At 53.3% G+C, this 57,671-nt stretch carries 57 protein-coding genes (2 of these 57 running past the window's edge); 26 read left to right on the top strand and 31 right to left on the bottom strand.

Annotated elements, in window-relative coordinates:
• Nucleotides 1-1,111, top strand: partial view of a CynX/NimT family MFS transporter gene (locus M987_RS14440; RefSeq protein WP_014069840.1) — the 3' portion only. 80 nt of this gene lie to the left of the window's left edge; the window shows 1,111 of its 1,191 coding nt (coding positions 81-1,191); its start codon lies off the left edge, out of view; the stop codon is at nt 1,109-1,111.
• Nucleotides 1,112-1,142: 31 nt separating this feature from the next.
• Here M987_RS14440 and M987_RS14435 read toward each other — a convergent pair whose 3' ends face one another.
• A complete protein-coding gene (locus M987_RS14435) occupies nt 1,143-1,850 on the bottom strand; it encodes a CTP synthase C-terminal region-related (seleno)protein (RefSeq protein ID WP_014069839.1) in 708 nt (235 codons plus the stop codon).
• Between the two features lie 145 nt (nt 1,851-1,995).
• Between M987_RS14435 and M987_RS14430 the strand changes: the two genes are divergently transcribed.
• The gene (locus M987_RS14430; protein ID WP_014069838.1) at nt 1,996-2,349 is read left to right on the top strand and encodes a DUF488 domain-containing protein; all 354 of its coding nucleotides are present in this window, start codon (nt 1,996-1,998) and stop codon (nt 2,347-2,349) included.
• Here M987_RS14430 and M987_RS14425 read toward each other — a convergent pair.
• The gene (locus M987_RS14425; RefSeq protein WP_014069837.1) at nt 2,342-2,647 is read right to left on the bottom strand and encodes a hypothetical protein; all 306 of its coding nucleotides are present in this window, start codon (nt 2,645-2,647) and stop codon (nt 2,342-2,344) included. The two genes, M987_RS14430 and M987_RS14425, sit on opposite strands and share 8 nt — an antisense overlap.
• Before the next feature lie 73 nt (nt 2,648-2,720).
• The gene (locus tag M987_RS24495) at nt 2,721-2,969 is read right to left on the bottom strand and encodes a putative hemolysin (RefSeq protein WP_014069836.1); all 249 of its coding nucleotides are present in this window, start codon (nt 2,967-2,969) and stop codon (nt 2,721-2,723) included.
• Between the two features lie 316 nt (nt 2,970-3,285).
• On the opposite strand from M987_RS24495, the gene M987_RS14415 reads away from it, so the two are divergent.
• From M987_RS14415 to yoaJ, 3 genes are read left to right on the top strand one after another with little or no spacing between them, the layout of a single operon-like run.
• Complete coding sequence (locus tag M987_RS14415) at nt 3,286-4,314, top strand: sensor domain-containing diguanylate cyclase (RefSeq protein ID WP_041162215.1); 1,029 nt, start codon at nt 3,286-3,288, stop codon at nt 4,312-4,314.
• Between the two features lie 45 nt (nt 4,315-4,359).
• Nucleotides 4,360-4,458 carry a YoaK family small membrane protein gene (locus tag M987_RS24685; RefSeq protein ID WP_014883431.1) on the top strand — a complete coding sequence of 33 codons (99 nt, stop codon included), beginning with the start codon at nt 4,360-4,362 and terminating at the stop codon, nt 4,456-4,458.
• Nucleotides 4,459-4,533 (top strand): protein YoaJ, encoded by a 75-nt coding sequence (gene yoaJ, locus M987_RS25280; RefSeq protein WP_071881291.1) that lies wholly within the window; start codon nt 4,459-4,461, stop codon nt 4,531-4,533.
• A 54-nt stretch (nt 4,534-4,587) separates the two neighbouring features.
• Here the strand turns inward: yoaJ and M987_RS14410 are convergent, their stop codons facing one another.
• Nucleotides 4,588-4,836: a GlsB/YeaQ/YmgE family stress response membrane protein gene (locus tag M987_RS14410; protein WP_014069834.1), complete on the bottom strand. Its 249-nt coding sequence runs from the start codon at nt 4,834-4,836 to the stop codon at nt 4,588-4,590.
• A gap of 432 nt (nt 4,837-5,268) precedes the next feature.
• Between M987_RS14410 and yncL the strand changes: the two genes are divergently transcribed.
• Nucleotides 5,269-5,361, top strand: coding sequence for a stress response membrane protein YncL (gene yncL / locus M987_RS23985; protein ID WP_071881227.1), 93 nt, complete (start codon nt 5,269-5,271; stop codon nt 5,359-5,361).
• 35 nt (nt 5,362-5,396) lie between these two features.
• Here yncL and M987_RS14405 read toward each other — a convergent pair whose 3' ends face one another.
• Complete coding sequence (locus M987_RS14405; protein WP_014069833.1) at nt 5,397-6,929, bottom strand: EAL domain-containing protein; 1,533 nt, start codon at nt 6,927-6,929, stop codon at nt 5,397-5,399.
• A 260-nt stretch (nt 6,930-7,189) separates the two neighbouring features.
• Between M987_RS14405 and M987_RS14400 the strand changes: the two genes are divergently transcribed.
• Complete coding sequence (locus tag M987_RS14400) at nt 7,190-8,701, top strand: EAL domain-containing protein (RefSeq protein WP_014069832.1); 1,512 nt, start codon at nt 7,190-7,192, stop codon at nt 8,699-8,701.
• On the opposite strand, the gene M987_RS14395 is transcribed toward M987_RS14400, so the two are convergent.
• The 3 genes from M987_RS14395 to icd all read right to left on the bottom strand — a co-directional run bounded on the left by M987_RS14395 (nt 8,678) and on the right by icd (nt 11,267).
• On the bottom strand, nt 8,678-9,376 hold the full coding sequence (locus tag M987_RS14395) for a hypothetical protein (RefSeq protein WP_014069831.1): 699 nt from the start codon (nt 9,374-9,376) through the stop codon (nt 8,678-8,680). The genes M987_RS14400 and M987_RS14395 overlap by 24 nt on opposite strands.
• 260 nt (nt 9,377-9,636) lie before the next feature.
• Nucleotides 9,637-9,882 (bottom strand): YmjA family protein, encoded by a 246-nt coding sequence (locus tag M987_RS14390; protein WP_014069830.1) that lies wholly within the window; start codon nt 9,880-9,882, stop codon nt 9,637-9,639.
• A 134-nt stretch (nt 9,883-10,016) separates the two neighbouring features.
• The gene (icd, locus tag M987_RS14385) at nt 10,017-11,267 is read right to left on the bottom strand and encodes an NADP-dependent isocitrate dehydrogenase (RefSeq protein WP_014069829.1); all 1,251 of its coding nucleotides are present in this window, start codon (nt 11,265-11,267) and stop codon (nt 10,017-10,019) included.
• Nucleotides 11,268-11,384: 117 nt separating this feature from the next.
• Here icd and rluE point away from each other — a divergent pair, with 117 nt between their 5' ends.
• The 8 genes from rluE (at nt 11,385) to M987_RS14345 (ending at nt 19,197) form a co-directional block, all read left to right on the top strand.
• Nucleotides 11,385-12,038: a 23S rRNA pseudouridine(2457) synthase RluE gene (gene rluE / locus M987_RS14380; RefSeq protein WP_014069828.1), complete on the top strand. Its 654-nt coding sequence runs from the start codon at nt 11,385-11,387 to the stop codon at nt 12,036-12,038.
• Nucleotides 12,039-12,048: 10 nt separating this feature from the next.
• Nucleotides 12,049-12,522 carry an NUDIX hydrolase gene (locus M987_RS14375; protein WP_014069827.1) on the top strand — a complete coding sequence of 158 codons (474 nt, stop codon included), beginning with the start codon at nt 12,049-12,051 and terminating at the stop codon, nt 12,520-12,522.
• A 40-nt stretch (nt 12,523-12,562) separates the two neighbouring features.
• On the top strand, nt 12,563-13,675 hold the full coding sequence (gene mnmA / locus M987_RS14370) for a tRNA 2-thiouridine(34) synthase MnmA (RefSeq protein ID WP_041162214.1): 1,113 nt from the start codon (nt 12,563-12,565) through the stop codon (nt 13,673-13,675).
• A gap of 28 nt (nt 13,676-13,703) precedes the next feature.
• Nucleotides 13,704-14,333, top strand: coding sequence for a high frequency lysogenization protein HflD (gene hflD / locus M987_RS14365; protein WP_014069825.1), 630 nt, complete (start codon nt 13,704-13,706; stop codon nt 14,331-14,333).
• A 19-nt stretch (nt 14,334-14,352) separates the two neighbouring features.
• The gene (purB, locus tag M987_RS14360) at nt 14,353-15,723 is read left to right on the top strand and encodes an adenylosuccinate lyase (protein ID WP_014069824.1); all 1,371 of its coding nucleotides are present in this window, start codon (nt 14,353-14,355) and stop codon (nt 15,721-15,723) included.
• A 125-nt stretch (nt 15,724-15,848) separates the two neighbouring features.
• Entirely contained in the window at nt 15,849-16,520 is a 672-nt protein-coding gene (phoP, locus tag M987_RS14355; RefSeq protein WP_041162042.1) for a two-component system response regulator PhoP, read from the top strand.
• On the top strand, nt 16,521-17,984 hold the full coding sequence (gene phoQ / locus M987_RS14350; RefSeq protein ID WP_014069822.1) for a two-component system sensor histidine kinase PhoQ: 1,464 nt from the start codon (nt 16,521-16,523) through the stop codon (nt 17,982-17,984).
• A gap of 91 nt (nt 17,985-18,075) precedes the next feature.
• Nucleotides 18,076-19,197, top strand: a complete 1,122-nt coding sequence (locus M987_RS14345; protein ID WP_014069821.1) for a ribosomal protein uL16 3-hydroxylase — start codon at nt 18,076-18,078, stop codon at nt 19,195-19,197.
• Nucleotides 19,198-19,263: 66 nt separating this feature from the next.
• Here the strand turns inward: M987_RS14345 and pepT are convergent, their stop codons facing one another.
• The gene (gene pepT, locus M987_RS14340; protein WP_014069820.1) at nt 19,264-20,487 is read right to left on the bottom strand and encodes a peptidase T; all 1,224 of its coding nucleotides are present in this window, start codon (nt 20,485-20,487) and stop codon (nt 19,264-19,266) included.
• 267 nt (nt 20,488-20,754) lie between these two features.
• Between pepT and potA the strand changes: the two genes are divergently transcribed.
• Genes potA through potD form a run of 4 tightly spaced genes read left to right on the top strand, consistent with a single transcriptional unit; the run spans nt 20,755 to nt 24,533 of the window.
• Nucleotides 20,755-21,873, top strand: coding sequence for a spermidine/putrescine ABC transporter ATP-binding protein PotA (gene potA, locus M987_RS14330; RefSeq protein ID WP_014069819.1), 1,119 nt, complete (start codon nt 20,755-20,757; stop codon nt 21,871-21,873).
• A complete protein-coding gene (gene potB / locus M987_RS14325) occupies nt 21,857-22,714 on the top strand; it encodes a spermidine/putrescine ABC transporter permease PotB (protein ID WP_014069818.1) in 858 nt (285 codons plus the stop codon). Before potA ends, potB begins: the two co-directional genes overlap by 17 nt.
• Nucleotides 22,711-23,502, top strand: coding sequence for a spermidine/putrescine ABC transporter permease PotC (potC, locus tag M987_RS14320; RefSeq protein ID WP_014069817.1), 792 nt, complete (start codon nt 22,711-22,713; stop codon nt 23,500-23,502). Before potB ends, potC begins: the two co-directional genes overlap by 4 nt.
• Nucleotides 23,499-24,533: a spermidine/putrescine ABC transporter substrate-binding protein PotD gene (gene potD / locus M987_RS14315; RefSeq protein WP_014069816.1), complete on the top strand. Its 1,035-nt coding sequence runs from the start codon at nt 23,499-23,501 to the stop codon at nt 24,531-24,533. Before potC ends, potD begins: the two co-directional genes overlap by 4 nt.
• A gap of 47 nt (nt 24,534-24,580) precedes the next feature.
• Here the strand turns inward: potD and M987_RS14310 are convergent, their stop codons facing one another.
• Nucleotides 24,581-25,810 (bottom strand): EAL and HDOD domain-containing protein, encoded by a 1,230-nt coding sequence (locus M987_RS14310; RefSeq protein WP_014069815.1) that lies wholly within the window; start codon nt 25,808-25,810, stop codon nt 24,581-24,583.
• A 238-nt stretch (nt 25,811-26,048) separates the two neighbouring features.
• On the opposite strand from M987_RS14310, the gene M987_RS14305 reads away from it, so the two are divergent.
• A complete protein-coding gene (locus tag M987_RS14305) occupies nt 26,049-27,980 on the top strand; it encodes a methyl-accepting chemotaxis protein (protein ID WP_014069814.1) in 1,932 nt (643 codons plus the stop codon).
• A 58-nt stretch (nt 27,981-28,038) separates the two neighbouring features.
• On the opposite strand, the gene cobB is transcribed toward M987_RS14305, so the two are convergent.
• Genes cobB through lolC form a run of 5 tightly spaced genes read right to left on the bottom strand, consistent with a single transcriptional unit; the run spans nt 28,039 to nt 32,978 of the window.
• Entirely contained in the window at nt 28,039-28,860 is an 822-nt protein-coding gene (gene cobB, locus M987_RS14300) for a Sir2 family NAD+-dependent deacetylase (protein WP_014069813.1), read from the bottom strand.
• Between the two features lie 14 nt (nt 28,861-28,874).
• Nucleotides 28,875-29,786, bottom strand: coding sequence for an N-acetylglucosamine kinase (gene nagK / locus M987_RS14295; protein ID WP_014069812.1), 912 nt, complete (start codon nt 29,784-29,786; stop codon nt 28,875-28,877).
• Nucleotides 29,787-29,840: 54 nt separating this feature from the next.
• Nucleotides 29,841-31,085 carry a lipoprotein-releasing ABC transporter permease subunit LolE gene (gene lolE, locus M987_RS14290; RefSeq protein WP_014069811.1) on the bottom strand — a complete coding sequence of 415 codons (1,245 nt, stop codon included), beginning with the start codon at nt 31,083-31,085 and terminating at the stop codon, nt 29,841-29,843.
• Nucleotides 31,085-31,786, bottom strand: coding sequence for a lipoprotein-releasing ABC transporter ATP-binding protein LolD (gene lolD, locus M987_RS14285; RefSeq protein WP_010429765.1), 702 nt, complete (start codon nt 31,784-31,786; stop codon nt 31,085-31,087). The genes lolE and lolD overlap by 1 nt, the downstream gene beginning before the upstream one ends.
• On the bottom strand, nt 31,779-32,978 hold the full coding sequence (lolC, locus tag M987_RS14280) for a lipoprotein-releasing ABC transporter permease subunit LolC (RefSeq protein WP_014069810.1): 1,200 nt from the start codon (nt 32,976-32,978) through the stop codon (nt 31,779-31,781). Before lolC ends, lolD begins: the two co-directional genes overlap by 8 nt.
• 257 nt (nt 32,979-33,235) lie before the next feature.
• On the opposite strand from lolC, the gene M987_RS14275 reads away from it, so the two are divergent.
• The 3 genes from M987_RS14275 (at nt 33,236) to ldtC (ending at nt 39,018) form a co-directional block, all read left to right on the top strand.
• Nucleotides 33,236-34,309: an acyltransferase family protein gene (locus tag M987_RS14275; RefSeq protein ID WP_014069809.1), complete on the top strand. Its 1,074-nt coding sequence runs from the start codon at nt 33,236-33,238 to the stop codon at nt 34,307-34,309.
• Nucleotides 34,310-34,454: 145 nt separating this feature from the next.
• Nucleotides 34,455-37,901, top strand: a complete 3,447-nt coding sequence (mfd, locus tag M987_RS14270; RefSeq protein WP_014069808.1) for a transcription-repair coupling factor — start codon at nt 34,455-34,457, stop codon at nt 37,899-37,901.
• A gap of 151 nt (nt 37,902-38,052) precedes the next feature.
• Complete coding sequence (ldtC, locus tag M987_RS14265; protein ID WP_014069807.1) at nt 38,053-39,018, top strand: L,D-transpeptidase LdtC; 966 nt, start codon at nt 38,053-38,055, stop codon at nt 39,016-39,018.
• Between the two features lie 75 nt (nt 39,019-39,093).
• Here the strand turns inward: ldtC and bhsA are convergent, their stop codons facing one another.
• Complete coding sequence (gene bhsA / locus M987_RS14260; protein WP_014069806.1) at nt 39,094-39,351, bottom strand: multiple stress resistance protein BhsA; 258 nt, start codon at nt 39,349-39,351, stop codon at nt 39,094-39,096.
• A gap of 244 nt (nt 39,352-39,595) precedes the next feature.
• Between bhsA and M987_RS14255 the strand changes: the two genes are divergently transcribed.
• Together M987_RS14255 and M987_RS14250 are read left to right on the top strand one after the other, a co-directional pair.
• Nucleotides 39,596-40,231, top strand: coding sequence for a TetR/AcrR family transcriptional regulator (locus M987_RS14255; protein WP_014069805.1), 636 nt, complete (start codon nt 39,596-39,598; stop codon nt 40,229-40,231).
• Between the two features lie 200 nt (nt 40,232-40,431).
• Nucleotides 40,432-42,630 carry a TonB-dependent siderophore receptor gene (locus M987_RS14250; RefSeq protein ID WP_014069804.1) on the top strand — a complete coding sequence of 733 codons (2,199 nt, stop codon included), beginning with the start codon at nt 40,432-40,434 and terminating at the stop codon, nt 42,628-42,630.
• 60 nt (nt 42,631-42,690) lie between these two features.
• Here the strand turns inward: M987_RS14250 and M987_RS14245 are convergent, their stop codons facing one another.
• The 8 genes from M987_RS14245 to hinT form a co-directional block, all read right to left on the bottom strand.
• Nucleotides 42,691-43,230, bottom strand: a complete 540-nt coding sequence (locus tag M987_RS14245; RefSeq protein ID WP_014069803.1) for a glycine zipper 2TM domain-containing protein — start codon at nt 43,228-43,230, stop codon at nt 42,691-42,693.
• 192 nt (nt 43,231-43,422) lie between these two features.
• A complete protein-coding gene (locus tag M987_RS14240) occupies nt 43,423-44,727 on the bottom strand; it encodes an NAD(P)/FAD-dependent oxidoreductase (protein WP_014069802.1) in 1,305 nt (434 codons plus the stop codon).
• Nucleotides 44,728-44,963: 236 nt separating this feature from the next.
• A complete protein-coding gene (gene ycfP, locus M987_RS14235) occupies nt 44,964-45,506 on the bottom strand; it encodes an alpha/beta hydrolase YcfP (RefSeq protein WP_014069801.1) in 543 nt (180 codons plus the stop codon).
• Between the two features lie 34 nt (nt 45,507-45,540).
• Nucleotides 45,541-46,566, bottom strand: a complete 1,026-nt coding sequence (gene nagZ, locus M987_RS14230; protein ID WP_014069800.1) for a beta-N-acetylhexosaminidase — start codon at nt 46,564-46,566, stop codon at nt 45,541-45,543.
• 11 nt (nt 46,567-46,577) lie between these two features.
• Nucleotides 46,578-47,402: a thiamine kinase gene (thiK, locus tag M987_RS14225; RefSeq protein WP_014069799.1), complete on the bottom strand. Its 825-nt coding sequence runs from the start codon at nt 47,400-47,402 to the stop codon at nt 46,578-46,580.
• Nucleotides 47,383-48,027: a penicillin-binding protein activator LpoB gene (lpoB, locus tag M987_RS14220; protein WP_088201843.1), complete on the bottom strand. Its 645-nt coding sequence runs from the start codon at nt 48,025-48,027 to the stop codon at nt 47,383-47,385. Before lpoB ends, thiK begins: the two co-directional genes overlap by 20 nt.
• Nucleotides 48,028-48,040: 13 nt before the next feature.
• Complete coding sequence (locus M987_RS14215; protein ID WP_014069797.1) at nt 48,041-48,415, bottom strand: YcfL family putative periplasmic lipoprotein; 375 nt, start codon at nt 48,413-48,415, stop codon at nt 48,041-48,043.
• A gap of 1 nt (nt 48,416) precedes the next feature.
• Nucleotides 48,417-48,776 carry a purine nucleoside phosphoramidase gene (gene hinT / locus M987_RS14210; RefSeq protein WP_014069796.1) on the bottom strand — a complete coding sequence of 120 codons (360 nt, stop codon included), beginning with the start codon at nt 48,774-48,776 and terminating at the stop codon, nt 48,417-48,419.
• 354 nt (nt 48,777-49,130) lie between these two features.
• On the opposite strand from hinT, the gene fhuE reads away from it, so the two are divergent.
• Nucleotides 49,131-51,323 carry a ferric-rhodotorulic acid/ferric-coprogen receptor FhuE gene (fhuE, locus tag M987_RS14205; RefSeq protein WP_041162038.1) on the top strand — a complete coding sequence of 731 codons (2,193 nt, stop codon included), beginning with the start codon at nt 49,131-49,133 and terminating at the stop codon, nt 51,321-51,323.
• 127 nt (nt 51,324-51,450) lie between these two features.
• Here fhuE and ptsG read toward each other — a convergent pair whose 3' ends face one another.
• The 7 genes from ptsG to fabF form a co-directional block, all read right to left on the bottom strand.
• Complete coding sequence (ptsG, locus tag M987_RS14200) at nt 51,451-52,884, bottom strand: PTS glucose transporter subunit IIBC (protein ID WP_014069794.1); 1,434 nt, start codon at nt 52,882-52,884, stop codon at nt 51,451-51,453.
• Between the two features lie 297 nt (nt 52,885-53,181).
• Nucleotides 53,182-53,976, bottom strand: a complete 795-nt coding sequence (locus M987_RS14195) for a metal-dependent hydrolase (RefSeq protein ID WP_014069793.1) — start codon at nt 53,974-53,976, stop codon at nt 53,182-53,184.
• 10 nt (nt 53,977-53,986) lie between these two features.
• The gene (holB, locus tag M987_RS14190) at nt 53,987-54,991 is read right to left on the bottom strand and encodes a DNA polymerase III subunit delta' (protein ID WP_014069792.1); all 1,005 of its coding nucleotides are present in this window, start codon (nt 54,989-54,991) and stop codon (nt 53,987-53,989) included.
• Entirely contained in the window at nt 54,988-55,629 is a 642-nt protein-coding gene (tmk, locus tag M987_RS14185; RefSeq protein WP_014069791.1) for a dTMP kinase, read from the bottom strand. The genes holB and tmk overlap by 4 nt, the downstream gene beginning before the upstream one ends.
• Entirely contained in the window at nt 55,619-56,641 is a 1,023-nt protein-coding gene (yceG, locus tag M987_RS14180) for a cell division protein YceG (protein ID WP_014069790.1), read from the bottom strand. Before yceG ends, tmk begins: the two co-directional genes overlap by 11 nt.
• Nucleotides 56,638-57,453 (bottom strand): aminodeoxychorismate lyase, encoded by an 816-nt coding sequence (pabC, locus tag M987_RS14175; RefSeq protein ID WP_014069789.1) that lies wholly within the window; start codon nt 57,451-57,453, stop codon nt 56,638-56,640. Before pabC ends, yceG begins: the two co-directional genes overlap by 4 nt.
• Before the next feature lie 120 nt (nt 57,454-57,573).
• A protein-coding gene (gene fabF / locus M987_RS14170; RefSeq protein WP_014069788.1) for a beta-ketoacyl-ACP synthase II crosses the window boundary here: on the bottom strand, nt 57,574-57,671 show its final stretch. It continues 1,144 nt past the right edge of the window; 98 of the gene's 1,242 nt are visible here — the last part of the coding sequence; its start codon lies off the right edge, out of view; the stop codon is at nt 57,574-57,576.

The raw sequence follows: 57,671 nt of genomic DNA, 5'->3' as shown, positions 1-57,671 counted from the left end.
GCGCGTGACCTTTACCGGCGCGGCCCCCTTACTTGACACTATTCGCCATGATTACGGTCTGAGCACCGCACAAACCGGCCTTCTCACCACGCTTCCGCTGCTGGCGTTTGCGTTAATCTCCCCGCTGGCTGCGGGTCTTGCCCGGCGTATTGGCATGGAGCGAAGCCTTTTTGTCTCTCTGCTGCTGATTTGTGCCGGTATTGGCATTCGCTCTTTGCCTTCGGCTGCGCTGCTGTTTACCGGCACCGCGATTATTGGCTGCGGTATTGCGCTTGGAAACGTGTTGCTGCCCGGGCTTATCAAACGTGATTTCCCAGGCCAGGTCGCCAGGTTAACCGGCGCTTACTCGCTGACCATGGGCGCATCAGCAGCGCTTGGTTCTGCGCTGATTGTTCCGCTGTCACTGGGAGAGGCAGGATGGCACGGGGCGTTACTCATGCTGATAGCCTTCCCGCTGGTGGCCTTGCTGCTCTGGCTGCCGCAGTGGCGACGCACTCCTGTTGCCACGGTGACCGGTGCCGGGGCGCTGCATAACCGCGCCATCTGGCGCTCTGCCCTCGCCTGGCAGGTCACCTTATTCCTTGGCATCAACTCACTGATTTATTACGTCATCATCGGCTGGCTACCTGCCATTTTGCAAAGCCACGGCTACAGCGAAACGCAGGCAGGCTCCATGCATGGCGTGTTACAACTTGCCACCGCAGTACCAGGGCTGGCCGTGCCGCTGATCCTTCATCGTCTGAAAGATCAGCGAGGGATCGCAGGATGCGTGGCGTTGATGTGCGCTGTTAGCGCGGCAGGTTTCTGGTTTGCCCCCGGACTCGCCCTCGTCTGGACAGTGGTGTTTGGCTTTGGCTCAGGCGCCACGATGATCCTCGGCCTGACGTTTATCGGCCTGCGCGCCAGCTCGGCGCACCAGGCAGCGGCATTGTCGGGGATGGCACAGTCGATTGGTTATCTGCTGGCAGCGTGCGGCCCACCGCTGATGGGGAAAATTCACGATTCGGCGGGCGACTGGCGAATTCCGTTGATGGCCTGTGCACTCGCCTCCATCGTGATGGCCGGATGCGGCGTGCTTGCCGGGCGCGATCGGGAAATCACACCCCGCTAAGCACAGGGCAGACCGGGAGGTCTGCCTTTCTTTACCCACGCGCTGCGCGCAGCATGGCCTGCGCCAGCACCACAGGACGGCCGTCCAGTGCCGCGCGTTCGTGCTGGAACAGAGTGATCACAAAGAACGGATGCGTGACCAGCTCTGCCGCGCGGATCTCGCCCTGCTCGTCCCAGCCCGTGACGCGCATATCGCCACTTTCAAGTTCCTGGGCGAATTCTGGCGAGACGCCGTAGTTGCAGTGATACCCTTCCTCAATCTCAGGTTTGCCGTAGGCTTTTGCGATAAGCGTATTGTTGCGCAGTTCGATGGCGTCGGTTTTTTCCACCAGCGAACAGGTTAATGGTGCAATCACCATCGTCCCTTCGGTATCGGTTTCCGCATGTCCGGCGTCATCCCAGCCCAGCACGTTGCGGGCATACTCAATCAGCGCGTGCTGGAACCCACCGCATGTCCCAAGGAATGGCACGCTGTTTTCACGTGCATAACGCGCGGCAATAAAAGCGGCTTCGGCATTTTTATACGGGCTTGCAGGAACCAGCCAGATGGCATCGTAACCCACCAGGTCTTCCGGGCTGGTTAATTCCGTTGTGGCAAGCCAGTCATAATCGGCGGTGAGTTCAAGTACAGCGGCAGCGTCATCAATTGCCAGCGGGATCGCCTGATGCGCAATCACGTCGGGATTGTAATCGCCAACCAGGGCAATACGCAGCGTGGTTTTAACCGGGGAGAGTTCCATGAAAGGTTCCTTATGCCAGAGTATTATCAGATAACATAAGGAACCTCAGACTACCGATCTTTTGCAATAATCACAATACCTTAAAATTAGTTGGTAAAAACCGTAGTGCTATAGTATGTAGGCCGACACATCATGGAGAGAGACGATGATTCAATGCAAACGTGTATACGCCGAGGCGAGCTCAGAGGACGGTTATCGGGTTCTGGTAGACAGAATATGGCCGCGCGGGATCAAAAAAACAGACCTCGCCTGCGATGAATGGTGTAAAACGCTCACGCCGTCGAACGAGCTGCGCAAAGCGTTTCACAGTGAAGCGATTGATTTTGACGCCTTCAGTCAGGCGTATCGGGAAGAGCTGGCGCAGCATCAGGATGAAGGGCTCCGCCTGGCCGAACGGGCAAAAAAACAGACCGTCACGCTGCTGTATGGCGCTAAGAATACGCAGCAGAATCACGCGCTGGTGTTAGCCGACTGGCTGCGCCATCTAAAAATCAGCTGATCGCCAGCTCGTTGTGGGTTTGCGGCGCTTCGTCAGGCTGAAGTGGCATCAGGTGTTCGGGGCGCACAAACGCAAAACCATGCTGATTGTCGAAGGCGTAGACATCCCCCGTCACCAGCCAAAGCGCACGGTCGGCTGTCGCCGGCAGCTGGGTCATTACGCCGTTTACCGGGTTCACAAAACGTAAACCCGGCTGGCACAGACCAAACAGCTCAACAGATTTACCGATATTACGACGACCAGCAGTGGTACGCGCGCCAATAATCATGGCCAGGCTGCCCGGTTTTAACTGAAACATACTTCTCTCGCAGTGAGTATTGTTAGGTAAGAATAATCCTAAAGAGAAGTGTATCGCAGTCCTTATACTGCTGTCACCTGGCAGGTTGCGGGTGGTCGCGACGATACAGATCCCATTCATCAATCACTTCGCCGCCCGGTAATTTGCACTCCGTGCGTACCCCTTGCGGGCTTTGCACCGGAACCTGAACGCCCCCTTTTTGCAGGCAGTAAACCGAGGCAGGATTAGCCATCCCCACCTGCGGTGGTTTTGGGGCGTCTGGTGGCGTTGCTGTTGAACAGGCCGCAAGCGGCAGCATCAGCGCAAGTAACAGATATCTCATTCTTTATCCTTTTTTTATTTACGAAACCTTAGCCTAATCAACTGGCGCTATTTTCTCCATGATTTCTCCATTAAACCTGCACTTTTCAACTTTATAGTGTGCTGGTTCTCGATATGACCAGAGAACATCATTCCGTAATCAAGATGTCTTTGCCCCGGTCTCAACAACGGGGCTTTTTTTTGCCCTTTTTCCCGCCCCCCGCCTCAACCAGAAATATATTAAATTTTGTATATTCATGTTTTACTATCGCTGGAGCCGAAAATTTCAGCATAACATGCAGATGCAGACGTCTTCTGCATGGGAGTCTACCTACGTCATGTCGGATATTATCCTTGCCCGTGTTTCAGAAACTCTCGCGACGGAACAATCCCTGGAAAGTCTGGTACGTCAGTTACTGGAGATGCTGGAGATTGTGACCGAAATGGAGTCGACCTATCTGACGAAGGTCGATATCAGCGCGCGATTGCAGCATATTTTGTATGCCCGTAACAGCAAGCAGATGCAGATCCCAGAGGGGCTGAGCGTTCCCTGGGGTGACACGCTGTGCAAGCGCGCGATTGATAGCGATACGATTTTCAGTAACGAGGTGGCTGAACGCTGGGCAGACTGTGATGCCGCAAAAGCACTCGGTATCACCACTTACATGAGTATTCCCATCCATCTGGCTGACGGTTCGCTTTACGGCACACTGTGTGCAACCAGTACCGAGAAAAAACAACTCAGCGAGCGCGGCGAGCAGGTGTTGAGACTGTTTGCCGGATTGATTTCCCAGTACATCCAGAAAGAATCCCTGGTCGCTCAGTTGCGCGAAGCCAATGCGGCCCTGATCGCCCACTCGTATACGGACGCCCTCACCGGCTTACCTAACCGTCGTGCTATTTTTGAAAACCTCACTACCCTGTTTTCACTGGCGCGCCACCTTAATCGCACTGCCATTATCGCCTTTATCGACCTGGACAACTTTAAACTGATTAATGACCATTACGGGCATGAAACGGGCGATCAATTTTTAGTTGAGGTGGGCAAAAGGCTGACTCAGGAACAGACTCAGGACGAAATCATCGGCCGACTGGGTGGAGATGAGTTTCTGGTTGCCAGCCTGAGTAAAGGTGAAAACGAAAGTGACGACACGCAGATAAACGTGCTCAAAACCCGTATCAGCGCCCGGATAGCCGGGGAATACTGGCTTGGAAACGTCCATATTGTCTATCCTGGAGCCAGTCTTGGCGTGGTGGAAGTTGACCCCAGCAGCACGGATGCCGACAGCGCATTACGCGCCGCAGACGTTGAGATGTATCAGGATAAAAAAGGAAAAAGCAAAACACGCTTTCTCACTCTGGATTAACCCCGTACACTCTACGGCGTTATGTAAACCGAGACAGGTGATGGTATGAGAATTGGAATACTCTTTCCGGTCGTTATTTTTATAACGGCAGTGGTTTTTTTAGCATGGTTTTTCGTCGGCGGTTATGCCGCCCCGGGGGCGTAAATGAGAAAAACAACCATCATTATGTTGATCATTGCCATCGTGGCCGTTGCCGGAACCCACTTTGGCTGGTGGTAATGCTGCCCAGTAAAAAGGCCGCCATCAGGCAGCCTTTTTTAACGCTTGTCAGGTTTAGCTTTTGATTTTTCTGTAGATAAACAGAACAACCAGCGCGCCAATCACCGCAACGGCAAAGCTGCCAAAGTTGAAACCATCAACTTTACCAAAACCGAAGAGGGTGCTAATCCAGCCCCCAACGACCGCACCCACTATCCCCAGTACTACGGTTACAATAAAACCACCGCCATCTTTGCCTGGCATAATCCACTTCGCCAGAATCCCCGCAATCAGCCCAAAGATAATCCAGGATATGATTCCCATAGTCTTCCTCTCTGTATGGTTTTTTTGTCATTAAATCAACGACACAGAAAGGATAGCACAGGATGCATAAAAGGAAATTTGTGATAAGCATCACGAATGCCATTTTGTTGGGTAAAGCATTCTTTACATGCCAGCCACAAGACGCGGGAACACCTCTTTTGGAAACACACAATAAACGCGGGGTTGCATCTTTTGTTGAGAAAGATTATCTTTCTCAACACTGAATAGTTGAGCAAAACACTCAGGTATTCAGTACGACATTGCTCACATTGCTTCCAGTATTTCTTGCCCACTTTTTAGTGGGCTTTTTTTTGCTTTTAGCACGCCCCTTCTCTGGCTGACCTGCGCAAAACCAATGCAATTTACCGTTTATTCCCGCGGAGTTTGGCGCTATCCTTAGCGGCCTGTGCACAAAGGAATGTCTTTGATAACATGAACGTATCAAGCAAGTTTGTGATTTGCCTTAACCTTGTTTCTGCCAGCACGCTGCTGTTGTTGCTGTCTGCCAGGTTTGAGTGGTTCTGAACCGCCAACGCCCGGGCGGTTCCCCTGCCCGGCGTTCAGACCTTTTCTTCCTCGTACACCCTGATCTCCTCTTTAGGTTTTGAGAGCAGGAATTTAATGAACTCAACATACGAAACGGGTTTACCGAAATAGTACCCTTGCAACAGGTTGATTTGATTGCGGTTCAGATATTCTAACTGCTCTTTTGTTTCAACGCCTTCCGCCACAATGCTTAACGACAATTTCTTTGCTATCTCAATCACACAGTCCAGCAGAATAGTTGAATCTTTCTGTTCCGATACCCGGCTGACAAAACTTTTATCGATTTTGATATAGTCAATGGCCAGCGCATCGAGGCATGACAGCCCTGAATAACCGGTACCAAAATCGTCCAGAGCAATCACAAACCCCGAATTATGCAGCGTATTAAGATTTTCGATGAGTTCAGGGTTGTCGAGCAAGGGCTCCCGCTCGGTCACTTCCAGAACCAGCTTGATCTTTTTCCCCTTGAACCCCTGGCCAAAGGTGTTGCAGTCCCCGATAAATGTCGGGGAATTAATATGCCGGGCGCTAATATTCACCCCAATATGAAATCCATCCGGTAATTTCGGAAGCAACGGTTTTAGCTGGCTGACCACTTTTTCCATCAGCCCCTTCGTCAGCGGGATGATTAACCCACTGCGCTCAGCAATAGGAATAAACACGTCAGGGGGAATATAGCCTGATTTCGGATGTTTCCACCTGGCCAGCACCTCAACACCGTATAGCCCACCGGTCTTGCCATTCATAATCGGTTGATAGAAAGGCACGATGTCGCCTCTGATGATGGCTTTGCGCAGGTCCTCTTCAAAGGTGGTGCTTTTACCTGCATAGCGGCGCCACAAAATACCCACCGCAACGGAGAGGATAAAGACCAACAGCATCAGGCTCCACCCCTGCTGGGCCAGCCGCGTCATATCAAAGAACGCAGGGGCCTGCCAGGCCATGCTGAAAGGAAAGAGTGCTGATGACGCAAGCGTTGTCGATGGTTGCGACGTCGGCAGCGGGCTAACATCACCCGTGCGCGCAAGCTGCTGTTTATTCACCACCAGCGCCAGGTTTTCGGATGTCCCTGCGATCACGTCACGCAAATGAGCATCGCTGACACTAATGATGACCCGCCCACCAGGTATCGGACGCTGGAAAACAAGCACCGGGACACCATTAATTAATCGGTTCCCGGGCAACAGAATTAATTTTTCGTCCGGTAAAGTTTCGGGATGAATAATTAACACCCCATTACCCGGCAAAGAGGTACACATAATAGTACCGCCCTGCTCGATCATAATTGCGCGCAGATGGGGTTTAAGCGCAGCCTCTGTACCTAATTCCAGTTGCCCACCGCTGGTACAGCCCTGCGCCGCAACGCGTTGTGCAGTATCAGCTGCATTCACCGCTTCATTGAGGATGGCATCGATTTTAAAGGTGCTGGACCTGGCTGCCCCGGCGGAGTTTAACGTCGCCATGTGCCACAGCTGCCAGTTGATTGTCAGCATTCCCGCCAGAAAGAGGAAGACTGCACTCAGGATTGGGATAAAAGCGTTGCGCACGATTTTTCCTTAGAAAAGAAAAAACAAGCATTTAGTTATGTTGAATTAGAGGGTTAGGCTAACTCAGCGCCGCTTATGAAGATAAATACAGCATAGCTGAGATCTCACCCACGAGCCTCGGGGAAACAGGAAAACTGATAGCGCCATCGCGGAACAAAACGCCATCCCGTAAAGTAACCTACCGTTATTACCAGGCTTGTGCCTTTTACTGCCTGTGTTAAGATTCTGAAAATCAGGAGGCAGAAAGGACGCAGAAAAAAATGAAGAAGATCATTGCGGTTTCGCTCATTGCAACCTTTCTGGTCCTTCTCTCTTTTTATGCTGTGAATGCCATTATTCTGGAGCAACAGAAAAACAAGCAGCTTGAGATTTCAAATACCCTCCTGCAATACTCCGAAGGTTTATCCCAAAGCGTAGCAACCGCACTAAAAAGCGTGACCACACAGGGATGTGATAAAGCAAGCCTGGATAATTACCGAAAGTTAAAACTTGATAGTCTCTACTTCGGTGATATTGGTTTTATTGAGAACGGTAAAATTGCCTGTACCGCCTTCTGGGGAAAACTGACCACGCCCGTTAGCCTTCCTTCTGAATTACATAAAACGTCCAATGGTTTTATCCTGGCGCAGTTCTCGCAAAAAGATTTCTTTACCGGTAATGCGGCGATTTACAACAATATTATTATATTCACCTCACGCTATGCCTACGATAAATTTACCCCGGTCACCGCAAGCTACTCGTTAAGCTCAACCACCAAAGACTTTGGCAGAACATTTTTCACCGTCAATCCGGTTATCGCAAAAAGCAGCTGGCTACCCTCTCGATTCTTTACCCTGACGATTACCCAGTGCAGCTCACGGTGGGATTTATGTGTGATTGTAAAGCATCATGATGCGGGTCTGGCGTCGTTATCCATAGCCATATTTATCCTGCTGACGGTCGTCTTATACTTTATCTGGATATCCATTTCGCTCTATTCGTTTCGGCTTTACGAAGACCGTTTCTCGCTAGAAAAGACGCTGGTCAAAGCCGTGAAAGCGAATACCATCGGCGTGCACTACCAGCCCATCGTCCGTCCGGGTGATAAAAAAATCGTCGGCGTTGAGGTGCTTTCCCGCTGGCAGGACAGTAACGCTATGGATGTATCACCCGAACTCTTTATCCCTCTCATTGAGAAGTTCGGGCTTTATGATAATTATTACACCAACATCATTAAGAAATCTTTCGCTGAGATATCCAGCCTCGCGAATGAACATCAGCTATTAATTTCATTGAACGTCGGACGTATCGAAATTGAAGACGGGATGTTCAGTAAAATTTTGCGCCGGGAGTGCCTGCTCAACAACATTCCGTTGTCGCTGATAAAAATCGAGCTTTCTGAAAAAGCAGTTGCCCACCACGATATTCTTATTGATTTCTGTAAAGAGTTGAAATCAGTGGGGGTTAAAATATCTATCGATGATTTCGGCGTACAAAACTCGAATATTGCACGGCTGGCCAACCTCGAATATGACGAAATTAAAATAGACAAATCTCTCGTAGATGGCATTAATGAAAGCTATAAAAAAGATATCTTCCTTATCTTTTGCGATGCACTGTTAAAACTGAATAAAACGCTCGTTTTTGAAGGGGTGGAGAATGAAACACAATATGCGTTTATCTCTGAACGCTACCGAGACTCACTGATCCAGGGCTGGTATTTTTCAAAATCACTCAGCCGAGATGAACTGGCGAAAATCCTCACAGGCTCAGTCGACTCCCCCAACCGCTAGCGTAACGGGGTAACAGCGCGTCCAGTTGTAATTGATTCGCACCAGTTTGAGTTTTCCTGCAACCTCGCCGTACTGCTGTGATTCACGCGCGAGGAAGAACGACCTCAAAGACTCGGGTAAACGTTCTGCTCCATAGCGAAGCAGGGTCGTATGCCAGAATGGCGCGGGTAACGGTGTTTTCGCGTGGCGCAGCAGCAACTCGTCTTTCCAGGAGGAATTCAGGATCTGCTCGCAAAAAGTCTGGCGAAGTGCTGGCGCGGGATTTTCGGGTATTCCGGCGAGCAGTAACTGCCCCGGCAGCGCCACCAGTCGTAAATCCCGGATAGTGATAGTTTGCCCCTCAAAAGGTGGCCAGGCCCCAATCAGGCGATCTATCTTCGCGGGTAACGGTTCATTTTCTTCATATAACGGCAGCGTCAGCGGCACAAACGTGAAATGAAAACCACTCACCGGTTGAAGATCGGCCAGGCTGTCGTTTCGGGTCAAAGAATGGAGTTCACTGAACAGCGCTTTAATGAGGCCAGACATCTGCGGCTGAAAACCGGTCGCCAGCGCAAATTTCTGCGGTGCATAATACGCTTGTATCGGGTTGCCAGGATCGATACTCTCACGCCAAATCGCCCGCGTTTTCAGGTTGGTTGAGCTGTAGAGGTTGTCTAACTCAGGCATTTGCATTTCATATTCCAACAATAAAGCCGTCATATTCAGGCTGTAGATTAGCCTGGCAAAACCACTCATTTGGTAAAAACGTGAAACTATCTTTAGCGGTTCCCTTGATACTCTTTTTCCTGACGCTGATGTTTGCCCTGTTCGTCAAACAGCCTTCTTCGCACGTTGTACGAAAAAAATGCCTGTGGTCCGATAGCGTCATGCTGAGCTGCATAGCAAAACATCAGGGCAAAGCGTTTTAAGCGTACGGCACGGCACTTTTGCCGTTACTCGTTACCCCATTGATTCAGGAAGTTGGCGATGTCATCAATGCGCAACACATTAATGCCAGCTTCACTGGCCATCTCTTGCTGCGCTTCTTCGCTGATTTCTTCGTTGTTCATTAAACGGGTCAGCAGCAGCTGGAAATAGTTCGCAAGCGAGTCACGCTCCGCCTCGCTCACCGTGTCCGCGGCTTCAGTCGAATACTCATCTACGATGTCGTAGTATTTCAGGGGGATGTCGTTGTTCATCTTGTCTCTCATCTGACGATTAGCGGGTTCTACACTGCGCATCTTAAGGGTAAACGCCTGCTTCTTACAGATAAACGACACGAAAAAAAACGGGAACCCATCGGCTCCCGTTCTTGTTTAACCCAGCGAGTGGATTACATGTTCGCGATAATCGCGTCGCCAAACTCTGAACATTTCAGTAGTTTAGCGCCTTCCATCAGACGCTCGAAGTCATAGGTGACGGTTTTCGCGTTAATCGCGCCTTCCATACCTTTAACGATCAGGTCTGCGGCTTCGAACCATTCCATGTGACGCAGCATCATTTCTGCGGACAGGATGATAGAGCCTGGGTTCACTTTGTCCTGGCCTGCATATTTAGGCGCAGTACCGTGGGTCGCTTCAAACAGCGCGCACTCGTCGCCAATGTTCGCGCCAGGGGCAATACCGATACCGCCAACTTGCGCCGCCAGGGCGTCAGAGATGTAGTCACCGTTCAGGTTCATACAGGCGATCACATCGTACTCAGCAGGACGCAGCAGGATCTGTTGCAGGAACGCATCGGCGATCACATCTTTAATGATGATCTCTTTGCCGGTGTTCGGGTTCTTAATCTTCTGCCATGGGCCGCCGTCGATCAGCTCGCCGCCGAACTCTTCGGTCGCCAACTGGTAGCCCCAGTCTTTGAACGCGCCTTCGGTGAACTTCATGATGTTGCCTTTGTGAACCAGAGTCACAGAGTCACGGTCGTTGGTGATTGCGTATTCGATTGCTGCACGCACCAGACGCTTGGTCCCTTCTTCGGAGCACGGCTTGATGCCGATACCGCAATGTTCAGGGAAGCGGATTTTCTTCACGCCCATCTCTTCGCGCAGGAATTTGATCACTTTTTCTGCGTCGGCAGAGTCAGCTTTCCATTCGATACCTGCGTAGATGTCTTCTGAGTTTTCACGGAAGATAACCATATCGGTCAGTTCCGGGTGTTTCACCGGGCTTGGGGTGCCCTGGTAGTAACGCACAGGACGCAGACACACATACAGATCCAGTTCCTGACGCAGAGCCACGTTCAGGGAACGGATACCGCCGCCGACTGGGGTGGTCAGTGGGCCTTTAATAGCAACACGGTAATCGCGGATCAGGTCCAGCGTTTCTGCTGGCAGCCAAACGTCCTGGCCATAAACTTGAGTAGATTTTTCACCGGTGTAAATTTCCATCCAGGAAATTTTACGCTCGCCTTTGTAGGCTTTCTCAACAGCGGCATCAACCACTTTCAGCATTGCAGGAGTAACGTCTACACCGATACCGTCACCTTCGATGAACGGGATTACCGGGTTGTTTGGAACGTTAATTTTGCCGTTTTGCAGGGTGATCTTTTTACCTTCCGCCGGAACAACTACTTTGCTTTCCATTAACCTCTCCTTCGAGCGCTTCTGGTTGTTACTGATCTTATGTTAATAAATTGTAATGAGCCTTTCGATAGTACCTGATTGTCTGCCGCCATGAAAGGTCTTCGTTATTAGGCTATAATGCGGCAATTGATAGAGCCTGAAAATACCATGAAGAAAACTTCTTTTAGAAATCACCGGGTTGAGCGATTCAGCTCACGACAAGACACCAGAAGAAAGCAAGAAACCCAGCCAAAGCGGGTGATTCTGTTCAATAAACCCTACGATGTTTTGCCGCAGTTTACCGATGAAGCCGGGCGCGGCACGTTGAAAGACTACATCCCCGTGCAGGGTGTCTACGCCGCCGGGCGTCTGGACCGTGACAGCGAAGGGTTACTGGTGTTAACCAACGACGGCGGGCTTCAGGCGCGCCTGACGCAGCCGGGTAAACGCACGGGTAAAATCTACTTTGTCCAGGTTGAAGGTGAACCCGACGAAGAAACGCTGGCCAGATTACGCACGGGCGTAACCTTAAATGATGGCCCCACCCTGCCCGCGGGTGTTGAGCTTGTGAGCGAGCCGGAGTGGCTCTGGCCGCGCAATCCCCCCATTCGTGAACGTAAAGCCATTCCCACCAGTTGGTTGAAAATCACCCTGTATGAGGGACGTAACCGCCAGGTCCGTCGCATGACGGCCCACGTAGGTTTCCCGACCCTGCGCCTTATTCGTTACGCAATGGGCGACTACACTCTGGATACTCTCGCGAACGGCGAATGGCGAGACGTTGCCCCTTAAAGGAGAAAACATGTTTAAACCTCATGTCACCGTTGCTTGTGTGGTGCACGCGCAGGGTAAATTCCTGGTCGTTGAAGAAACCATCAACGGAAAAGCGCTCTGGAACCAGCCTGCCGGCCATCTGGAAGCGGACGAAACACTGGTTGAGGCGGCACGCCGCGAGCTGTGGGAAGAGACAGGTATTCATGCAGATCCGCAGCATTTCATTCGTCTGCATCAGTGGATTGCCCCCGATCGCACACCGTTCCTGCGCTTCTTATTTGCCATTGAGCTTAGCGAAACGTGCGCCACTGAACCGCATGATGACGATATCGATCGCTGCCTGTGGGTCACTGCCGACGAGATCCTGAACGCGCCAAACCTGCGTTCACCGCTGGTTGCTGAGAGCATTCGTTGTTATCAGAACGGAAACCGGCTGCCGCTTGAGATCGTTGCAGAATTTAACTGGCCGTTTACAGAGGGTGTCAATGGTGGGGGCGCGTGATAGAATACGCCGCCTTGAAGTTCAATGTCGTGAGTATTCCATGTCAGATAACAGCCAGAAAAAAGTGATCGTCGGCATGTCCGGCGGTGTCGATTCCTCCGTTTCCGCCTACCTGTTGCAACAACAGGGCTATAAGGTGGAGGGCCTGTTCATGAAGAACTGGGAGGAAGACGATGGCGAGGAATACTGTACAGCCGCAGCGGATCTCGCCGATGCGCAGGCCGTGTGCGATAAGCTCGGCATCGAACTGCATACCGTTAACTTTGCCGCAGAATACTGGGACAACGTGTTTGAACTCTTCCTTGAAGAGTACAAAGCCGGCCGTACCCCAAACCCGGATATTCTGTGCAACAAAGAGATCAAATTTAAAGCCTTCCTGGAATTCGCCGCAGAAGATCTGGGCGCAGATTACATTGCGACCGGGCACTACGTGCGTCGCGCAGATGTGAATGGCAAAAGCCAGCTGCTGCGTGGCCTGGATGGCAACAAAGATCAGAGCTACTTCCTTTACACACTCAGCCACGAGCAGATTGCCCAGAGTCTGTTCCCGGTCGGCGAGCTGGAAAAACCAGAAGTGCGTAAAATTGCCGAAGAGCTTGATCTCATCACCGCGAAGAAAAAAGATTCCACCGGCATCTGTTTTATCGGCGAGCGTAAATTCCGTGAGTTCCTCGGTCGCTACCTGCCTGCCCAGCCGGGTAAAATTGTCACCGTTGACGGTGAAGAGATTGGCCAGCATCAGGGTCTGATGTACCACACCCTCGGCCAGCGTAAAGGTCTGGGAATCGGCGGTACCAAAGAAGGTAGCGAAGATCCGTGGTACGTCGTCGACAAAGATGTCGAAAACAATATCCTGATCGTGGCTCAGGGCCATGATCACCCGCGCCTGATGTCCGTTGGCCTTATTGCCCAACAGCTGCACTGGGTGGATCGTGAGCCGGTAACCGGCACGCTGCGTTGCACTGTAAAAACGCGTTACCGTCAGACCGATATTCCTTGCACTGTTACCGCACTGGATGACGATCGTATCGAAGTGCGTTTCGACGAACCTGTTGCTGCCGTCACCCCGGGTCAGTCTGCCGTTTTCTATAGCGGTGAAATTTGCCTGGGTGGTGGGATCATCGAACAGCGCCTGCCGCTGCCCGCTGTTTAACAGCGATTGCACACATAAAGGAGAACGTGTGGCGAAGAATTATTACGACATCACCCTGGCGCTGGCGGGAATTTGCCAGTCGGCCCGTCTGGTGCAACAGCTTGCGCATCAGGGTCATTGCGACGCTGATGCCCTGCACGTTTCACTGAACAGCGTAATTGACCTTAACCCTGGCTCTACGCTGGGTGTTTTCGGTGGCAGTGAAACCAATCTTCGCCTCGGTCTTGAGACGCTGCTCGGCGTTCTTAACGCCAGCAACCGTCAGGGTCTAAACGCGGAACTGACCCGTTACACGTTAAGCCTGATGGTACTTGAACGAAAATTAAATGCAGCCAAAGGGGCTCTGGATACCCTCGGCGACCGCATTGGCGGGTTACAGCGTCAGCTCGATCACTTCGATCTGCAATCTGAAACCCTGCTGAGCGCCATGGCAGGCATCTATGTTGATGTGGTAAGCCCGCTGGGGCCGCGCATCCAGGTCACCGGCTCCCCTGCCGTGTTGCAAAGTCCACAAGTGCAGGCAAAGGTTCGCGCCTCGTTGCTGGCTGGCATTCGTGCTGCCGTTCTGTGGCATCAGGTCGGCGGTGGCCGCCTGCAATTAATGTTTTCTCGTAATCGCCTGACAACTCAGGCAAAACAAATTCTTGCTCATTGTTAACCTCCCGGAGTTGCGAATTATGGAATTATCCTCACTGACCGCCGTTTCCCCTGTCGACGGACGCTACGGCGATAAAGTCAGCGCGCTGCGCGGGATCTTCAGCGAATATGGTCTGCTGAAGTTCCGTGTACAGGTTGAAGTACGCTGGCTGCAAAAGCTGGCCGCCCAGGCAGCAATCAAGGAAGTTCCTGCTTTTGACGCCCAGGCAAACGATTACCTTGATAAAATCATTGCTGACTTCAACGAAGAAGATGCCGCGCGCATTAAAACCATCGAACGCACCACCAACCATGACGTGAAAGCGGTTGAGTATTTCCTGAAAGAGAAAGTGGCCGCCGTGCCTGCTCTGCACGCGGTGTCTGAATTCATTCACTTCGCCTGCACATCAGAAGATATCAACAACCTGTCTCACGCGCTGATGCTCTCTACCGCGCGCAAAGACGTGGTTCTGCCTTACTGGCGCAAAATCATCGATGCAGTAAAAGCCCTGACCGTTGAATATCGTGATATTCCGCTGCTTTCCCGTACTCACGGCCAGCCAGCTACCCCATCCACCATGGGTAAAGAGATGGCAAACGTGGCGTACCGTATGGAGCGCCAGTACCGCCAGCTGGAGCAAGTTGAAATTCTGGGTAAAATCAACGGTGCGGTCGGTAACTACAACGCCCACATCGCCGCTTACCCTGAAGTTGACTGGCACCAGTTCAGCGAAGAGTTCGTCACTTCTCTGGGTATTCAGTGGAACCCGTACACGACACAGATTGAGCCGCACGACTACATCGCCGAGCTGTTTGATTGCATCGCGCGTTTCAACACCATTCTGATCGACTTCGATCGTGACGTGTGGGGTTACATCGCACTGAACCACTTCAAGCAGAAAACCATCGCCGGCGAAATCGGCTCTTCCACCATGCCGCATAAAGTGAACCCAATTGACTTCGAAAACTCCGAAGGCAACCTGGGCCTGGCAAACGCCGTACTGCAACATATGGCGAGCAAACTGCCGGTTTCTCGCTGGCAGCGTGACCTGACCGACTCCACCGTTCTGCGTAACCTGGGCGTGGGTATCGGCTATGCGCTGATCGCTTACCAGTCCACCCTGAAAGGCGTGAGCAAACTGGAAGTGAACCGCGACCGTCTGCTGGACGAGCTGGATCACAACTGGGAAGTCCTGGCAGAGCCAATCCAGACCGTTATGCGTCGTTACGGCATTGAAAAGCCATACGAAAAACTGAAAGAACTGACCCGCGGTAAGCGCGTTGACGCTGAAGGCATGAAACAGTTTATCGACAGCCTGCCACTGCCGGAAGAAGAGAAGACTCGCCTGAAAGAGATGACCCCGGCGAATTACATCGGTCGCGCCATCACTATGGTTGATGAACTGAAGTAATCCTCCCTCTACCCTCTTTCCGCCCGGAAAGAGGGTTGCTTTTCCCCGGTTTAATAAATGTTTATCCCCACAACAACATAATCGGCGTTAAACTATTCATACCATTAATTTAGGGAGAAGAGATGATGCGCGTATTGGTTGTTGAGGATAATGCATTGCTACGCCATCACCTGAAAGTACAACTTCAGGAGATGGGACATCAGGTGGACGATGCCGAAGATGCAAAAGAAGCCGATTATTATCTCAATGAACACCTGCCGGATATTGCCATCGTCGATTTAGGATTGCCGGATGAAGATGGTCTGTCGCTGATCCGCCGCTGGCGCAGCCATGACGTGTCGCTTCCGGTTCTGGTGCTGACCGCCCGCGAAGGCTGGCAGGATAAAGTCGAAGTGCTCAGTGCTGGCGCAGATGACTACGTAACCAAGCCGTTCCATATTGAAGAAGTGGCCGCGCGGATGCAGGCGCTGTTGCGTCGTAACAGCGGGCTGGCATCGCAGGTTATCTCTATTCCACCCTTCCAGGTTGATCTCTCACGCCGTGAATTTTCCATTCATGACGAGGTCATCAAACTCACCGCGTTTGAGTACACCATCATGGAAACGCTGATCCGCAATAGCGGTAAAGTGGTGAGCAAAGATTCGCTGATGCTCCAGCTTTATCCGGATGCCGAGCTGCGTGAGAGCCACACCATTGATGTGCTGATGGGGCGTTTACGTAAGAAAATTCAGGCCCAGTATCCACAGGATGTGATAACCACCGTTCGTGGTCAGGGTTATCTGTTCGAATTACGCTAAATGAAAGGGATACTCCGCCACATTTTACCCCTCTCGCTGCGGGTTCGTTTTCTGCTGGCAACCGCCGCCGTTGTGCTGGTGCTCTCCTTGTCTTATGGCATGGTTGCCCTGGTCGGGTATAGCGTAAGTTTTGATAAAACCACGTTTCGCCTGCTGCGCGGTGAAAGTAATCTGTTTTACACCCTGGCGAAGTGGGAAGATAACCACATCAGCGTGGACATGCCGGAAAACCTGAATCAGCAAAGCCCCACCATGGCGCTGATTTACAACGAAAAGGGTAAGTTACTGTGGGCACAGCGTGATGTTCCCTGGCTTGTCCAGCGCATCCGCCCTGAGTGGCTCAAAACCAACGGCTTTCATGAAATAGAAGCCGATCTTAACGCCTCCAGCACCTTGATCCGTAACGATCTCTCCCTTCAGCAGAAGCTCGATGAGATCCGTGCAGATGATAACGAAACGGAGATGACCCACTCCGTCGCCATTAACCTGTATCCTGCGACAACCCAAATGCCGCAGCTGACTATCGTGGTGATCGACACCATTCCGGTTGAACTGAAACGTTCCTATATGGTGTGGAGCTGGTTCATTTACGTTCTGGCTGCCAACCTGTTGCTGGTCATCCCCCTGCTTTGGCTGGCCGCCTGGTGGAGCCTGCGCCCTATAGAATCGCTGGCGAAAGAGGTGCGTGAACTGGAAGAGCATCACCGTGAGAAGCTCAACCCGGACACCACCCGTGAACTGACAAGCCTGGTGCGCAACCTTAACCGCCTGCTGAAAAGCGAGCGCGAGCGCTACGATAAATACCGCACCACCCTCACTGACCTTACACACAGCCTGAAAACACCGCTCGCCGTGATGCAAAGCACGTTGCGATCAATGCGCAGCGCAAAGCTGAGCGTCGATGACGCCGAGCCGGTGATGCTTGAGCAGATCAGCCGTATTTCACAGCAAATCGGCTATTACCTGCATCGTGCCAGTATGCGTTCAGGTAGCGCATTGCTAAGCCGTGAACTGCATCCGGTTGCCCCACTGCTGGATAACCTCACCTCCGCGCTGAATAAGGTTTATCAACGCAAAGGGGTCAATATCAGCCTCGATATTTCCCCGGAAATCAGCTTTGTGGGTGAGAAAAATGATTTTATGGAAGTGATGGGGAACCTGCTCGACAACGCGTGCAAATATTGCCTGGAATTTGTTGAGGTGTCTGCCCGACAGACAGAAAACGAACTGCATATTATTGTTGAGGATGACGGCCCGGGAATTCCACGCAATAAACGCGATGTCGTTTTTGACCGCGGACAACGTGCCGACACGCTGCGCCCGGGACAGGGCGTTGGCTTATCCGTCGCGCTGGAGATTGTTGATCAATACGATGGCAAGATTGAAACCGGCGAAAGCTTGCTGGGTGGCGCGCGAATGGAAGTTATTTTTGGTCGTCAACAACCCACATTGAACGATAGTTAATCCGTTATGCGAAAAATGCGAGGATCTCGCACCCAGGCTCTGCTGCTTCCGTTATAATCCGTTTCAGTAAGAGCCTGCGGAATAAAAAAATATGGAATATCACTTAACACTTAACTGGCCCGAATTTATTGAACGCTACTGGCAAAAACGCCCGGTCGTTCTGAAACGCGGGATCAGCAATTTCATCGACCCCATCTCCCCTGATGAGCTGGCCGGCCTGGCAATGGAAAACGAAGTGGACAGCCGCCTGGTCAGTCACCAGGACGGGAAATGGCAAGTCAGCCACGGCCCATTCGAAAGCTACGATCACCTGGGTGAAAACAACTGGTCTTTACTGGTTCAGGCGGTCAACAACTGGCATGAACCTACCGCAGCGTTAATGCGTCCGTTCCGCGCCCTGCCCGACTGGCGAATGGACGATCTGATGATCTCCTTCTCCGTTCCCGGCGGCGGTGTTGGTCCGCATCTGGATCAGTACGACGTGTTTATCATTCAGGGTACCGGTCGCCGCCGCTGGCGTGTGGGTGAGAAAGTGCCGATGAAACAGCACTGCCCGCATCCGGACCTGCTTCAGGTAGATCCATTTGAAGGGATTATCGACGAGGAGCTGGAGCCTGGCGACATTCTCTATATTCCGCCTGGATTCCCGCATGAAGGTTACTCCCTGGAAAACTCCCTGAACTATTCCGTTGGTTTCCGCGCGCCAAGCGGCCGGGAGATGATCAGCGGTTTTGCCGACTACGTGTTGCAGCGTGAGCTGGGCAGCTACCGTTACAGTGACCCGGATGTGCCGGCACGTGAGCATCCTGCCGATATTCTGCCGCAGGAGCTGGATAAGCTGCGCGGGATGATGCTGGATTTGATTAACGAACCTGAACATTTCAGACAATGGTTTGGTGAGTTTGTCAGCCAGTCCCGTCACGAGCTGGACGTAGCACCGCCAGAGCCGCCGTATCAGGCCGACGAGATTTATGATGCGCTGCAACAGGGCGATAAGCTGGTACGCCTCGGAGGATTGCGCGTACTGCGCATTGGCGAAGATGTTTTCGTTAACGGCGAGAAGCTGGATTCTCCGCACCGCCCGGCGCTTGAATCCATTGCCAGCCACATGGTGCTGACTGCGGATACCTTTGGCGATGCGCTGGAAGACCCGTCATTCCTCGCAATGCTGGCCGCACTGGTGAACAGCGGGTATTGGTTCTTTGAGGACTGAGTCGTGATATTTGCCGGGTGGCGGCTTCGCCTTACCCGGCCTACAAAACCTCATACTGCCTTGTGGCTACCGTTTCGCCGTTAACTCTGCGATCCGCACGATCACTTTCACCGCTTTCTCCATGCCTTCCAGCGTCACAAACTCGTGTTTGCCGTGGTAGTTATACCCGCCGGTAAACAGGTTCGGGCATGGCAACCCCATGAACGAAAGCTGCGAGCCGTCTGTGCCGCCGCGAATCGGTTTCAGCATAGGCTCAATGTCGCAGTCCCGCATCGCCTGCTGGGCGATATCAAGGATATGCGGATGCTCCATTACCTTCTCGCGCATATTGTAATAGCTGTCTTCAATGATCAGCTCAATATAGCAATCAGGGTGCAGCCCCTTGCCCACCTTTTTGGCGATCTCCATCATCTTGCGCTTACGCGCTTCAAAGGCTTTACGATCAAAATCGCGGACGATGTAGTGCATCTGCGCACTGTCCACGGTGCCTTTGATGCTGGTCAGATGATAGAACCCCTCATAGCCATCGGTCAGCTCCGGGCTCTCTTCTGCCGGGACTTCCGCATGAATGCGCGAGGCCAGCGACAACGCATTCACCATCACCCCTTTTGCAGACCCTGGATGCAAGTTGTTGCCCACAATTTTAATGGTGACCGACGCCGCATTGAAGTTTTCAAACTCCAGCTCGCCAACGCCGCCGCCGTCGACGGTATAGGCCCACTGCGCGTTAAAGGCTTCAACATCAAAATGCTTCGCGCCTTTACCCACCTCTTCATCCGGCGTGAACGCCACGCGGATATCGCCGTGCGGGATATTTTTGCCTTTCAGTACAGCCAGCGCGGTCATGATCTCGGCAACACCGGCTTTGTCATCCGCACCCAGCAGGGTTTTACCGTCGGTGGTGATCAGCGTTTGCCCCAGCAACTGATGCAATACCGGGAACATCACCGGGGAGAGCACTTCGTCGCCAATACCCAGCGCAATATCACCGCCACGATAGTTTTCGACAATCTGCGGATTAACATGCTTACCGCTAAAATCCGGTGAGGTATCGACATGGGAGATAAAGCCGATGGCCGGGATATCTGCGTCGATATTCGCAGGCAGCGTTCCCATCACAGTGCCTTTATCGCTGAGTGTGACGTTGACCAGCCCCAACTCCTCGAGTTGCCCTTTCAGCAGGTTTAATAACTTCCACTGGCCTTCGGTGCTCGGCACCTGCCGGACGCCCGGTTTAGATTGGGTATCCAGCGATACGTACTGTAAAAAACGCTCAAGTAATTTATCCATGCAGTCACCCTCACTTTTTGTGACAACATTATCAATAAGCATCAAAACGCAAATATTGCGTCAGGTCACTTTTATCCCGCAAACGAGAATTTTTTCCGTTTATGCTGAGGTGCGATAATAAATGTAGCTTATGAATCAGTGACAAGGATTGGCGATTACAGTGGTTTGCCGTAGAATGTCCGCCCTCATTACGAGTCACCAAGGTGGTTACACACAAACCCCGCTTCGGAGTGCCACCCGGAGCGTCTATATGGGACAGCGCAAAAATTGAATACACAACCCCGTTCCCTTTCACCGCTGGTGCAACTGGAACGAATTCGTAAAAGCTTTGATGGTAAAGACGTGATTTCCGATCTCAATCTGACCATCAATGACGGTGAGTTTCTTACGCTGCTTGGCCCTTCAGGCTGCGGCAAGACAACCGTACTGCGCCTTATCGCCGGGCTGGAAAATGTCGATGACGGCCACATCCACCTTGAGAACCTCGATATCACGCAGGTTCCTGCCGAAGAACGTCACGTCAATACCGTCTTTCAGAGCTATGCCCTGTTCCCGCACATGACCGTGTTTGAGAACGTGGCGTTTGGCCTGCGGATGCAAAAAACGCCAGCAAACGAGATCCCACCCCGCGTGACCGATGCGCTAAAGATGGTGCAACTGGAAGAGTTTGCCCAGCGTAAACCGCATCAGCTTTCCGGTGGTCAACAGCAGCGCGTCGCCATTGCGCGCGCCGTGGTCAACAAGCCACGCCTGCTGCTACTGGATGAATCCCTCTCGGCGCTGGATTATAAACTGCGCAAACAGATGCAAAACGAGCTGAAAGCGCTGCAACGTAAGCTTGGCATCACCTTTGTCTTCGTGACCCACGATCAGGAAGAAGCGCTCACCATGTCAGACCGCATTGTGGTGATGCGGGACGGCAAAATTGAGCAAGACGGCACGCCGCGCGAAATCTACGAAGAGCCGAAAAACCTGTTTGTGGCAAGCTTCATCGGCGAGATCAACATCTTCAACGCAACGGTCATTGAGCGTCTGGACGAACAGCGGGTGCGGGCAAACGTTGAAGGCCGTGAATGTAATATCTACGTGAACTTCGATGTTCAGCCGGGGCAGAAACTGAATGTCCTGCTGCGTCCGGAAGACTTGCGCGTCGATGAGATCCACCATCAGGCGGATGCCGAAGGCCTTATTGGCTACATCCGCGAACGGAACTACAAAGGGATGACCCTGGAGTCCGTGGTTGAGCTGGAAAACGGTAAAATGGTGATGGTCAGCGAATTCTTTAACGAAGATGACCCTGACTTTGACCACTCCCTCGATCAGAAAATGGTTATTAACTGGGTAGAAAGCTGGGAGGTTGTACTGGCTGATGAAGAACACAAGTAAATTCCAGAATGTGGTGATTGCCACTATCGTCGGTTGGCTTGTGTTGTTTGTCTTTTTACCCAACCTGATGATTATCGTGACCAGCGTCTTAACCCGTGACGATGCCAATTTCGTGTCGCTGGTCTTCACACTGGACAACTACTCGCGCCTGCTCGACCCGCTCTATTTTGAGGTGCTGCTGCACTCGCTCAATATGGCGCTGATCGCGACCGTCGCCTGTCTGGTGTTGGGCTATCCCTTTGCGTGGTTTCTGGCGCGTCTGCCGCAGAAAGTGCGCCCCCTGCTGCTGTTTTTACTGATTGTTCCCTTCTGGACCAACTCATTAATCCGTATTTACGGGCTGAAGTTATTCCTCAGTACTAAAGGGTACATGAATGAATTTCTGCTGTGGCTTGGGGTGATCGATACGCCTGTGCGTATCATGTTTACGCCAGCTGCGGTAATCATTGGCCTGGTGTACATATTGCTGCCGTTTATGGTGATGCCGCTTTACTCCAGCATTGAGAAGCTCGACAAACCGCTGCTGGAAGCCGCGAAGGATCTGGGTGCGGGTAAGCTGCAAACCTTTATCCGCATTATCATTCCGCTGACCATGCCGGGCATTATTGCCGGATGTCTGCTGGTGATGCTGCCTGCCATGGGGCTGTTCTACGTTTCCGACCTGATGGGCGGCGCGAAAAACCTGCTCATTGGTAACGTCATTAAGAGTCAGTTCCTGAACATCCGTGACTGGCCGTTCGGCTCTGCCACCAGCATTACCCTCACGCTGGTAATGGGTCTGATGCTGCTGGTGTACTGGCGCGCCGCACGTTTACTGAATAAGAAGGTGGAACTCGAATGATCGGTCGACTGCTTCGCGGCGGTTTTATGACCGCCATTTATGCCTACTTATACATCCCGATTATCATTTTGATCGTGAACTCGTTTAACAGCTCGCGCTTCGGGATCAACTGGCAAGGTTTCACGACCAAATGGTACAGCCTGTTAATGAACAACGACAGCCTGTTGCAGGCGGCTCAGCACTCGCTGACGATGGCTATCGTCTCCGCCACCTTTGCCACGCTGATAGGCTCCCTGACCGCGGTTGCGCTCTATCGCTATCGCTTTCGCGGTAAACCGTTTGTCAGTGGGATGCTGTTTGTGGTGATGATGTCGCCGGATATCGTGATGGCGATTTCACTGCTGGTGCTGTTTATGCTGCTGGGCGTACAGCTGGGGTTCTGGTCGCTGCTGTTTTCCCATATCACCTTCTGCCTGCCGTTTGTGGTGGTCACTGTTTACTCGCGTCTGAAAGGGTTTGACGTCAGGATGCTTGAAGCAGCGAAGGATCTGGGCGCCAGCGAGATAACTATCCTGCGCAAGATCATTCTGCCGCTGGCAATGCCTGCCGTTGCCGCCGGGTGGCTGCTGAGCTTTACCCTGTCGATGGATGACGTAGTGGTCTCCTCTTTCGTGACCGGGCCTGGCTATGAAATTCTGCCATTGAAGATTTACTCGATGGTGAAAGTTGGCGTTTCGCCTGAGGTGAACGCGCTGGCGACTATTCTGTTGGTGTTATCGCTGGTTCTGGTTATTGCCAGCCAGCTTGTTGCGCGTGATAAAACAAAATCTCTGGGGACATCGAAATGAAAAAAATGTTTGCCGCTGCGGCGCTGGTGCTGGGTATGAGCGCGGCGCACGCTGATGACAGCAAGACACTCTATTTCTACAACTGGACCGAGTATGTGCCGCCGGGCCTGCTGGAACAGTTCACCAAAGAAACCGGTATCAAGGTTATCTATTCCACCTATGAGTCGAATGAAACCATGTACGCCAAGCTCAAAACGTACAAAGACGGCGCATACGATCTGGTGGTTCCATCAACCTATTTCGTCGACAAAATGCGTAAAGAGGGCATGATCCAGAAGATCGATAAAACGAAGTTGTCCCACTTCAATAACCTCGATCCGCAGATGCTCAACAAGCCGTTCGACCCGAATAACGACTACTCTATTCCGTATATCTGGGGGGCTACGGCCATTGGAATCAACAGCGATGCCATTGACCCGAAAACCGTCACCAGTTGGGCAGATCTGTGGAAACCTGAGTATAAAGGCAGCCTGCTGTTGACCGACGATGCGCGTGAAGTGTTCCAGATGGCGCTGCGTAAGCTCGGTTATTCCGGTAACACCACCGATCCGAAAGAGATTGAAGCAGCCTATAACGAACTGAAAAAACTAATGCCAAATGTGGCGGCATTCAACTCTGATAACCCGGCTAACCCGTATATGGAAGGTGAAGTAAACCTGGGGATGGTCTGGAATGGCTCCGCCTGGGTTGCGCGTCAGGCCGGTACGCCGCTGACGGTGGTCTGGCCAAAAGAAGGCGGCATCTTCTGGATGGACAGCCTCTCTATTCCGTCTAACGCCAAAAACGTTGAGGGTGCCCTTAAGCTTATCAACTTCCTGCTGCGCCCGGACGTGGCAAAACAGGTTGCCGAGACCATCGGTTATCCCACGCCAAACCTGGCCGCGCGTAAACTGCTGAGCCCGGAAGTCGCCAACGATAAGTCTCTGTATCCGGATGCCGACACCATCAGTAAAGGCGAATGGCAGAATGATGTTGGCGACGCGAGCCGCATTTACGAGGACTATTACCAGAAGTTAAAAGCTGGCCGCTAACCGGCGTCACGTTCTTCCTCACTCCGACTACACGGAGTGAGGAAGGATTAATTAACGGCATTCTCCCCGGCCCAGAGCGTGGCCATGCGCATGGCTTCGATGACCTCCTCCTCTGACAGCCCCAGTGCATTGCATTTTTTTGCTGCATCGTTCCACTTCTGCTGCTCATACAAACGACACAGCGACACTATTTCGGCCAAAACGCCTTCCTGATGACACAGCGCATTGCTCACACTCTGCGGCACGGCAATCTGTTTCATCAACTCCGCCATCGGCAGCTCAAGGATGGTATCGAGTAACGAGAACAGGCCGCAGATAAACGCGTTTTCAGCCAGCAGCGGCTCGTCCATTTTCTCTGCCACCAGCTCGCAGAATTTCCCCCGCATCATGCTCAGAGGGTAAAGCTCGTTAACGGTGTCATTGCCTGCGCTGGCCAGCACCACGACCGCCACAAACCGTCTGAGCTGGTTTTCACCAAGGTACATGAGCACTTCGTTCAGGGTTAACTTACTGAAATTACAGGCACCCGCATATTTAAATGCAGTATGTTTCATATACCGCATGATCTTATAGGACAACGTGAGGTCAGTTTTAATCAACGACTCAATTATCCTGAAATCGGGTTTATTGCGCCCCACTTCCACCTGAAGCCGGAAAATCGCCAGCTGGTTTTGCGATAAGCGTTTATATTTAATGATCTCCGGGCGGCAAAAAAAGTATCCCTGAAACAGGGTAAATCCTGCCTCACGATATTTTTCGAATTCCTCTTTAGTCTCAACTTTTTCAGCGAGATACTTAATATGTCCGGTCAGTTTTTTACGTGGTTGCAAATAATTTTCAATTTGCGCTAAGGTATTATTCCTTACATCAAACTTCAGTATCGATATATAGGGTAAAAAAGCATCCCATTCCGCCGCAAGGGTAAAATCATCCAGCGCAAAGCGATAACCATTAGCATTCATCTCTTTGACGGCCTGAAGCAACTCCTCTCCGGGCACGGCGTCTTCGAGGATCTCAATGACCACGTTGTCTTTATCCAGCGCTTCCCCGCTGCGGTTGATGACCATGTGTGAGGGGAAATTAATAAACGACGTCAGTGCCCCTGCGATCCGCTGGGACGGAACACATAAAAATTGGTCAGAAATCATCCGGGACGTGGCATATTCCGCCGACACATCCGGGAAACGGTTATTCATCCCATCCCTGAACAACAATTCATACGCAATGGTATTCATGTCCGTATTAAAAATGGGTTGTCTTGCGATAAATGCGTACATATACCGCCCTCCTTATCGGCCTTATTGTTATAAGCATCCTCTTTCTACACGAGTATATCGACCATTATCGAGCGCTATTTTGACTTATGGCACAAATTAATGGTAACCACACTAATTAACAGGATTTAAGGTTTGTAAAATTTAAATTAAATAAACTCTCCGCTATACAGAAAAATGACGATATATCCGATAAATACTTTGTGTCTGCCTGCCAGGCACAACTTTACGGGAGAAGAGAATGAAAAGCGCCATGGTCCAGAAGCAAAGAATAAGAGTCAAGACGTTGATGCTGTTATCCATTTTCATCACCGTGACGGTGGGTTTTACGGCAACGATTGGTTTTATGATGTGGCAATGGATGGCTCAGCAGGAACAGCTGGCTAAAAAACACGTCCAGCAGATTGCCCAGGTTCAGTCGTTACAGGTCAGCAAACAGATGGATTCGGCGCTGGCTGCCGCCCATGATATTGGCAACAGCGCGCTGGCACTGCGTGATGCGGGGATCCCCGACCGCCAGGGGCTGAACCAGTTGCTGGTTCATTATCTTGCGGCTCACCCCAATTTTCTGTCCATGTCGATGGCTTTTGAGCCCAACGCTTTTGACGACAAAGATGCCAGCTTTGCCGGTCAGAGCGGTGAGGACCCGGCAGGCCGCTACGCCCGTTACGTTGACCGTGATGCCACAGGTAAGCCGGCTTTACACCTGCTGACCGACTTCGAAACACCGGGCAGCGGCGACTACTATCTGCTACCAAAGCAGCGCCAGAAAGATGTGATCATCGAGCCCTATATCTACCCCTATAACGGCGTGGACGTGATGCTCACCTCGATTGCCGCACCTGTCATGCACAACGGGCAGTTTCTCGGATCGGTGACGTCCGATTTCTCTCTCGCCACGCTGCAAAAAATGATTGGGGCCATTAAACCCTGGAACGGCACGGGCTACGCCCTGCTCCTTTCGGCGGGTAATAACGTGGTTTCCAGCCCTGACAAGGGCGCAGTGGGTAAACCTTATTCCGGCAAAGTGACCGGCAGTGAGGTTTCCCGCGCCGATGACCCGCTGCTGAAAGAAGAGGCGTTTATTACCTGGCAGACGATTAACATCGGCAACAGCCAGACGCCGTGGAAGCTGGCCATCGTCACGCCGGTAAGTGAAGTGATGGCCGAGGCGCGCCAGTTTTTGCTGAAAGCCATCATTCTGATGGTATTAAGCATCGTGGTGGTGAGTCTGGTGATGGCACAGATCTTTACCCGCAAAGTGGATCGTCCGGTTGGCGGAGAGCCTTCTGTGGCAGCAGGGATCGCCCTGGCGGTCGCCAGAGGGGATTTGAACAACGCTATTCCCGTGCGGGCGGGCGATACCAGCAGCATTTTTTACGCGCTGCATACCATGCAGATGCAGCTTAAACGCATCGTCGATAACATCAACGAAGCCAGCCATTCCGTTCATGGCGGTACCAGCGAGATTGCCGCCGGTAATCTCGACCTGGCATCCCGCACCGAGGAACAGGCGGCAGCCATTGTGGAAACCGCGGCCAGCATGGAGGAGATTTCCGTCACGGTGAAAAACAATGCCGACAACGCCCATAAGGCGACGCTCCTCACTGACCAGGCAGCCACCATTGCCGGTCACGGTGAAATGCTGGTGAATGAAGTGGTAGAGGTTATCGGCGAAATCGACGAAAGCGCACGTAAGATTGGTGAGATCAACAGCATCGTGGACGGCATCGCCTTCCAGACCAATATTCTGGCGCTGAATGCCGCCGTGGAAGCCGCCCGGGCAGGCGAACAGGGCCGCGGTTTTGCCGTGGTGGCGGGTGAAGTACGTAACCTTGCCCAGCGCAGCGCCAGTGCCGCCAAAGAGATCTCGCAGCTGATTGCCGAGTCTTCGGGTCGCGTCAGTAAAGGGGTTGAGCTGGTTAATGAAACCGGTGGGATGATGAAACAGATCATTGAGGCCGTTTCACATGTTCATCTGGTGATTAACGAGATTGTCCAGGCGCTGGACGAGCAGAACCGGGGCATTAGCCAGGTCAGTACGGCGGTTAATCAGATGGACAGCACGACCCAGCAGAATGCGTCGCTGGTTCAGCAGATCTCCGCAGCGGCCATGTCGCTGGACGAACAAGCCAAATCACTGGAGAAGACACTGGCCTTCTTTAATTCATAACCAAAAACAAGGCCGGCTAGCGTTTGCTTACCCGGCCTCGCCATGACAACCTGCGCAGCTACAGCCCTTTCAGCAGCTTATCGACAAACTCCGGTACAACCTGGCTTGCCAGCCCGTAATGCTTCTCTTCAAATTCGCTGCCGACCTGACTCGGCTCCAGATTGAGTTCAACGGTGTGCGCCCCCTGCAACCGGGCTTCATGAACAAACCCTGCCGCCGGATAGACATGGCCTGAGGTGCCGATAGCGATAAACACATCCGCCATCGCCAGCGCGTTATAAATCTCATCCATTCCCAGCGGCATTTCACCGAACCAGACCACATGCGGGCGCAGGCGCGACGGGAACTGGCAGCAATGGCAACGGTCATCTGGTTGCACATCGTCCGTCCAGTCGAGCACCTGACCGCTCCAGGCACAGCGCACCTTCAGCAGTTCGCCGTGCATATGGATGATATTGCGGTTACCGGCGCGCTCGTGCAAGTTGTCGATGTTCTGGGTGACCAGCAGAAAACGGTCGCCCAGCGCCTCTTCCAGCCGGGCCAGCGCCAGATGAGCCGCGTTCGGTGCTACCTCGGGTTGCTGAAGCTGCCGACGGCGCGCGTTATAGAACCCCTGCACTAAATCGGGATCTCTGGCAAAGCCTTCCGGGGTAGCCACATCCTCTACACGGTGCTCTTCCCACAGCCCGTCAGCCGCACGAAACGTGCGAATACCGGACTCGGCAGAGATCCCCGCACCGGTCAGTACCACCACTCTGGGTTTATCCATCGCTTCTGGCATCATCCTGTCTCTGAAAAAGATCCGCTGGCGCAAGCGCTCACGCAAACGGCGTTTATTTTTACGAAAACGGCTGAGTCGACCCTGGCGACGCGACAGCATAGTAACCTCGTAGACTAATCGGTGAGATGAAGGAAGGCGGCTCCGCGCATTCCTCCTGCGTCCCCGTGGCGCGCACGCTCAATACGCGGCACGCGGGCAACGGGTAATAAATGTCGGGGCAAACGCCCGGACAATTGTTCCGTTATCGCGGTAAAGTTTGATAACCCGCCGCCAATCACCAGCAGATCGGGGTCGACGATGGTCAGGATATTCCCCAGACACACCGCCAGCAAATCCAGGTAGCGTTCAACGTGTTCACGCGCCTGTTCATTGCCCTGCTCCCACAGCGTAATGATTTGCGGGGCATCAATTTTCTGATGATAGAAGTGTTCGTATAGCCATGCAAACCCGCCCCCGGAGAGATAGTTCTCGATGCACCCATGCTGGCCACACCCGCATCGCGTCAGCGGAAAATCACGCCCAACGACCTCGAGGGCATCGACTGGCAGGCGAATATGACCAAACTCACCGGTGATATAACTGCGCCCCGTAATGGGCTTACCGTTGACAACAATTCCCCCGCCAACACCCGTGCCGAGGATCAGCCCCATCACCAGCGGATATTCCCGGAACTCGTCATCCCAGGCTTCGGAAAGGGCAAAACAGTTGGCATCGTTGTCTAAACGCACGTCGCGCTCAAGGAGAGCGGAAAGGTCGGCGCGCAGCGGTTTGCCGCTGGCAGCAGGCACGTTGGCGGCATACAGCGTGCCGTCGTCGGTTTCGGGCATCCCCGGAATACCAATCCCCACAGAGCCTTTCACGCCAAAGCGCGCATCGGCTTGCGCCACCAGCGTGGCAATGGCGGTTAAGAATTCATCGTAGCTTTCGCGTGGGGTGGGAACGCGGGTTTCCCATTGTAGTTTGAGATTTTCATCAAATACGCCCAGCGCAATTTTGGTGCCACCAATATCAAATCCATAATACATAACGCATTCCTCTTTCTGATTTGGCGGCCCGAAAGCCGCTAAATCATGACGAAATTACTGGCCACTTAATACCCTCGCCGGATCAATTCGGCTTGCGCGACGCGCCGGATACCAGCTTGCCAGCAGACTCAGTAAAAGTGCTGTAACCAGCACATAAATAACGTCCAGCCAGTGCAATTCAGACGGCAGGAAGTCAATAAAATAGATATCACCCGACAGGAACTGATGGCCGATAAGTTTTTCGATCAGATTGATAATCGGCGTCAACTGAAGAGAAACCACCACGCCAATCACCACACCGCAGAGACTGCCAAACAACCCGGCCAGTAAACCATACCAGACGAAAATGGCGCGAATAAGACCGTCTTTCGCCCCCAGGGTGCGCAACACGGCAATGTCGCCGCTCTTGTCTTTAACGGCCATGACCAGTGTCGAGACGATGTTAAAGCAGGCCACACCAATCACCAGCACCATGGCCAGGTACATAATGGCGCGGATCATCTGAATATCACGGTACATATAGCCGTACGTGCCAATCCAGCTCTTGATGTAGACGTAGTTATTGGTCACCCCACCCGCATCACGAACCAGCTTATTGGCGTTAAAGACGTCATTAACCTTAATGGCAATCCCCGTCACGCTGTCGCCCATGTCCAGATACTGACGTGCATCTTCCATCGGCACCATCGCAAAGCTGTGATCGAGCTGACCGCTCAGCTGGAGAATACCCGTTACGTGCAGGCGCACGCGTTTTGGCTGCTGTAATTTATGGTCCGCGCTGGCGTTGGGGATCATGATAGAAACCCAGTCACCCTGCTTCACTTTCAGCGCGTCAGCCACGCCTTTACCCATAATGATTTGCTGCTCGCCGGGCTTAAAGTTTGCCCACGCGCCGTTCTGCACATATTTCGGCAATGCGCTTAAACGCTCTTCCTGCTGCGGGTTTACCCCTTTAACCTGGATGGCACGCAGGTTTACCCCGCTTTCCACCAGCCCGGTGAAATTGATGTACGGCGCAGCGGCGGCAATGCCCGGCACTTTTTCCACTTTCGCGAGCGCATCGCTCCAGTTTGTCCAGGGCTGGTTAACCGGCTCGATTTCGCCGTGAGGCACCACGGCCAGAATGCGGTTGTTAAGCTCACGCTCAAAGCCGTTCATGGCGCTCAGCCCCACAATCAGCACGGCAACACCCAGCGCAATCCCCACGGTGGAAATCACCGAGATAAGGGACACCATACCGCCGCGACGGCGGCCACGGCTAAAGCGTAAACCGATGAGTAACGATAACGGTGAAGCCATTACTCCGCTCCCATCAGAGTCAGCTCGGCGTTCAGATGACCATCGCGCATCTCAAGCTGACGGCCCATGCGTTTAGCCAGTTGCAGATCGTGGGTCACCACCAGGAATGCCGTTCCCTGCGATGCGTTAAGCTCACCCAGAAGCTGAAAAATGCTGTCCGCATTACGCGCGTCCAGGTTACCGGTCGGTTCATCTGCCAGCACCAGACGCGGGTTGTTCACCAGCGCACGGGCAATCGCCACACGCTGACGTTCGCCGCCAGACAGCTCAGACGGACGGTGATTACCACGATGCCCAAGCCCTACCGCTTTCAGCATATCGCTGGCACGGGCGTTAATTTCTGCCGGTTTCTTTTTGCCAATCAGCAGCGGCATCGCCACGTTTTCCAGCGCCGTGAAATCCGGCAGCAGGTGGTGGAACTGGTAGATAAAGCCCAGCTCGCGGTTACGCAATTCGGCTTTCGCCGCAGACGACATTTTGCTCATCGGCTGGCCGGAGAAAATCACGTCGCCTTCGGTTGGCGTATCCAGCCCGCCCAGCAGGTGCAGCAAGGTACTTTTACCGGAGCCGGAGCTGCCGACAATCGCCATCATTTCGCCTTCACCCACGCTAAAGCTCACATTGTGCAGGACATCAGTCTGTACAGTGCCTTCCTGATAGCGTTTGGACAGGTTGTCGCATTGCAACAGGATCTTATTCATAACGTAAAGCCTCAGCGGGTTGAGTGGCGGCAGCGCGCCATGAAGGATAAAGCGTGGAAAGCAACGCAATGGCCATCGCAGCCAGTGCAATGCCAATCACCTGCAACGGCTCAATCGCGACGGGCAGCGCCGCGCCATCAAGAAGTGCACCGATAATTGGCATTAAATTATTGAGCTGGCTGGCCAGCAATGCGCCCAGCACGGCGCCCAACAGCGCGCCAATAATCCCGGCGCTGGCACCCTGCACCATAAACACGGCCATGATCTGACGCGGCGTTAGCCCCTGGGTTTGCAGAATGGCGACTTCGCCCTGTTTTTCCATCACCATCAGCCCAAGTGAGGTGATGATATTAAACGCGGCCACCGCCACGATCAGGCTCAGCAGCAGCCCCATCATGTTTTTTTCCATGCGCACGGCCTGGAACAGCTCGCCTTTGCGGTCACGCCAGTCCTGCCATTTTGTCCCTTCCGGCAGTTTTTGCTGGCTGAGAACATCCACTTTCAACGGCGCATCAAGCCACAGACGCCAGCCGGTGATGTTGCCCGCCGGATAGCGCATCAGCCGCGATGCATCCTGAATGTTGACCAGCATCTGATAGCCGTCGACTTCGCTGTTGGCAGCAAAGGTACCAATAATGTTGAACAGACGCTGGCTTGGCAGACGCCCCATCGGCGTAAACTGACTGGCAGACGGCACCATCACACGCAGCTGGTCGCCACGGTTAACGCCAAGCTGCCCGGCAAGTTGTTCGCCGAGAATCACGTTGTATTGCCCCGCCACAAGATCGGTTTGCTTCACGTTAACCAGGTACGGCGTGAGCGGATCGTTCTGGGCCGGGTCGATCCCTAGCATCACGCCAACCGCCACGCTGCGGGCGCTTTGCAGCACCACGTCACCGGTGGTAAGCGGCGCAACGCGCGTGACACCCTGCAATTTCGCGGCACTTTCCGGCAGCTGTTGCGGGTTAACGGAACCGTTTGAAGAAGAGAGTACGGCCTGTGGCATCAGCCCCAGGATGTTGTTTTGCAGCTCGCGCTCGAAGCCGTTCATCACGGAGAGAACCGTCACCAGTGCCATCACGCCAAGCGTGATACCAATAGTGGAAAGCCAGGAGACAAAGCGACCGAATCGGTCCGCGGCGCGCCCACGCATGTAACGTAAGCCTATGAAGAGTGCGACAGGTTGGTACATGAAATCCGTCTGTTTGCTGATAGCAGACCCACGAGTATATAAGCGAATCCGTTAAGCGTAAATGACTGAAACCGTAAGCTTTGGTAATCATTTTTCCGAAAAAATCAGATAAATCATAGTGCTACTCTCTGAACGTAGATCCTGCGCCCTCCACCTTTTCCGAAAAACGTACTGATACAGACTGTTACTGATTACATCCCCTGCCCCTTCACCCAGGATAAACGGTTCGTTTATGGCAATACAGGTACCGTTTCCCGATGAAACAAAAAGCATTATGGATTAATCAGATAAAAGGGCTGTGCATCTGCCTGGTGGTGATTTATCACTCGGTTATCACCTTTTATCCGCATCTCAGCGGGCTACAACATCCTCTTTCCGGGCTTCTCGCCAAATGCTGGGTCTACTTTAACCTTTACCTCGCGCCGTTTCGGATGCCGGTGTTTTTCTTTATTTCAGGCTATTTGATCCGCCGGTATATCGATGAAGTGGGCTGGCGAACCAGCCTCGATAAACGCATCTGGAGCATTGTCTGGGTGCTGGCCCTGTGGGGTGTCCTGCAATGGCAGGCGCTGAGCCACCTGAATGCCTGGCTGGCCCCGGAGCGCGAATTAGCCACCTCATCAAATGCCGCCTACGCAGATTCCGTCCCGGAGTTTATTCTGGCGATGCTCACCGCCAGCACCAGCCTGTGGTACCTGTACGCGCTGGTGGTCTACTTCACGCTGTGTAAGCTGTTTAGCCGCTGGAAACTGCCGGTGCTGGGGCTTCTGGCGCTGGCGAGCATCGCAATAAACTTCCTGCCGCTGCCGTGGTGGGGGATGAACAGTGTGGTGCGCAATATGATCTATTACAGCATGGGTGCGTGGTACGGTGCAGAGCTCATGGCATGGATGAAAGGGCTGTCACTGCGCCGCGTCTGGCTGCCTGTTGCTGCGTTTGCTGCGATATCCGTCGTGCTGTGGTTTGTCAATGCCCCGCTACTGCTCTCCCTGCTGTCTGTCCTGCTTATCATGAAGCTCTTCTACAGCGTCGAACAACGCTACGCCGTGCATCCCAATAATCTGCTCAATGTCATTGGCTCAAACACCATTGCCATTTACACCACGCATCGCATTTTAATCGAGGCATTTAGCCTGTTCCTGATTGGCGAAATGAATGGCGCATCCTGGCCTGTCTGGGCAGAGCTGGCGCTGATCCTCGTCTATCCGTTTGCCAGCCTGTTAATCTGTACACTTTTCGGTCTTGGCGCACGCAAGCTGTCTACCGCGTTGTTTGGCGATCTGTTCTTTTCCCCTCCTGCGCGTCTTTCTCCGGCGCCCGCCGCTCCCTAATGTCCATCTCGCCCTGATTCAGGGCGAGTTTACCGCCTGTGCGGTTCCGGTTTGCTTATGCAAAACGATCGAGGATAATAAAGACATTGCGTATCAGTGATATGCCCCAATACTGGGTATACCCATAAGAGACTCTGACATAGCCATGCCTGAACACTACCGTTATTCCTTGCCCGGCAAAGCGGGCGACCAACGCCAGCTGGGTGAACTCACGGGCGCGGCGTGCGCCACACTGGTGGCAGAAATCGCAGAGCGGCATCCCGGCCCGGTGGTTCTTGTTGCCCCGGATATGCAAAATGCACTACGCCTGCATGACGAAATCCGCCAGTTCACCGATAACCTGGTCTTCAGCCTGGCTGACTGGGAAACGCTGCCGTATGACAGCTTCTCCCCGCACCAGGAGATCATCTCCTCACGCCTGTCCACGCTCTATCAGTTGCCGTCCATGCAGCGCGGCGTGCTGATTGTGCCGGTAAACACCCTGATGCAGCGCGTCTGCCCGCACAGCTATTTACATGGTCATGCGCTGGTGATGAAAAAAGGCCAGCGTCTGTCGCGAGATACCCTGCGTGCACAGCTTGACAGCGCCGGATACCGCCACGTTGATCAGGTGATGGAGCACGGCGAATACGCCACTCGCGGCGCCCTGTTGGATCTCTACCCGATGGGCAGCGACCAGCCTTACCGTCTGGACTTTTTCGACGACGAAATCGACAGCCTGCGTGTCTTTGATGCCGACACGCAGCGTACGCTGGAAGAAGTTGAATCCATCAACCTGCTGCCTGCTCACGAATTCCCGACCGACAAAACCGCCATCGAGCTGTTCCGCAGCCAGTGGCGCGACAAGTTCGACGTGAAACGCGATGCGGAACATATCTATCAGCAGGTCAGCAAAGGCACCCTGCCTACCGGGATCGAATACTGGCAGCCCCTGTTTTTTAACGAGCCATTGCCTGCGCTGTTCAGCTATTTCCCGGCCAATACGTTGATTGTAAACACCGGGGATATCGACGCCAGCGCCAGCCGTTTTGAAGGTGAAACCCGCGCCCGCTATGAGAGCCGTGGGGTTGACCCGATGCGCCCGTTGCTGCCACCCGAACAGCTGTGGCTGCGTAGCGATGAGTTAAATACAGAACTTAAGCGCTGGCCGCGTGTGCAGCTCAAAACGGACACCCTTGCCGATAAAGCCGCGAACACTAACCTCGCTTTCCAGAAGCTGCCTGATTTGGCCGTCCAGGCGCAGCAAAAATCGCCACTGGATAGCCTGCGCAAGTTCCTTGAGTCCTTTACCGGGCCGGTGATTTTCTCGGTAGAAAGTGAAGGCCGTCGCGAAGCATTAGGCGAGCTGCTCGGTCGCATTAAAGTCGCCCCTAAGCGTATTTTCCGCCTTGATGAAGCCACCGCCAACGGGCGTTACCTGATGATCGGCGCCGCCGAGCACGGTTTTATTGATACGCTCAATAATCTGGCCCTGATTTGCGAAAGCGACCTGCTGGGCGAACGTGTGGCTCGTCGTCGCCAGGATAGCCGCCGCACCATTAACCCGGACACGCTTATCCGCAACCTGGCGGAGTTGCACCCGGGGCAGCCCATTGTTCACCTTGAGCACGGTGTTGGTCGTTATCAGGGGATGACTACCCTTGAAGCGGGCGGTATTAAGGGTGAATACCTGATGCTGACCTACGCCAACGACGCCAAACTTTACGTGCCGGTTTCGTCGCTGCATCTGATTAGCCGTTATGCCGGGGGTGCCGAAGAAAACGCGCCGCTGCATAAACTGGGCGGTGATGCCTGGGCCCGCGCGCGCCAGAAAGCCGCCGAAAAAGTGCGTGATGTGGCCGCCGAGCTGCTGGACATTTACGCCCAGCGCGCGGCCAAAGAAGGTTACGCCTTTAAGCATGATAAAGAGCAATATCAACTGTTCTGCGACAGCTTCCCGTTTGAAACCACGCCGGATCAGGCCCAGGCCATCAATGCGGTGTTGAGCGATATGTGTCAACCGCTGGCGATGGACCGGCTGGTGTGCGGTGACGTGGGCTTTGGTAAAACCGAAGTGGCGATGCGCGCGGCGTTTTTAGCCGTGGAGAACAACAAGCAGGTTGCCGTACTGGTGCCAACCACCCTTCTCGCCCAGCAGCATTATGACAACTTCCGCGATCGCTTCGCCAACTGGCCGGTGCGTGTCGAAATGCTGTCCCGTTTCCGCAGCGCCAAAGAGCAGACACAAATTCTGGAGCAGGCAAGCGAAGGTAAGATCGATATTCTTATCGGCACCCACAAACTGCTGCAAAGCGACGTGAAGTGGAAAGATTTAGGGCTGCTGATTGTCGATGAAGAGCACCGCTTCGGCGTGCGTCATAAAGAGCGTATCAAAGCGATGCGTTCCGATGTCGATATCCTGACCTTAACCGCCACGCCAATTCCGCGAACCCTGAACATGGCGATGAGTGGAATGCGCGATCTGTCGATTATCGCCACACCACCGGCGCGTCGCCTGGCGGTGAAAACCTTCGTACGCGAGTACGATAGCCTGGTGGTACGCGAAGCCATTCTGCGTGAAGTGCTGCGCGGCGGGCAGGTTTACTATCTCTTTAACGATGTTGAAAACATCCAGAAAGCGGCAGATAAACTGGCGGAGCTGGTTCCCGAGGCGCGTATCGCCATCGGGCACGGGCAGATGCGTGAACGCGAGCTGGAACGGGTGATGAACGATTTCCACCACCAGCGTTTTAACGTGCTGGTTTGTACCACCATTATTGAAACCGGTATCGACATCCCAACGGCCAACACCATCATCATTGAACGCGCGGATCACTTTGGTCTGGCGCAGCTGCACCAGCTGCGTGGCCGGGTTGGGCGCTCACACCACCAGGCCTACGCCTGGCTGCTGACGCCGCATCCAAAAGCGATGACCACTGACGCGCAAAAGCGTCTGGAAGCCATCGCCTCACTGGAAGATCTGGGTGCAGGGTTTGCCCTGGCCACCCACGACCTGGAGATCCGCGGTGCCGGTGAACTGCTGGGTGAAGACCAGAGTGGTTCCATGGAAACCATTGGCTTCTCGCTGTACATGGAACTGCTGGAAAACGCCGTTGATGCGCTCAAAGCCGGGCGTGAGCCGTCACTGGAAGATTTGACCAGCCAGCAAACGGAAGTCGAGCTGCGGATGCCGTCCCTGCTGCCGGACGATTTTATCCCGGATGTGAACACCCGCCTGTCGTTCTACAAACGCATAGCCAGTGCGAAAAGCGAAAACGAGCTGGAAGAGATCAAAGTGGAGCTTATTGACCGCTTTGGCCTGCTGCCGGATGCCGCGCGAAACTTGCTGGATATTGCCCGGCTGCGCCAGCAGGCACAGAAACTGGGCATTCGTAAGCTGGAAGGTAATGAAAAAGGTGGCGTGATTGAGTTTGCCGAGAAGAATCACGTCAATCCGATGTGGCTGATTGGTTTACTGCAAAAACAGCCACAGCATTTCCGCCTGGACGGGCCAACGCGCCTGAAGTTCACCCAGGAGCTTGCTGAACGTAAAACCCGCATGGACTGGGTGCGTAACTTTATGCGCCAGCTGGAAGAAAACGCGATCGCCTGACCTGCCTCTCTCCCCGGTGGGATACACACTGCCGGGGAGACAATTTACAAACTCTTTGCAAACCTCCTGGATTTCCCGACACATCCATTCGCCATAATTATCGTTAACTCTTTAAATAACAATAACCTTATCATTTATATGGATTATGGTGATGATGACCTCTTCGCGTATGACTCGCTGGATAACCTTGTTTGCGCTGGCTGCGACCGTGGCAATAGCGCTTCCAGCACGGGCTAACACCTGGCCTCTACCCCCTGCCGGCAGCCGTGTGGTGGGTGAAAACCGCTTTCATGTAGTTGAAAACAATGGTGGTTCACTTGAGGCAATTGCAAAAAAATATAACGTGGGCTTCCTGGCGCTGTTACAGGCTAACCCGGGCGTTGACCCGTATGTGCCTCGCGCCGGTAGCGTGTTAACCATTCCTTTGCAAACCCTGTTGCCTGATGCGCCGCGCGAAGGGATTGTGATTAACCTCGCCGAATTACGACTCTATTACTACCCGCCGGGTAAAAATGAAGTGACCGTCTACCCTATTGGCATTGGCCAGTTGGGCGGCGATACGCTCACGCCGACCATGGTGACCACCGTGTCGGATAAACGCGCCAATCCTACCTGGACGCCGACCGCCAATATTCGCGCACGCTATAAGGCTCAGGGGATAGATTTGCCAGCGGTGGTTCCGGCTGGCCCGGATAACCCGATGGGCCACCATGCGATCCGCCTTGCCGCTTACGGTGGCGTCTATCTTCTGCACGGAACCAATGCTGATTTTGGTATTGGAATGCGCGTCAGTTCCGGCTGTATTCGCTTGCGTGATGACGACATCAAGACCCTGTACAGCGTGATAGCGCCAGGAACAAAAGTGAACATCATCAACACGCCGATCAAGGTGTCTGAAGAGCCTGGCGGTAAACGCATGGTGGAGATCCATCAGCCATTATCGAAAAACATCGGGGATGATCCGCAAACGCTGCCGATCCCTCTCAATGCAGAGATGTATCGCTTCAAAACCAGCCAGGATACTGACGATGCGGTAATAGGCCGCGCAATGGAGGCGCGCGCGGGGATGCCGGTTGACGTTACACGTCATCAGGATATTCCCCAGCAGAAGCTGTAAAAGTGCAATAAAACAAAACGCCCTGCATATGCAGGGCGTTTTTTTGCAGTGGCAAGTATGAGGGTTCTGCAAATCTTATTTGTAAATCACCGCAGTACCGTGAAGGGTATTAGGACCCGTCACAGAGGTAATACGGAAGGATTTAGCACCCATCGCTTCTGCTTTCTGTGCCAGCTGGTCTTCCAGAGAGCCCAGGTTAGTACCTGCTGTTGCAGAGATAGTACCAACTTTATGCTGGTCAGCAGGGGTAGATTGCACTTCAACAGCGGCGAAGCTTGCGAATGACAGAGAACTCAGTACAGCGGCAGCGATCAGGGTTTTTACGTTTTTCATGATTTTTACCTTTAGGCAGATGAATTTGGGGTCGTTAGTTATTTACTTAACGATCGATAGGTAAATCATAAATGTGATCCACGTCACGCGTCAACATCTTTTTATAACGATCGTTATATTAATTTTAATTTCGTTATTTTTCATACCCATATGAATAATTTATTTTTGCTGAATCAGCGCTGGTCGCGGGCGGCGAATATTTTTATAATGGTCATTCAACAAACCAACAGAGGATCCGCGGCAAATGACAACTGATGTAACGAGTTGCGCAAAGAAAAGCCGTGGCCGACCAAAAGTGTTCGACAGGGAAGCGGCGCTCGATAAGGCCATGACACTCTTCTGGCAGCACGGGTATGAAGCCACCTCGCTCTCCGATCTTGTGGAAGCCACAGGCGCCAAAGCACCTACGCTGTATGCGGAATTTACCAATAAAGAGGGGCTGTTCAGGGCGGTTCTGGACAGATACATTTCGCGCTTTGCGGCGAAACACGAAGCGCAGCTTTTCTGTGAAGAAAAAACAGTTGAGCAAGCACTGCGGGACTATTTCACCGCCGTCGCCACCTGCTTTACCAGCAAAGATACGCCGGCAGGCTGCTTTATGATCAACACCTCCGCCACCCTTGCGGCCTCTTCTAAAGAGATTGCCAACACGGTGAAATCGCGCCACGCGATGCAGGAGGAGACGCTGTGTGCGTTTCTGACCGAGCGCCAGCGCCGCGGTGAACTTCCTGCCCATTGCCATCCGCAGGAGCTGTCGCAATACCTGAGCTGTATTTTGCAGGGGATGTCGATCAGCGCCCGTGAAGGTGCAAGCCTGGAAAAACTGCAAAGCATCACCCACACCACGCTACGTTTGTGGCCAGAACTGCTTAAAGTCTGATACCCCGGGGCGGCTTCGCTAGCCGCCCTCTCTTCCCCCTTTTTTGTTCCCCACTGCGCTTATCCTCTTATTTGATGGGTTGATAATGAGATTCTTTATCGGCAGTATTCGCATTTGCATTTTTTACATTTGTTACACAATGCAAAATTGTGGTGTTGACCTGCCTATAAAAAAGAGCGACCGCTCAACAAGGAATGATGATGAAGAAAAGCCTCTGGGTGCTAAATCCTGTATTGCTGGCCATCGCGATGCCGCTTTACGCCGAACAAACCAATGAAGAAAACCTGATTGTCAGTGCCAACCGCAGCCATCGTACCGTGGCAGAAATGGCGCAAACCACATGGATTATCGAAGGACATGAAATTGAACAACAGGTCCAGGGTGGCAAGGAGTTCAAAGATATTCTCGGGCAGTTGATCCCCGGTATGGATGTCAGCAGCCAGGGTCGAACAAACTACGGCATGAACATGCGCGGCCGCGCCATTGTGGTGTTAATTGACGGCGTGCGTCTGAACTCCTCGCGTACCGACAGCCGCCAACTGGACTCGATTGATCCTTTTAACATCGAACATATTGAAGTTATTTCCGGCTCTACGGCCCTGTACGGTGGCGGCAGTACCGGTGGTCTGATTAACATCGTGACCAAAAAAGGTCAGCCAGAAACGCAGGTTGATCTGGAGCTTGGCAGCAAGACTGGCTTTAACAACAGCAATGACCATGACGAGCGCGTGGCAACCGCCGTTAGCGGGGGGAATGACCATGCGTCGGGTCGCCTCTCAGTCGCTTATCAGCGTTTTGGCGGCTGGTATGATGGCAACGGCGACGCCCTCACCTTTGATAACACCCAGACAGGATTACAACATTCGGATCGTCTGGATGTGATGGGTACCGGCACAATCGACATCAGCGATACCCGTCAGTTGCAGGTGGTAACGCAGTATTACAAAAGCCAGGGTGACGATGATTACGGGCTTTATCTCGATAAAAACATGAGTGCCGTGACCGGAAATGGTACCGCCCGGACCCGTAGCGGGTTCAGTTCCGACCGCATTCCGGGGACAGAACGTCATCTCGTCAGCCTGCAATATTCCGACACCGATTTCTGGGGGCAAGAGCTGGTAGGGCAAATTTACTACCGTGATGAATCCTTGCGTTTTTATCCCTTCCCCACCGTGGATCAAAAAACCAAAACCATCACCAGCTTTGCGGCGTCTGAGCAAAACACCGATCAGTTCGGCGCAAAACTGACCCTGAACAGCAAGCCGCTCGACAGCTGGCAGGTAACCTGGGGCATCGATGCCGACCATGAAACATTCGATTCCAACCAGATGTTCTTTGACCTGGCGAAGTCAGTACCGTCAGGCGGGATGAATAACCACTCGGCCTATACCACCGGGCGTTATCCGGGTTACAGCATCACCAACTTCGCGCCATTCCTGCAAAACAGCTATGACATCAATGAGATCTTCACCCTGAGCGGTGGGGTTCGCTATCAATGGACTGAGAATCGCGTTGATGACTTTATCGGTTATTCGCAGCAGCAGGCGATTGCGAATGGCAAGGCCACTTCAGCAGATGCGATCCCGGGCGGTAAAACGGATTACGATAACCTGCTGTTTAACGCCGGCATTCTTGCGCACATTACGGAACGCCAGCAGCTCTGGTTTAACTTCTCTCAGGGTGTTGAGCTGCCGGACCCAGGCAAGTATTACGGGAACGGCGCGTACGCAAAAGCCGATGCACAGGGCCACCTGGCGCTGCTTAAAAGCGTTAACCCAAATGATGCAAAACTTGAAGGGATCAAAGTTGACTCCTATGAGCTGGGCTGGCGCTATACCGGAGATAACCTGCGCACGCAAATTGCGGCCTATTACTCTCTCTCGGACAAATCCATCGACATCAACCGTAGCGACATGACGATTGACGTCAACCCGCAGGAGCGCCGTATCTATGGTGTGGAAGGTGCGGTGGATTACGTTATCCCTGACAGCGTCTGGAGCGTGGGGGGTAATTTCAACATCCTGAAATCAGAGATAAAAACCAACGGTTCATGGGAGAAATGGGATGTGACTCAGGCCTCGCCGTCGAAAGCTACGGCCTATGTGGGCTGGGCGCCTGAACCCTGGTCGCTGCGTGTTCAGACTCAGCAAACCTTTGACCTGACGGACGCCGCAGGTAATGAAATCGAAGGTTATAACACCGTCGATTTCCTCAGCAGTTATCAGCTGCCGCTGGGTAAACTGTCGTTCAGCATCGAAAACCTGCTGGATAAACAGTACACCACCGTCTGGGGCCAGCGTGCACCGTTGCTCTACAGCCCAACGTACGGCAATGCCGCATTGTACGAGTACAAAGGACGCGGTCGTACCTTTGGGCTTAACTATGCTCTGACCTTCTGATTGCAAAAAAAAGCTCCTCAGCCTGAGCGCTTGAGGAGCTAAATTCAGAGAACATCTTTTTTACACTTTGTTATTCAGGACCAGCTGACCATTTCCGTCCAGCGGAATTTGGCTGCCAGGGTCTTTATCCATGCGGATTTTGCCCTGCTGATCGCCAATTTTGTACGTCACGTCATAACCCAGCATTTTTTCTGACTTGTCATAGACGGTTTTACAGCGCTGCTGAGTCGTGGTGTAGGTATCGTTATCCTGCATTGCGCCCTGAACCTGGTTACCTGCGTAACCGCCGCCCAGCGCACCAACCACGGTCGCCACATCTTTACCACGACCGCCACCAAACTGATGACCAATCACCCCACCGGCTACCGCACCCAGCACAGAGCCGGCGATACGGTTTTCATCCTGAACCGGACGGCGATGCGTAACGGCTACGTTGCGGCACTCCTGACGCGGCGTTTTTACCGATTCTTTAATAGGGGTAGCAGAAACGACCTGAGCATACTGCGGGCCGCGATCAAGCACGTTGAGACTGGCAACCGCTGCCACACCTAACGCAGCAGCAACACCAATCCCGATACCCGCCAACATTGATTTATTCACGGGACTTCCTCCTTTGTTGCTATTGGTAACAATTCTGCAATTAACGCCAGACTTAGCCAATCAGAAAAAGGATTAAAAACTCGGGGAAATGGGCAGGATCATCCTGTTTAGGAGAACTCCGAAGAGGCGTTCAGGAAATGAACAGCATGATATGCTAAAAATCCCTCCGGTGAGCCCGGAGGGAGAGAAGAATTAATGCAGTTTAAGGCGAGGACGGATCACGCGGTTGATTCTGCCCACCAGCATCATCAGACCGGTTTTGAAGTAGCCGTGCAGGGCAATCTGATGCATACGGTACAGCGAAATGTACACGAAGCGTGCAATGCGCCCTTCGACCATCATCGATCCACGCATCAGGTTACCCATCAGGCTGCCTACGGTCGAGAAGTTAGAGAGCGATACCAGCGAACCGTGGTCTTTATAAACGTACGATTTCATTGGCTTGCCTTTGGTCTGCGCCAGAATATTGTGCAGCACAAGGCTTGCCATCTGGTGCGCGGCCTGAGCACGTGGCGGTACGAAACCACCTTCAGGACGCGCACAGGATGCACAGTCGCCAATCGCGTAGATTTCCGGGTCGCGGGTAGTTTGCAGCGTTGGCTCAGTCACCAGCTGGTTAATTCGGTTCGTTTCCAGACCACCGATATCTTTCATGAAATCTGGCGCTTTAATCCCTGCCGCCCAGACCATCAGATCCGCTTCGATGTATTCGCCATCTTTGGTATGCAGGCCACCTTCATCCGCGCTTGTGACCATCGTCTGGGTCAGTACACGAACGCCCAGTTTGGTTAACTCGCTGTGTGCCGCACCGGAAATACGCGGCGGCAGCGCAGGCAGAATACGTTCGCCCGCTTCAACCAGCGTCACGTTCAGCGCTTCGTTGGTCAGCCCTTTGTAACCATAGCTGTGCAGCTGTTTTACCGCATTGTGCAGCTCAGCAGACAGCTCAACTCCGGTCGCACCACCGCCGACAATCGCGATGTTGACCTTGCCGTTGGCACCCATGTTATTGGTGTACTTCAGGAACAGGTTAAGCATTTCCTGATGGAAACGGCGCGCCTGATGCGGGTTATCCAGGAAGATGCAGTGTTCTTTCACGCCAGGCGTGTTGAAATCGTTGGAGGTACTGCCCAGCGCCATCACCAGCGTGTCATAAGGCAGTTTGCGCTCAGGAACCAGCAATTCGCCTTTTTCATCACGCAGTTCGGCAAGCGTGATGGTTTTGCTTTCACGGTTGATGTCCACCACGGAACCCAGCTGGAACTGGAAGTGGTGATTACGCGCATGTGCCAGATAGCTCAGCGCATCAACACCCTCATCCAGAGAACCGGTTGCCACTTCGTGTAACAGTGGTTTCCACAGGTGACTGTGGTTACGATCGACCAGCGTAATTTTGGCTTTTTTACCGCGACCCAGCTTTTTGCCAAGCTGTGTAGCCAGCTCCAGCCCGCCAGCTCCACCGCCTACAATCACTATCTTTTTCAATGGCGTAGTCAACGTGACCCCCTCAAATTATTAACCAATTGTTAATTAAAAGTTATAAAAATAACCCTTAATTAACAACAGGTTACAGCACTGAAACCATTCAGGTGCATTGAGAATAACACGCCAGGCGCATTGGTCATACCAAAATTGATATGCATCAAGTTTTGATGGCTGATATTTGTACAATTTTAGCAAAAAGAAAGCCCGGCAAGCTTGCGCCGCCGGGCTTGAGAAAACGTCAGATGCCTTTAACCCAGGGTTTTAAAGGCTTTAATGCGTTGCAGATGCGGGGAGATATTTTTGAATTTGTGGGTCTGTTCTTCGTCCCAGACAATTTCATAGTAATGGTGAAGCAGCTCGGCGGCACGGGTGCTGCTGAGGGCTTCATCGTTACGCGACAGAATCACCAGGCAACGATCGCGATTCTTTTCACGAAAGTTGCTGACGCACTTGGTCCCGATATCGGCATACTCTTCCGGGCGGTCAATCTTCCCTTCCATATTTTCATGCGGAAACAGGTTCGGGTTGAACACCACCTGACGGATATCGCACAAGAATCCAATGCGCTCAGCCCAATATCCACCCAGACCCACCCCACAAATCAGCGGGCGATCGTCGACATTAAGCTGCAACATTTTGTCCACTTCTTTGAGCAAATGCTGCATATCATGTTTCGGATGGCGGGTGCTGTAGCTAATCAGCCGTACATCCGGATCGATAAACTGCAATTGCAGCACTTTCTCATGATTACCAGGACTGTTTGAGTCAAAACCGTGTAAATAGATGATCATCGTCTTCTCACCACGCTACGCCTTCCAGGAGGGATTAAAGGCCTGCTTTATGCGCCAGCCAGCGCTCATTCAGCGCCTCAAGCTGAGCATTGACCGTCTTCCAGCGCGCCGAGCCCATCAGCTCCTGACGGCTAAATGAACCTTTATGATACAATTGTGTAACACGCTCAGCATTGATCGGCGACAGGTTATCCAACACACTGACTGCGCCTTTACGATTATTGCAGACCAGGATCATATCGCAACCTGCATCCAGCGATGCCTGTCCGCGTTCAGCATAGCTGCCCATAATGGCAGCACCTTCCATCGACAAATCGTCAGAGAAGATCACGCCGTTAAAGCCTAATTCCTGACGCAGCACGGTTTTCAGCCAGTGGGCAGAGCCGCTCGCCGGGCGTGGATCGACATCGCTGTAAATAACATGTGCCGGCATGATGGCATCAAGCTTGTTATCGGTGATAAGCGAGCGGAACACTGACATATCTTTGGCGCGGATCTCCGCTTCAGGGCGTGGGTCGCGCGGGGTTTCTTTGTGAGAATCCGCCGTGACGGCCCCGTGCCCCGGGAAGTGTTTACCGGTGGTTTTCATCCCGGCATCGTGCATCCCGTCAATAAAACGTGTGGCCATTTCCAGTGCGATGCGCGGATCTTCATGGTATGAACGCTCACCAATAGCAGCGCTAATGTGCCCGACATCCAGCACGGGGGCAAAGCTGATATCAATATCCATCGCAATCATTTCACTTGCCATCAGCCAGCCGGCATCCTGCGCCAGCTTGCCGCCCTCTTCGGTGCCCAGCAGCGCGGCGAAAGACTGCGCTGCTGGCAGGCGGGTAAAGCCCTCGCGAAAACGCTGCACGCGACCGCCTTCCTGGTCTACCGCCACCACCAGCTGATTGCGTGACGCCGCGCGAATTTGTCGAACCAGTTCCCGCAACTGCTCCGGGTCGTGATAGTTGCGGGTAAACAGAATCAGGCCACCGACCAGCGGGTGCGCCAGAATTTCGCGCTCCTCCGCATCCAGCTCAAAGCCTTCGACATCCAACATGACTGGACCCACACGAACCTCTCTTATCCTTTAGTTTGTAACTGGCGCCAGACGTCATCTGCCAGCGCGATAAATTGTTTGTCTGCCGATTGCTGCAAGCGTACTTCAAACCAGCCAGCCATCAGCATCAGTACCCACGGTCTCCAGCGCCAGACCTGGCGCGCAAGCGTCCACGGATCTATGTGTGCTGACCTGGCGTAGGCCTGAATTAACTGTCCGCGCGCGGCATCATCCGGTGTCCAGACTGCCGCAAGCTCCAGCGCAACGTCTCCGTCACCGGCGTATTCCCAGTCGATCAGTCTGTCGCCCGTGGGCGTGTGGACGATATTTCCGGCGTGAACATCCATATGTAAAGGCGCAAGCCGCAGCGGCTGTGGCTCACCCGCTTTACGCAGCCGCTTGAGCTGCGCCAGCCAAAAAGGCGTGCGCCTGGCGGGCGATGCCTGCTGCCAGTACTGTTCAAGCAAGGGTAAAAGCGTGATGCGCCAGCCCAGACGCCGTTGGCGGTGCAGATGATACAGCATGGCGGCGAGCGTGGAAGTATCCGGTAATCCGGTTTTGATCTCGCCCGCAAGATATTCCACCGCCATCCATCCCTGCATAAAAAACTGCGGTTTCGGCACAAGCTCTGCGGGAAGTCGCGTTAATGCGCGGTACTGTCGACGAAAATGGGAAGCCGGAGCAGAGCCATCATGATGCTGGCGTAACACCAGTCGGTGTTCGCCCCGGGCGATAATGCAACTCGCGCCGCCAAGCCCGGAATGGGCCTGCGGCGCGATAAGGCGATACTGCGGAAAATAACGTGTCAGAACGTCATCACGCGAGCAGTTATTGTTGCGTAACGGCACCTTTACCTGACCAGATAATTTCGCCTGTCTGAACCAGCATCAACTGCATCTGCAACGCAGGCGTATTCACGTTACCGCTGGCGTTAGAGTAAAGCACATACTGCGCGCCAACGTTACGGGCGATACCAATCGCCTTGCTACGTGAACCGAGACTGTCCTGAGCAGACAGCCCCAGTTGCTGTTTTGCCACCGCGAGCTGCTGTGCAGAAACCAGCGTAAATTTGCCGTTATTCGCCAGCGCATTGCGCAGCGTTTCGGTCGCTTCACCTGCATTCAGGGAACCGTTGGTACGGTTGTTCACGCTATCCACCAGCAGCACGCTGCCAGGGGTAACGCCCTGCGCCTGCAACATCTTACCGACCATTGGCTGCATTGCGCCGTTCCAGTCGTAATGACGCACGCGCGGTGCTGGCTGTGCCGTTGCATCAGGATGTTCGATTGGGCCAGGCTGCGCAGGGATGGTCGGAACAGAAGGCACGGTTGGCACCGGCTGCGTTGGCTCTACAGGCTGCGCCGTGCCCGGTTTCGCCTCTTCTACAGGAGCAGGTTGTTCCATGCGCGTCATACACCCTGAAAGGAAGAGTGCAAATGCGGTAACGAGCGCAAAACGGCTCATATTTTTAATCAAGGTTCACCCCTTACAAATAAAGATAAAGTCTGACCTTATGTGCACCCAGGTAGTTCGCGCTGCCATACAGCGTGACCGATGACATCGCCGGAATAACTACCGTGCGCGTCGCTTCCAGTGGGTGCATTTCAAGACCTCGTACGTCATACCAGTAGAAACGGTAATGCACCGTGACTGGTTCGTGTCTTTCGTTATAAAGCGAAGAGGACGCAGAAGCCTGAATTTCGCTGATGGTCAGCGAAGGTTGTTCTGCCGTGATACCCGCAGCCAGAACAGAGGACTCCATGACCAGCGTCTGTTCATCACTCACCGGGATCGCGGGACGCGCGCTGCACCCTACCATCACCAGCGTCATTACCAGCGCTGCAAAACGCCCTCTTAGCATGTCAAAGACCTTTATGTGCCAGCATCGGCCCCAGCGGGCGGCCACCCAGCAGATGCATGTGAATATGATAAACTTCCTGCCCGCCATGGCGATTGCAGTTCATGATCAGGCGATAGCCGTCCTGCGCAATGCCTTCCTGCTCAGCAATTTTTGCCGCCACCGTCAGCATACGGCCTAATGCCACTTCGTGCTCGGTTTTCACATCGTTCACGGTCGGAATCAGAATATTGGGAATGATAAGGATGTGTGTCGGCGCCTGAGGTGAAATGTCCCGGAAGGCTGTCACCAGCTCATCCTGATACACGATATCCGACGGAATTTCGCGGCGGATAATTTTACTGAAAATCGTTTCTTCAGCCATGATCTTTTCCTTTTTTGTTTAATCTGGCGTGGTGGGTCTGCCAATAACACACATTGTCTGCATTACTGTGTGACACAATTCAAGAGTATGAGCGAGTTTCTCCTGTCCTTTCAACCTTCTCCCTCGATTTCTTTCCTTGATTGCACGATAGCTGCCTGAAGAGTGAGCGCTCTTGTGCGTTGATATCCTGAAACAATATTTCACTTCCGTTCGAAACATCTGTTTACAGCGTTAATCACAATGCGTATATTTCGCATTTGCATTTTCATGCGCATTTCAAACATAGAAAACGACTTCAGCCCGGCTCCACGGGACTGACGCACACAACTTTCACCATTCATTAAGGGTTTGATGATGTCTTTCATTAATCATACCAGGGATGGGCAACGTCAGCCTGCCACAACACCTTCGTTGCTGGCTGCCTGCATTGCTATGGCATTGATGCCAACCGTAAGTTTCGCCGCTACCACGTCTACTGAAGACACCGTTGTTGTTGATGGCGGTTTTGATAACGCACAGGATCCGTCTGCCGGTCAGGAGCAGGATTACAGCGTTAAAACCACCACCACCGGTACAAAGCTGCTGTTAGTGCCGCGCGATATTCCGCAATCCGTCAGTGTGATCAGCCAGCAACGTATGGCTGACCAGAATCTGCAATCCATCGGGCAGGTATTGACCAACACCACCGGGGTAACCGCGCAGGTTCAGGACAGCGACCGCTCTGTATTTTACTCCCGTGGTTTCTTCGTGAGTAACTATGCCTACGATGACCTGCCAACCTCCATCAGTGAAGTGTGGAACTTTGGCGATACGGCGGCCGACACCGCCATTTACGATCGTATTGAAGTGGTGCGTGGTGCCACGGGCCTGATGTCCGGCACGGGTAACCCGGCCGCTTACGTCAACATGGTGCGTAAACATGCTGACAGCAATGAATTCAAGGGCAACGTATCGGCCAGCTATGGCAGCTGGGATAAACAGCGCTATGTGCTCGATTTACAGGCTCCGCTGGTAGAGTCCGGTAAAGTCCGTGGGCGGTTGATCACCGGTTATCAGGACAACGACAGCTTTGTCGATAACTATCACTACCGTAAGAAATTCCTGTACGGTGTGGTGGATGCCGATGTCACCGACAGCACCACCCTCTCTCTGGGATATGAATACCAGGAGAGCAAGACTGAAGATCCTACCTGGGGCGGCCTGCCAACCTGGTACAGCGACGGCAGCAAAACGCATTACAACCATAGCCAGACCGTTGCGCCAGACTGGGCGTATTCAGACAAAGACAACACCCGCATTTTCGCCAACCTGACCCAACGTTTCGACAACGGCTGGGAAGCGCACATCAACGGGATGCACGCGGAAACCAACTTTGATACCAAGCTGATGTACATGTACGGCTACCCGGATAAAGACACAGGATCCGGCCTGGTCGGTTACGGCGGCTGGAACCGGGGCGAGCGTAAACAGGATGCAGTGGATGCCTTCCTGCGCGGTGATTTCGATCTCTTCGGTCGCCAGCACGAAATGATGTTTGGCGGAAGCTTCAGCCGTCAGCGCAACCACTACGACAACTCAATGCCGGATACCCTTTACGGTATGGTTGATGTGGGTGATTTCAAAAACTGGAACGGTAATATTGCCGACCCACAGTGGACGCCGTGGAAGCTCTACAGCCAGGACGATATTCGTCAGTCCTCAGCGTATACCTCTGCCCGCTTCTCGCTGGCCGATCCGCTGCACCTGATCCTGGGCGCACGTTACACCAACTACAACATTCGCTATAACCCGGCAGGCTCCCCGGACACCCGTCTGGAAAGCACCAAAGACGACGTGACGCCGTACGCGGGCCTGGTCTATGACATCAACGAAGACTGGTCAACGTACATCAGCTATACCTCTATCTTCCAGCCGCAGGACAAGCGTGACGCCAATGGCCGTTACCTCGATCCGACAACGGGTAAAAGTTACGAGGCGGGCGTGAAGGCAGACTGGTTTAACACCCGCCTGACTACCTCTCTGGCCATCTTCCGTATTGAGCAGGATAACGTTGCCAACAATACCTACACCTATATGCCAAGCGGTGAGTCGATTTATGAATCACTGGATGGCGTGGTGAGTAAAGGGATTGAGTTTGAGCTGAACGGTGCCCTGACCGATAACTGGCAGCTAACCTTTGGTGCGACCCGCTTTATCGCCGAAGATAAGAACGGGAATGCCGTAAGCTCTGACCAGCCGCGAACCACCATGAAGCTCTTTACCCGTTATCAGTTGCCGATGCTGCCAGAGCTGGCCGTGGGTGGCGGTGTTAACTGGCAAAACAAGGTCTGGACGGATGTTGATGGCGGTCCTGCCGGTCGTTCCCGTGCTGAACAAGGCAGCTACGCGCTGGTGAATCTGTTCAGCCGCTACCAGGTGACCAAAGACTTTGCCGTACAGGCGAACGTGAATAACCTGTTCGACAAAGATTACTACGACTATGCCGGATCTTATCTCGTGTACGGTGCGCCGCTTAACTTCTCGGTGAGCGCGAGCTACGATTTCTAAGAGAGTATCAACAACAAAGGGAGCCAGATGGCTCCCTTTTTTTGTGCCCGCTTTGCCACCCGGCATCCCGGCGCACAAGCAATAAAAAAGGCAGCCAATCGGCTGCCTTAGTCTCCCCAGTCACAACTTAGTTGCTGCGGATGTATTCATCCATTTCGGTTTTCAGGTTATCGGATTTAGTACCGAAGATTGCCTGAACACCGGAACCTGCAACAACAACGCCCGCTGCGCCAAGTTTTTTCAGACCAGGCTGGTCTACTTTCGCTACGTCAGCAACGCTCACACGCAGACGAGTGATACACGCGTCCAGGTTAGTGATGTTTTCTTTGCCGCCGAACGCTGCAACCAGAGCCGGAGCCATTTCGCTGGTCGCTGCTGCTTTGCTGTCTTCAGACGCATCTTCACGACCTGGAGTTTTCAGGTCCAGTGCTTTGATAAGCACACGGAAGATGGTGTAGTAAACAACCGCGTAGCACGCACCAACGATTGGGAACAGCCACAGTTTGCTGCTGTTACCAGACAGAACGATAAAGTCGATCAGGCCGTGAGAGAAGGACGTACCGTCACGCATACCCAGCAGGATACAGATTGGGAACGCCAGACCTGCCAGTACCGCGTGAATGATGTACAGGATCGGCGCAACGAACATGAAGGAGAACTCGATCGGCTCGGTGATACCGGTCAGGAACGAGGTCAACGCTGCGGAGATCATGATACCGCCCACTTTTGCACGGTTCTCTGGTTTAGCAGAGTGCCAGATTGCAATCGCAGCAGCCGGCAGGCCGTACATTTTGAACAGGAAGCCACCAGACAGTTTGCCCGCAGTTGGGTCACCTGCCATGTAACGTGGGATATCACCGTGGAACACCTGACCTGCTGCGTTGGTGAATTCACCAATCTGCATCTGGAATGGAACGTTCCAGATGTGGTGCAGACCAAATGGTACCAGGCAGCGCTCGATGAAGCCGTAGATACCGAATGCCACAACCGGGTTCTGGTAAGCAGCCCACTGAGAGAAGGTCTGGATTGCAGAGCCGATCGGTGGCCAGATGAAGGACAGGATCACGCCAGTGAAAATCGCTGCCAGACCAGAAATGATCGGAACGAAGCGCTTGCCCGCGAAGAAGCCCAGATACTCAGGCAGCTTGATGCGATAGAAGCGGTTGAACATATACGCTGCAATCGCACCGGAGATGATCCCGCCGAGAACACCGGTATCAGCCAGGTGTTTCGCTGCGATCTCTTCAGCAGGTAAATGCAGAACCAGTGGTGCCACCACAGCCATGGTTTTCACCATGATGCCGTAGGCAACAACTGCGGCCAGCGCAGATACACCATCGTTATTGGTGAAGCCCAGAGCAACACCGATAGCGAAGATCAGCGGCATGTTAGCAAAAACAGAGCCGCCTGCTTCGGCCATCACGTGGGAAACTACGGCTGGCAGCCAGCTGAAGTTAGCAGAACCGACACCCAGCAGGATACCTGCGATAGGCAGTACGGATACTGGCAGCATCAGCGATTTACCGACCTTTTGCAGGTTAGCAAATGCATTCTTAAACATAATTGAGAGTGCTCCTGAGTATTTGTGCTTTTTTTACGCTTTCACGCATTGGCCCGGGGGGAGTACCGCGCCGTGGACAGGACATCTAAGCGCCCTTTATTTATTACACAGAGTAAAATAAATCCCTCTGAGTTTGTTTGACGGCTATCACGTTTCAGCTCAAGGCGGACCAAAAACTTTCAGTTTTTTACAAAAAGCATGTCTGGATGTGTCTAAATACACCGTCACCGCCCCAAATGAGGCGGTGAACTTTACTCGCTTTATTTATTAATTACGAGCCTAAAAAAAACAGGTGTATCAAACAGATTGCAGGCGGGCGGGGTCGATGTGGAACAGGTTTGCGAAGTTTTCCGTCGTGACGCGAGCCAGCTCATCAATGCTGACACCCTTCAGAACGGCCATATACTCAGCCACATCTCTCGTCATGGCAGGTTGATTCTCTTTGCCGCGATGCGGCACCGGTGCCAGATAAGGAGAGTCTGTTTCCACCAGAATGCGATCGAGAGGGACATAACGCGCAGCGTCACGGAGCTGCTCTGCGTTACGAAACGTCACGATCCCAGAAAACGAGATATAAAAACCTAAATCAAGCAGCTTACCCGCCGTTTCTCTGTCTTCTGTGAAACAGTGTAGTACGCCACCGCAATCCGTCACATTTTCTTCCCGGAGGATCGCCAGCGTATCGGCCCGCGCATCACGCGTATGCACGATAACCGGCTTGTTCAGCTCACGGCCAATGCGGATGTGGTTACGGAAAGATTCCTGCTGGCGGGGTTTCGTTTCAGGGGTATAGAAATAGTCCAGTCCCGTTTCACCCATCGCGACAACTCCCTCTTCCGCCGCCAGACGACGCAAATCTTCAACGTCATACTCTTCATCCTGATTCAGCGGATGCACACCACAGGAAAATACAACGTTATCGCGAACGCCCACCAGCTCGCGCATGGTGCGATAGCCTGGCAGCGTGGTTGCCACCGCCAGGCAGAATTTCACATCGCGGGCGGCGGCTTTCGCCAGCACATCGTCCACGTTTTTATGCAGTGATTGGTAATCCAGGCCATCAAGATGGCAGTGTGAGTCGACTAAAAACATAATGTCTCTCTCAGAGATGGGAAACAGGCAGCGGTGTGCCTGGTTGCAGGTAATGTTCGATACGCAGTAACTGGTCCGTTAGTAAAAGCTCGCGATTAAGACCGGTTACCGTTAAGAGTTGTTCACGGCTCTGGCAGACATCATGAAGGATAGCACGCAGCATATTGCCCGACAGACGGTTGGCCAGCGTATTGATAAGCCCCCAGACATCCACGTTGGAAAGCAGTGTTGCACCCTGCTGGCACTTCAGCGCATCCAGCAGCATTGACGCCAGCCAGTGCAAGCGCTCAGCGGCCTGGTCATGGTTCAGAACAGCCAGCAAGCTCAGCCAGTCGCGGCTATCCAGCGCTGACGCTACGGCACGGCAGAGCGCCTCACGCTGCGACCAGCTTTCGGGTTGCAGCAAAGCCAGCGCTGCCGCTGGCGCACCGCTGCATAAGCGCAATGCAGTGAGCGCGGCCTCTTGTGACGCCGTCACTTCACGTTCAAGCCAGCTTAACGCCCAGTTTTCTTGCGGTACAGCGAGGTGATGAAGACGGCAGCGACTACGCAATGTCGCCAGCAATCGCCCCGGTTCACGACATGACATAAAGAACCAGGTCTTCTCCGGGGGCTCTTCAAGCGTTTTCAACAGAGCGTTCGCCGCCGCCTCGGTGAGTAACGCCGCATCTTTCAGCCAGACCACTTTTGCCCCGCCCAGTCGCGCATGTTCGTACAGTTTTTCACTGACCTCACGCACAGCATCAATACCGAGGGTGGTTTTGCCTTTTTCTGGCTCAAGGGTGTAGTAGTCAGGATGGGTGCCAGCCTGCATCAGCTGGCAGCCCCGGCATTTACCGCAGCTTTTGTGCCCTTCTGGCTGCTGGCACATCAAAAAACGGGCGATCGCGTAAATCAGCGCGTCATCACCCATGCCCGGCAACGCCTGAATCAGTAACGCATGATGCCCCCGACCGGCCTGATAGCTGTTAATCAGCTGCTCAAAGTGTGGGCGCAACCATGGATACCATTTCATGCCTGCTGCTCCTGTACCCACTGGGTCACTGTTTCACGAATTGAGCGCGCCACGTCATCGAGTGACTGAGTAGCATCAATGGTGCGGATGGAACTGTCCTGCCCGGCAAGCTCAAGATAGCGCGCGCGAGTACGGTTGAAGAAATCCAGCGACTCTTGTTCAATGCGATCCAGCTCGCCACGCGCGCGGGCGCGTTTCAGGCCCACTTCAGGGGTGACATCCAGATAGAGCGTCAGGTCTGGGCGGAAGTTACCCAACACCGCATCACGCAGCGTGGCTAACATCGTCTGATCGATACCCCGGCCGCCGCCCTGATAAGCCTGAGTCGAGAGGTCATGGCGATCGCCAATCACCCATTTGCCTTCGGCCAGTGCGGGCTTGATAACGGTTTCAACCAGCTGAACGCGAGCGGCATAAAACATCAGAACTTCGGCTTTATCGGTGATGATTTCGTCACCCACGGATTTGATATCCAGCACCAGGCTTCGCAGTTTTTCTGCCAGCTGCGTGCCGCCCGGCTCGCGGGTGAACACCATCTCCCCGATACCCAGCGTTTTGAGTGTATCCACCACCAGATTGCGCGCGGTCGTTTTTCCTGCGCCTTCCAGCCCCTCAATAACAATGTATTTACTGCGCATTTTTTTCCTTAAGTGCCTTCAGATAGTCCTGAACAGAGCGATTGTGGCTGGCAAGATTGGTATTAAAGGTATGCCCGCCTTTTCCATCAGCCACAAAATAGAGATAAGGTGTTTTTGCCGGATGAGCTGCCGCGTTAAGCGAGGCTTCGCTCGGTGTGGCGATCGGGCCTGGCGGTAATCCGCTAATCACGTAGGTATTATACGCGGTCGGCGTTTCCAGATCTTTTCTTGATATCTTACCGGTGTAATTCTCACCCATACCGTAAATCACCGTAGGATCGGTTTGCAGCCGCATCCCGATGCGCAGTCGGTTGATAAACACCGATGCCACCTGGTCACGCTCCGCGGCAACCGCGGTCTCTTTTTCGATGATAGAAGCCATGGTCACGAACTGGTTCTTATCTTTATACGGCAGCCCATCGATACGCCCTTCCCAGGCGGCATCAACGGCAGTAACCATTTTTTTGTGCGCACGCTTCAGGATGGCAACATCGGTGGTCCCGGCGGTATACATCCAGGTATCCGGCCAAAACCAGCCTTCAACCCATTCAGGGTGTTCGAATTTGAGCAACTCAGCCACCGTCTGGTAGCTATCATCTTTCAGGGTATGTTTGATGTAAGGCGCATCTCGCAGCTGTTTGAGGTAGTCACTCAGGCGCATCCCCTCAACAAAGCGCAGCGGGAATTGTGCCTCTTTACCACTTTCCAGTAATTGCAGCATTTCTCTGACCGTCATGCCTGGCATCAGGCGATACGTGCCTGCTTTAAAATGCGACAAGTCTGGCTCAACGCGCAGCAGCCACTGGAAAACCCGTGGACGGTTAATCACTTTATCGCCATAAAGCTGTTCGCCGAGCGCCAGACGTCCGGTTCCTGCTTTAAGGGTAAATATGGTTTCTTCTTTAATCAGGATCTTACTGTCCGCCAGTTGACGAACTTTCCACACTCCGGCTCCGCCAGCAACTACCAGCACAACAACCAGGAGCAGGATAAAGCGCAACATTTTCTTCATGACGTTCTGGTTTGCTCACATAACGGGGCTAAATAATGATACAGCTCGCGCGATGCCCAGCATTGCTGGCCGCAGGCGCGAACAGGTACAACTGGCATCAGTGCATTACAGACAACGACTTCATCTGCTGCTAACAGCGCATCCTCAGTTGCGTTAACTTCGACAACGCGAAAACCAGAGTGTGCCAGCTGCTGCATACAAAACTGGCGCATAATGCCATTTACGCCAGCCTGATCAAGCTTCGGCGTGAAGACATCACTGCCCCGCCGCCAAAATAAATTAGCCGCACAGCATTCAGTAATGAACCCTTCGCTGTCAAGGACCAGCGCCTCGTCGGCGTCTGAGTGCTCAAGATGAGCACGGATCAGGACCTGCTCAAGACGATTCAGGTGTTTTATTCCGGCAAGCGCAGGGTTTCGCCCAAGACGTACCGGGCTTAATTGAAGCGTGATGCCATCCTGACGCCAGCGGGCATAATGTGCAGGATAAGTTGAAACGCTGAGGATCCGTGTCGGATGCTGGCAGCTCGCGCCGCTGTAGCCCCGGCCACCGCTGCCACGGCTGATGATCACTTTCAGCACGCCACTGGCGTGCCCTACCCCCAACTGAATCATCTCGCCTGCCAGGGTGTCCCATGCGGTGAACGGGATAAGCAGTTTTTCACAGGCGCCCTGTAACCGGCGGATATGCTCTGCAAGAAAACAGATCTCGCCCTGATGAATGCGCGCCGTGGTAAAGCAGCCGTCGCCAAACTGAGTCGCCCTGTCGCTTGCAGGAAGTGTGTCCTGCTCAAGGCCATTGATTAGAAACATGCTGGCTCCTTATGCGTGGTCGTACAGTCTGGCAAGGTGAATAAAATCGGACAAGGGGATAAAACCGAATAAAAAAGGTCCGACAAGCGGACCTTTTTTATCGCCATCTGGCAGTCAGGCTCAGACCTTTTTAAAGATCAGGGAACCGTTAGTACCACCAAAGCCGAAGGAGTTACACAGCGTATACTCCATGCCACTAACCTGACGCGCTTCGTGCG

This window comes from Enterobacter soli ATCC BAA-2102 (assembly GCF_001654845.1).
Lineage (GTDB): Bacteria > Pseudomonadota > Gammaproteobacteria > Enterobacterales > Enterobacteriaceae > Enterobacter > Enterobacter soli.
The sequence above is the reverse complement of the archived record's forward strand: the minus strand, read 5'-3'. Positions and strand labels throughout refer to the sequence as shown.

Coding starts and splice junctions, on each gene's coding strand:
- icd (WP_014069829.1), bottom strand. CDS start 11,267: ATGGAAAGCAAAGTAGTTGTTCCGGCGGAAGGTAAAAAGATCACCCTG.
- M987_RS14410 (WP_014069834.1), bottom strand. CDS start 4,836: ATGGGAATCATATCCTGGATTATCTTTGGGCTGATTGCGGGGATTCTG.
- M987_RS14400 (WP_014069832.1), top strand. CDS start 7,190: ATGAAGAAGATCATTGCGGTTTCGCTCATTGCAACCTTTCTGGTCCTT.
- pepT (WP_014069820.1), bottom strand. CDS start 20,487: ATGGATAAATTACTTGAGCGTTTTTTACAGTACGTATCGCTGGATACC.
- M987_RS14310 (WP_014069815.1), bottom strand. CDS start 25,810: ATGTACGCATTTATCGCAAGACAACCCATTTTTAATACGGACATGAAT.
- lolD (WP_010429765.1), bottom strand. CDS start 31,786: ATGAATAAGATCCTGTTGCAATGCGACAACCTGTCCAAACGCTATCAG.
- pabC (WP_014069789.1), bottom strand. CDS start 57,453: ATGTTTCTAATCAATGGCCTTGAGCAGGACACACTTCCTGCAAGCGAC.
- M987_RS14305 (WP_014069814.1), top strand. CDS start 26,049: ATGAAAAGCGCCATGGTCCAGAAGCAAAGAATAAGAGTCAAGACGTTG.
- cobB (WP_014069813.1), bottom strand. CDS start 28,860: ATGCTGTCGCGTCGCCAGGGTCGACTCAGCCGTTTTCGTAAAAATAAA.
- M987_RS14345 (WP_014069821.1), top strand. CDS start 18,076: ATGGAATATCACTTAACACTTAACTGGCCCGAATTTATTGAACGCTAC.
- M987_RS14275 (WP_014069809.1), top strand. CDS start 33,236: ATGAAACAAAAAGCATTATGGATTAATCAGATAAAAGGGCTGTGCATC.
- holB (WP_014069792.1), bottom strand. CDS start 54,991: ATGAAATGGTATCCATGGTTGCGCCCACACTTTGAGCAGCTGATTAAC.
- mfd (WP_014069808.1), top strand. CDS start 34,455: ATGCCTGAACACTACCGTTATTCCTTGCCCGGCAAAGCGGGCGACCAA.
- M987_RS24495 (WP_014069836.1), bottom strand. CDS start 2,969: ATGAGATATCTGTTACTTGCGCTGATGCTGCCGCTTGCGGCCTGTTCA.
- ldtC (WP_014069807.1), top strand. CDS start 38,053: ATGATGACCTCTTCGCGTATGACTCGCTGGATAACCTTGTTTGCGCTG.
- phoP (WP_041162042.1), top strand. CDS start 15,849: ATGCGCGTATTGGTTGTTGAGGATAATGCATTGCTACGCCATCACCTG.
- potD (WP_014069816.1), top strand. CDS start 23,499: ATGAAAAAAATGTTTGCCGCTGCGGCGCTGGTGCTGGGTATGAGCGCG.
- M987_RS14425 (WP_014069837.1), bottom strand. CDS start 2,647: ATGTTTCAGTTAAAACCGGGCAGCCTGGCCATGATTATTGGCGCGCGT.
- yncL (WP_071881227.1), top strand. CDS start 5,269: ATGAACGTATCAAGCAAGTTTGTGATTTGCCTTAACCTTGTTTCTGCC.
- M987_RS14415 (WP_041162215.1), top strand. CDS start 3,286: ATGTCGGATATTATCCTTGCCCGTGTTTCAGAAACTCTCGCGACGGAA.
- M987_RS14435 (WP_014069839.1), bottom strand. CDS start 1,850: ATGGAACTCTCCCCGGTTAAAACCACGCTGCGTATTGCCCTGGTTGGC.
- potC (WP_014069817.1), top strand. CDS start 22,711: ATGATCGGTCGACTGCTTCGCGGCGGTTTTATGACCGCCATTTATGCC.
- M987_RS14215 (WP_014069797.1), bottom strand. CDS start 48,415: ATGCTAAGAGGGCGTTTTGCAGCGCTGGTAATGACGCTGGTGATGGTA.
- M987_RS14250 (WP_014069804.1), top strand. CDS start 40,432: ATGAAGAAAAGCCTCTGGGTGCTAAATCCTGTATTGCTGGCCATCGCG.
- M987_RS14430 (WP_014069838.1), top strand. CDS start 1,996: ATGATTCAATGCAAACGTGTATACGCCGAGGCGAGCTCAGAGGACGGT.
- lolE (WP_014069811.1), bottom strand. CDS start 31,085: ATGGCTTCACCGTTATCGTTACTCATCGGTTTACGCTTTAGCCGTGGC.
- M987_RS14195 (WP_014069793.1), bottom strand. CDS start 53,976: ATGTTTTTAGTCGACTCACACTGCCATCTTGATGGCCTGGATTACCAA.
- nagK (WP_014069812.1), bottom strand. CDS start 29,786: ATGTATTATGGATTTGATATTGGTGGCACCAAAATTGCGCTGGGCGTA.
- purB (WP_014069824.1), top strand. CDS start 14,353: ATGGAATTATCCTCACTGACCGCCGTTTCCCCTGTCGACGGACGCTAC.
- hinT (WP_014069796.1), bottom strand. CDS start 48,776: ATGGCTGAAGAAACGATTTTCAGTAAAATTATCCGCCGCGAAATTCCG.
- M987_RS14375 (WP_014069827.1), top strand. CDS start 12,049: ATGTTTAAACCTCATGTCACCGTTGCTTGTGTGGTGCACGCGCAGGGT.
- tmk (WP_014069791.1), bottom strand. CDS start 55,629: ATGCGCAGTAAATACATTGTTATTGAGGGGCTGGAAGGCGCAGGAAAA.
- ptsG (WP_014069794.1), bottom strand. CDS start 52,884: ATGTTTAAGAATGCATTTGCTAACCTGCAAAAGGTCGGTAAATCGCTG.
- rluE (WP_014069828.1), top strand. CDS start 11,385: ATGCGGCAATTGATAGAGCCTGAAAATACCATGAAGAAAACTTCTTTT.
- phoQ (WP_014069822.1), top strand. CDS start 16,521: ATGAAAGGGATACTCCGCCACATTTTACCCCTCTCGCTGCGGGTTCGT.
- bhsA (WP_014069806.1), bottom strand. CDS start 39,351: ATGAAAAACGTAAAAACCCTGATCGCTGCCGCTGTACTGAGTTCTCTG.
- potB (WP_014069818.1), top strand. CDS start 21,857: ATGAAGAACACAAGTAAATTCCAGAATGTGGTGATTGCCACTATCGTC.
- ycfP (WP_014069801.1), bottom strand. CDS start 45,506: ATGATCATCTATTTACACGGTTTTGACTCAAACAGTCCTGGTAATCAT.
- M987_RS14390 (WP_014069830.1), bottom strand. CDS start 9,882: ATGAACAACGACATCCCCCTGAAATACTACGACATCGTAGATGAGTAT.
- M987_RS24685 (WP_014883431.1), top strand. CDS start 4,360: ATGAGAATTGGAATACTCTTTCCGGTCGTTATTTTTATAACGGCAGTG.
- mnmA (WP_041162214.1), top strand. CDS start 12,563: ATGTCAGATAACAGCCAGAAAAAAGTGATCGTCGGCATGTCCGGCGGT.
- yceG (WP_014069790.1), bottom strand. CDS start 56,641: ATGAAGAAAATGTTGCGCTTTATCCTGCTCCTGGTTGTTGTGCTGGTA.
- M987_RS14255 (WP_014069805.1), top strand. CDS start 39,596: ATGACAACTGATGTAACGAGTTGCGCAAAGAAAAGCCGTGGCCGACCA.
- M987_RS14395 (WP_014069831.1), bottom strand. CDS start 9,376: ATGCAAATGCCTGAGTTAGACAACCTCTACAGCTCAACCAACCTGAAA.
- fhuE (WP_041162038.1), top strand. CDS start 49,131: ATGTCTTTCATTAATCATACCAGGGATGGGCAACGTCAGCCTGCCACA.
- lolC (WP_014069810.1), bottom strand. CDS start 32,978: ATGTACCAACCTGTCGCACTCTTCATAGGCTTACGTTACATGCGTGGG.